Genomic DNA, 57,671 nt, shown 5'->3' with positions numbered 1-57,671 from the left:
GCCGCCTTCCACACCGCGATCACCGAACTGGCCGACGACATGCCCGCGGGCAGGCTGCCTTTGCCGTTCTCGTTCGGTGGGGTCCGGCTGTATCGCGCCGGGGCGACGGCGCTTCGGGTGCGTCTGGAACGGGTGGGGGCCGGACGCATCCGGGTAGCCGCCTTCGACGACACCGGTGCGCCCGTGCTGAGCGTCGAAGCGCTGACGGCTCGCCCGGTGGATGCCAAGGCACTCGACCGTGGAGCTGGACGCCGTGCGTCCCTGTCGGACATCGAATGGGTGCAGGCGGCCGCCGTCGCGGGCGGCGCGTCGGGCACGATCGCACTGCTCGGGGAGGCGAGTGTCGCGGGTGCCGATCGCCGCGGGACGGCACCGGCCGATCTGCTCGGCGACCAGGCGCCGCCGGAGATCGTCGTGTGGTCGCCGGACGGACCGGCCGATGGCGGCGTGACCGCGCGGACGCGCACCTGGCTGCGGGCGGCGCTGGAGTTGATACGGGAATGGCAGGCCGAGGAACGATGGCACGATTCGCGGCTGGTGATCCTGACGCGGGGTGCCGCGGGCCTGCCGGGCGAGAACCCTGACCCGGCCGGGGCCGCGGTGTGCGGTCTGGTGCGCAGCGCCCAGGCCGAACACCCCGGCCGGTTCGTTCTCCTCGACGCCGCACCCGAGGACGACCTCACGACCGAAGTGATCGCCGCGGCGGTGCGGTCGGAGGAACCGCAGCTGGTCGTGCGCGGCGGAGAACTGCGCGTCCCGCGGCTGCGCAGGCAGCACGCGGCGGCGGACGGCAACGGTCTCGGTGCGGGTGCGGTGCTGATCACCGGTGGCACCAGCGGACTTGGAGCCGAGGTGGCGCGTCATGTCGTCGCCACCCACGGCGTGCGGCGGCTGGTGCTGGTGTCGCGCCGTGGTGAACAGGCCGACGGGGTGGCCGATCTGGTGAGCGAGCTGACCGCCGCGGGCGCGCGGGTGCGGGTGGCGGCCTGCGATGTGGGCGACCGGGCCGAAGTGGCGGCGCTGCTGGCGGATCTGTCGGACGAGTTCGCGCCCAGCGCGGTGATCCATTCCGCAGGCGTGCTCGATGACGCCACCATCGAGACCCTGACCGCCGAACAGCTCGACCGGGTGCTGGCGTCGAAGGCCGACGCCGCCTGGCATCTGCACGAACTGACCGGCGGCCTGGGACTGGCCGCCTTCGTGCTGTTCTCCTCGGTCGCGGGTGTGGTCGGCGCGTCCGGCCAAGGGAATTACGCGGCGGCGAACGCGTTCCTGGACGCGCTGGCAGTAGGACGGCGGGCGGCGGGGCTGCCCGCGGTATCGATCGCCTGGGGATCGTGGAACCAGAGCATCGGCATGACCAGTGGGCTGGGCGGCGCGGCGATGGCGCGGATGGGTCGCCTCGGCGTGCGGCCGTTGGAAACGGCGTATGGCTTGACGCTGTTCGATCGCGCCGTCGCCGCGTCGTCGCCGGTCGTGATCGCGACGGAGTTCGACACCGAGGCACTGGCGGTGCAGGCCAGGGAAGGGTCGCTGCCGCGACTGCTGCAGTCGATCGTCACGGTGCCGGTGCGGCGGGCCGCCGAGACGAGTGGGACGTTGGCGCGGCGGCTGGCCGCCGCGCCCGCGCAGGAGCGTGCGGCGATCGTGCTCGACGTCGTCCGCGATCAGGTCGCCGGTGTGCTCGGCCATATCTCCGGCGACGCCATCGATCCGACGGCGCCGTTCACCGAACTGGGCTTCGATTCGCTCGCCGGTGTGGAGTTCCGCAATCGCCTCGCCAAGACGACCGGCGTGCAACTGCCCTCGACGCTGGTGTTCGATCACCCCACCGCCGCGGCGGTGGCGGCCTTCGTGCGCTCGCGGGTGGGCGAGGCGACCGAAACCGACGCCGGGCGGCCCGCGCGGGTGACGCGCCGGATCCGTGCCGACGAGCCGATCGCGATCGTCGGGATGAGCTGCCGGTACCCGGGCGGTATCGAATCGCCGGATGGACTGTGGGACCTGGTGGCCGCCGGTGCGGACGCGATCGGCTCGTTCCCCGTCGATCGCGGGTGGGATCTGGATCGGCTGTTCGATCCCGACCCCGACCACCCGGGAACCTCCTACCTGGACCGAGGTGGATTCCTCTCCGGCATGGCCGATTTCGACGCGGGCTTCTTCGGAATCGGTCCGCGCGAGGCGGCGGCGATGGATCCGCAGCAGCGGTTGCTGCTGGAGGCGTCGTGGGAAGCGCTGGAGCACGCCGGTATCGATCCGTCGGCACTGCGCGGCAGTGACACCGGCGTGTTCACCGGGGTCTCCTATCAGGACTACGAAGAGATCGCCAAGGCCGCGGGTGCGGTCGCCGAAGGCTATATCGGTACCGGTTCCACCAGTAGCGTGCTCTCCGGTCGCGTGGCATACACCTTCGGATTCGAGGGTCCGGCGGTCACGATCGACACCGCCTGCTCCTCCTCGCTGGTGGCCATCCACCTGGCCTGTCAGGCGCTGCGCCAAGGGGAGAGTTCGCTGGTGCTGGCCAGTGGCGCCCAGGTGATGTCGACGCCGTTCATGTTCGTCGAGTTCTCCCGGCAACGCGGTCTTTCCCGGGACGGGCGGTGCAAAGCCTTCTCGGCCTCCGCCGATGGTGTCGGCTGGGCCGAAGGCGTCGGTGTGCTGGTGCTCGAGCGGCTGTCGGACGCGCGCAGGCTCGGTCACGACGTGCTCGCGGTGATCCGGGGTTCGGCGGTGAACCAGGACGGTGCGTCCAACGGGCTGACCGCGCCGAACGGTCCGTCGCAGGAACGGGTGATCGCGGCGGCGCTGGCCACCGCGGGACTGGCCCCCGAGGACGTGGACGCGGTGGAGGCGCACGGCACGGGCACACCGCTGGGCGACCCGATCGAAGCGCAGGCGTTGATGGCGACCTACGGGCAGGGCCGGACCGAGCCGCTGTGGGTCGGTTCGCTGAAGTCGAATATCGGGCACGCCCAGGCCGCCGCGGGGATCGGTGGCGTGATCAAGATGGTGCAGGCGTTGCGGCACGAGATGCTGCCGAAGACGCTGCACGTGGACGCTCCGTCGCCGCACGTGGACTGGTCGGCGGGGGCCGTGCGGTTGCTGACCGAACAGCGGCCGTGGTCGGCCTCGGTCGAGCGGGTGCGCCGGGCGGGAGTGTCCGCGTTCGGGATCAGCGGCACCAACGCGCACGTCATCGTGGAGGAAGCGCCGGGAGCCCCGCAGCGCGCGGCGGTGACGAAACCGGCGGACGCTTCGCCGGGAATGCCGCTGCTGCTGTCGGCGAAGACCGAGGCGGGGCTGCGGGCGCAGGCTGCTCGGTTGCGCGAGTGGCTCGCGGCCAGGCCCGACGCCGACCCGGTGGACGTGGCCCATTCGCTGCTCACGACGCGGGCCCGATTCGATCGGCGCGCAGCGGTGGTCGCGGGCGACCGCGCGGCCGTGCTGGCCGGGCTGGCGGATCTGGCGACCGGTGCGAGGTCGCCGGGAGTGGCCGAGGGCGGCCCCGTCGGCGGGAAGATCGCGTTCCTGTTCACCGGGCAGGGGGCGCAGCGAGTCGGCATGGGCGCTCGGCTTTACGCGACTTTCCCGGTCTTCGCGGCGGCGTTCGACGAGCTGTGCGCCGAATTCGACGGTCTGCTCGAATTACCCGAGCCTGGAATGTCGTTGCGGGACATCGTCTTCGGTGCCGCGGGTGCGGAACTCCTGCACCGCACGGAGTACACCCAGCCCGCGTTGTTCGCCTACGAGGCGGCGATGGTGCGGTTGATCGAGTCCTTCGGGATCACGCCGGACGTGCTGATCGGGCATTCGATCGGCGAACTGGTCGCGGCGTACGTCTCGGGGATGTGGTCGACCGCCGACGCGTGCGCGCTGGTGGCGGCGCGGGGGCGGTTGATGGGCGCGCTGCCCGAAGGCGGCGCGATGCTGGCCGCGGCCGTCCCGCCGGAGCGAGGGACCGAGCTCATCGCCGGATTCCGCGGCGAACTGTCGATCGCGGCGGTGAACGGACCCTCCGCGATCGTGATCTCCGGTACCGAAGGTGCCGTCGCCGAGTTGGAATCCATGCTGACGGCGGACGGGATCAAGACGTCACGGTTGCGGGTCAGCCACGCGTTCCACTCGGCGTCGATGGAACCGATGCTGCCGGAATTCGAGGCGATGGCCGCCGGTCTCGACTACCGGAGCCCGCTGCTGCCGGTGGTGTCGAACGTGTTCGGCGTCGTGGGGGGCGAAGCGCTTTCGGATTCGCTGTACTGGGCCGGTCATGTCCGCGACACCGTGCGCTACGCCCCGGGGGTCGACGCGCTGGTGGATCTCGGTGTCCGGAAGTTCTTCGAGGTCGGCCCCGATGCGGTGCTGACGGCGATGACCCGTCAGTGCCTGCCCGACGAGGTCGGGTCCCGGTCCGTCGTGGCGGCGGCGAGCAGGCGCGGCGTCGACGAGGTCACCCAGTTCCTCGGCTTCCTCGGGCATGCCTGCAACGCCGGTGTCGAGGTGAACTGGGAGCCCTTGTCGGAGGGGCGGTCACCGGAGCGTATTCCACTGCCCACCTATGCCTTTCAGCGTCGGCGCTATTGGCTGGACGTGGTCCGGCCGGTCGCGGCGGGCGCCGTCGACCATCCGATCCTGCTGGACGCGGTGCCGGTGGCGGGCAAGGACGAATGGCTGTTCACTGGGCAGCTGTCGAATGGCAGGCAGCCGTGGATCGCCGATCATGTGGTGTTCGGTACGCCGGTGGTACCGGCGACGACGTATCTGGAACTGATGTCGGCGATCGGCGATCGGCTCGGGATGCGCTCGGTCGAGGAGATGCGGCTGGACATCCCGCTGGCCCTCGGTGAGCGCGCCGTCGACGTGCAGGTGTCGGTCGGTGCGGCCGAAGCGGACGGGCGGCGGAGCTTCACCCTGTACTCCCGGACCGCGGACCTCGACGACGCCGAGGCGTGGATTCCCCATGCGGGTGGCGTGCTCGCCGCCGACCACGGCCCCGAACTCGCCACGGGCTGGGATCGAATTTGGCCGCCCGCGGGCGCGGAACAACTCGACGACGAGGCGATCTATCGGCGGATCGCGCGTCTGGGAATGGAATACGGTCCCACCTTCCGTGGGATGCGCGCGGTGTGGCGGCGCGGCGACGAGGTGTTCGCCGAGGTAGCGCTGGACGACGCCACCGCCGCCGCGGCGTCGGGTTACGACATTCATCCGGCGTTGTTCGACGCGTGTCTGCACCCCGCGCTCGACTTCGTCATGGACGAGCTGCCCGCCGGGCGGGTTCCGCTGCCGGTCACGGTCGGGGGCCTGCGGCTGGCCCGGTCCGGTTCCGGGCCGGTCCGGGTCCGCGCGGTGCTGTCGGGCGGCTACCGGATCCGGATGGATGTGGTGGACGAGACCGGCGCACCGGTATTGGGCACGGAATCCGTCGTGGTGCATCCGGTGGAGCGGCGCACGGTGGAGCGGGTCCGGTCGAATACGGCGCCGGTGCCGCTGCACGGTCTGGAGTGGGTGCCGGTGTCCGCCGGCACCGCCGAGCCGACGGGATCGATGGCGGTGCTCGGTGCGGGAAGCGTGGCCGGAATCGACCTGCGCGTCACCGACCTGAGCGAATCGGTCGACGCCGATGAGGACGCGGCAACGATCGTCTGGGTGGCCGAGACCGCGGAAGCGGGCGCGGACCCGGCGCGAGCGGGCAGGCAATGGGTCACGCGGACACTGGAACTGACGCGGTCGTGGCTGACCGACACGCGGTACGACCGGGCGCGGCTGATCGTGGTGACGCGGAACGCGCTCGGATTGCCGGGCGAGTCGCCCGACCCGGCGGCCGCTGCCGTCGCGGGCCTGTTGCGCAGCGTTCAGGCGGAGCATCCGGGCCGGATCGTGCTGCTCGATCGGGACGGCGAGATCGATGCCGGAGTGGTGGCTGCGGCGCTGGCCGCGGACGAACCACAGGTCGCGGTGCGCGACGGCCGGTTGTCGGCGCCACGGGTGCGCCGGATCGCGGCCGCACCGGCCCCGGGGGCGATGTCGTTCGGGACGGGTACGGTGCTGGTGACCGGCGGCACCAGCGGGCTGGGCGCGCTGATCGCGCGACATCTGGTGACCGAGCACGGAGTTCGGCGGCTCTTGCTGGTCTCGCGACGCGGTCGCGATGCCGCCGGGGTCCCGGAACTCCTCGCGGATTTGTCGGCGCTGGGCGCGCGAGTGGATGTCGAGTCGTGTGACATCGCCGATCGCGACGCGCTCACCGCGATACTGGCGTCGGTGCCGGAGCGGTTCCCGTTGTCCGGCATCGTGCATGCCGCCGGGGTGGTGGACGACGGCACCGTCGAGACCCTGACCACGGAGCAAGTGGATCGGGTGCTGCGCCCGAAGGTGGATGGCACCTGGCTGCTGCACGAGGCGACGCGGGACGCGGATCTTTCGGCGTTCGTGGTGTTCTCGTCGCTCGCGGGGCTGGCGGGCTCGCCGGGCCAGGGCAACTACGCGTCGGCGAACTCGTTCGCCGACGCGGTGGTCCGGCTGCGCGGTGCCGCGGGCCTGCCCGCGGTGTCGGTGGCCTGGGGGCCGTGGAACGCGGGCACGGGAATGACCGGCGACCTCGGTACTTCCGGGTTGGAACGGTTGCGGCGCTTGGGTTTCCGGCCGCTCGGCGATACGACGGGACTGTCCCTCTTCGACGCCGCGCTCACCGCGGGCTCGGCGCTGGTGGTCGGTGCGGAATTCGATCGATCGGGACTGGCGGAGCAGGCCGAGGCGGGAGCGCTCCCGAAACTGCTGAGTGCGCTGGCGCCCTCGTCCGCGCGGACCGCTCGCGCCGGTGGGGATCCGGTCGGGCGGCTGGCGTCGGCCGCGCCCGCCGACCGTGCCGAGGTGGCCCTCGCCGTGACCAGGGAGCAGGCGGCGGCCGTGCTCGGGCACGCCACCGCGGAGGCGATCGACCCCGATACCGCGTTCACGGAGTTGGGTTTCGACTCGCTGGCCGGTGTGGAATTCCGCAACCGGCTCGCCGAGGCCACCGGGCTGTCGCTGCCCACGACCCTGGTATTCGACCATCCGAGTTCCCGTGCGGTGGCGGGTTTCCTCGTCTCCAGGCTCGGTGACGCTCCGCCCGCGCGACCACGTCCGGTGCGGGTGACGTCGCGGACTCGCACGGACGAGCCGATCGCGATCGTCGGCATGAGCTGCCGTTATCCCGGCGGCGTGAGTTCCGCCGAGCAGCTGTGGCAGCTACTGGTCTCGGGTACCGACGCGATCACGCCGTTCCCCACGGACCGGGGCTGGGACCTCGATCGGCTGTATCACCCGGACCCGGACGAACCAGGCACCACCTACGTGCGCGAGGGTGGCTTCCTCACCGACGCGGGCGGGTTCGACGCCGCTTTCTTCGGGATCGGCCCCCGGGAAGCGACGGCCATGGATCCACAGCAGCGGCTGATGCTGGAAGCCGCCTGGGAGGCGTTGGAAGACGCCGGTATCGATCCGACCGCGCTGCGCGGCAGCGATACCGGAGTGTTCGTCGGGGCTACCCCGTCCGGCTATTCCGAGCGGGTGGTCGGCGCGTACGAGGGATTCCGGATGACCGGGAACTCCGACAGCGTCACCTCGGGACGAGTGGCCTATGTCCTGGGTCTGCAGGGTCCGGCCATGACGGTGGACACGGCGTGCTCCTCCTCATTGGTGGCGCTGCACTTGGCCTGCCAGGCGCTGCGAAACGGGGAAACGTCGCTGGCGCTGGCCGGCGGTGTGACGGTGTCGGGCAGCCCGGAGCTGTACGTGGACTTCGCGCGGCAGCGGGGGCTCGCGCCCGACGGGCGGTGCAAGTCGTTCGCCGCGGGCGCGGACGGCGTCGGCTGGTCGGAAGGGGTCGGCGTGCTCGCCCTGCAACGGCTTTCGGACGCTCAGCGATCGGGCCACGAGGTGCTGGCGGTGATCCGGGGGTCGGCGGTGAATTCGGACGGTGCGTCCAATGGCCTGACCGCGCCGAACGGTCCCTCGCAGGAGCGGGTGATCGCGTCGGCACTTGCGGCGGCGGGCTTGGAGCCGGTCGACGTCGACGCGGTGGAGGCACACGGCACGGGAACTCCGCTGGGCGATCCGATCGAAGCGCAGGCGCTGATCGCGACCTACGGGCAAGGGCGGACCGAACCCGTGCGGATCGGTTCGTTGAAGTCGAATATCGGCCATTCGGTGGCGGCCTCGGGCGTGGGCGGCGTGATCAAGATGGTGCAGGCCCTGCGGCACGAGATGCTGCCGAGGACGCTGCACGTGGACGCTCCCTCGCCGCACGTGGATTGGTCGGCGGGGTCGGTGCGGTTGCTGACCGAAGCGGAGCCCTGGCCCGCGGGGCAGCGGGTTCGGCGGGCGGGGGTGTCGTCGTTCGGGATCAGTGGGACGAACGCGCACGTCATCGTGGAAGAAGCGCCCGCACGCGACGAACGGCCCGCCGTGCGGGACCACCGCTGCGATCCGGACGGTGTGATCGCGTGGGTGGTGTCGGCGAAATCGGAGGCCGGTCTGCGGGCGCAAGCGGAACGGCTGCGCGCCTGGGCGGCCGAGCATCCCGAGGCCGACGCCCGTGCGGTCGGACGCTCGCTGGTGGAGACCCGCGCTCAGCTGGAGTGGCGTGGCGCCGCGCTCGGCCGTGATCGGCAGCAATTGCTGGCGGGACTGGCGGAATTGGCCGCGGGTACCGGGTCCGGCGTGGTCGAAGGGACGGCCGGATCGGGTAGGACCGCGTTCCTGTTCACCGGACAGGGCGCGCAGCGCGTGGGCATGGGCGCCGAGCTGTACTCGGCCTACCCCGTGTTCGCCCACGTGTTGGACGAGGTGTGCGCCGAATTCGATCGGTTGCGCGAGAACTCGGCCGACGCGGCGCGTTCGCTTTCGGTGGGCGATCCCGCGCCGTCGTTGCGGGAGGTGATGTTCGCCGATCCGTCGGGTGTGCTGGATCGGACCGAGTGGACGCAGCCCGCCTTGTTCGCGTTCGAGGTGGCGTTGTTCCGGTTGGTCGAGTCGTTCGGGATCACCCCGGACGTGCTGATCGGGCATTCGATCGGTGAGTTGGTGGCCGCGTATGCGGCGGGAGTGTGGTCGTTGCCGGACGCGTGCGCGTTGGTGGCGGCGCGGGGACGGTTGATGGGGGCGCTGCCGGAAGGCGGGGCCATGCTCGCGGTAGCCGTCTCCGAAACCGATGCGGCGCACCTACTCGCCGGTTTCGGTGACCGCGCGTCGATCGCCGCGGTGAACGCCCCGGACGCGGTGGTGATCTCCGGCGACGCGGACGCGATCGACGAGCTGGAACGAACTCTCGCGGCCCAGGGCCGCAAGACGACGCGGCTGCAGGTCAGCCACGCGTTCCACTCCGCGCGCATGGAACCCGCGCTGGCCGGCTTCCGCGCGGTCGCCGAGAAACTGACCTACCGGGAACCCATGCTGCCGATCGTGTCGAATGTGACCGGAGCGGTGGGGGAGACCTTCACCGACCCGGAGTACTGGGTCGGGCAGATCCGCGCGGCCGTCCGGTTCGCGCCCGGCATCCGGGCGCTGGCCGACACCGGCGTGCGCCGGTTCCTCGAAATCGGTCCTGACGCCGTACTCACGACCATGACCCGCAGCGTTATCGGAGACGAGCCGGGGAGCGGATGGTTGACGGCCCCGGCGGCCCGCCGCGTGGGAGCGGAAGCGCGCCAGTTCGTGACGTTCCTGGCGCGTGCGCACGTCGCCGGAACGACGGTGGACTGGCGGCCGCTGTGGGAGGGCGGCTCGTCGCGGCGAATCCCTCTGCCCACCTACGCATTCCGTCATCAGCGGTATTGGCTGACCGCCATCGAACATACCCCCGACGTGCGGTCCTCCGGCCTGGACGATGTCGACCATCCGCTGCTCGGCGCCGCGGTCTGGCTGCCCGACTCGGCCGGTGTGGTGGCGACCGGCCGGTTGTCGCTGTCGAGCCATCCGTGGCTCGCCGACCACATGATCGGCGGGACGGTGCTGTTGCCCGGCACGGCCTTCGCGGAGCTGGCGCTGTACATCGGCGCGATGACCGGCAACCCGCGCCTGGCGGAGCTCGTCGTAACGGCGCCGCTGGCGGTGCCCGCCGACGGCTCGGTCGAATTGCGGGTGCTGGCGGACGGCCCCGACGACACCGGCGCACGTGCGGTGTCGGTGTATTCGCGCCCGCGTCGTTCCGGCGCGCCGGAACAGGCGGACTGGATCCGGCACGCTACCGGAACCCTTGTCGCGCAAGCGCCGTCGGCCGAGGCGAACCCGACGACGGAAACCTGGCCGCCTGCCGGGGCGCAGCCGGTCGATATCAGCGATATGTACACCGAGTTCGCCGACCGCGGCTACGGGCACGGGCCGCTGTTCCAGGGACTGACCGCACTGTGGCGGCGCGGCGAAGAGGTCTTCGCCGAGGTGCGCCTGCCGGAACAAGAGCATTCGGCGGCCGATCGGTTCGGGCTGCATCCGGCGTTGCTGGACGCGGCACTGCACGCGATCCGGTTCACCGGGCTCACCGGAGAACCCGCTCCGGACGAGATCTACGTGCCCTACTCGTGGGAGAACGTGGACCTGCACGCCGTGGGCGCGGGCGCGGCGCGGGTACGGCTGACCGCGGCCGAGTCCGGATCCGGTGACCGGGACAACCAGCCGATCGCGGTGACGCTCACCGATCCGCACGGGGAGCAGATCTTCCGGATCTCGGCGTTGACCATGCGCCCGATTCCGATCGACACGCTGCGTTCCGCAGGCGCCGCCCCGACCGGGCACGACCCGTATCGGCTCCGGTGGGTCCCGGTGCCGGTGGCGGAACACACCGGACTCGTCGCGGACGAGCACTGGGTGCGCGGCGGCGCCGACGAGTTCGTGCGCGTCGGCGGAGGTTCCGTCGCCGTGATCCGGGCCGAAGAGACACCGGTGGACAGCGATGTGCCCGGCGTGGTGCGCACCCGGCTCGCCGAGACGGCGGAGCGGGTCACCGGACTGCTGACCCGCCACGATCGCGTCGTCGTGGTCACCCGCGGTGCGGTCGCCGTGACGCCCGCCGCGCCGGTGGACCTCGCGGGCGCGGCGGTGTGGGGCCTCCTGCGCAGCGGGCAGCACGAGAACCCGGGACGGATCGTGCTGGTCGACGTGGCGGACCGGTCGGGATACCGCCGTGCCGTCGCGGCCGCGCTGGCCATGGCCGAGGAATCCCAGGTGGCCGTGCGCGATAGTGCGGTGTACGTGCCGCGGTTGAGCCGGAGCGGGGCGGACCGGACACGGTCGCCGCGGCCGAATCCCGACGGCACGGTGCTGATCACCGGCGGCACTGGAAGCCTTGGTGCGCTCACGGCCCGGCACCTGGTCGTCGAGCACGGTGTGCGCCGGGTGCTGGTGGCGAGCAGGCGCGGCCCGGACGCGCCGGGTGCCGCGGAACTGGCGGCGGAACTGACCGAACTGGGCGCACATGTGGAGGTGCGGTCCTGTGATGTGAGCGATCGGGCGGCCGTCGACCGGCTGCTGTCCACCGTGGCGCCGGAACATCCGCTCACCGCGGTCGTGCACACCGCGGGCGCTCTCGCCGACGGTCTCCTGACCGACCTCACCTCGGCGCGGCTCGCGACGGTGCTGGGGCCGAAGGCCGACGCGGCCTGGTATCTGCACGAAGCCACGACCGATCTCGAACTGTCGATGTTCGTGCTCTTCTCCTCGTTCGCGGGGACGATCGGCAGCCCGGGCCAGGCCGACTACGCGGCGGCGAACGCCTTCCTCGACGCGCTCGCCCAGCACCGGCACCACCGGGGATTGCCCGCCACGTCCATCGCGTGGGGACCGTGGCGGGCGGAGAGTGGCATGACGAGCACCCTCACCGAGACCGGCATCGCGCGGATGCGCCGTGAGGGCCTGATACCGCTGGACGACGACTACGGAATGGCGTTGCTGGACAGCGTGCTGGCCGCGGGCGAGCCGACCGGTGTCGGCGTGCGTCTCGATTCCGCGGTGCTGAACGCACTGGCCGCATCGGGTGCGTTGCCCAGGATGCTCGGTTCCCTGGTCACCGCGGCGCCGCGACGGGCAGGCGGGGTGCGTTCGCTGGCACAGCAGCTTGCCGCGACCGCCGAAGCGGAGCGCGCAGGCGTCGTACTCGCCGCCGTTCGGGAGCACATCGCAGCGAGTCTCGGCCACACTTCCGGCGACGTGGTCGATCCGCGTGCTCCGTTCACGGAGTTGGGATTCGACTCGCTGGCCGGCATCGAGTTCCGCAATCGCCTCGCCAAGGCCACCGGGCTGGCGCTGCCGTCGACACTCGTCTTCGACCATCCCACCGGCGAGGCCCTGGCGGCGTACCTGGGTTCCCGGATCGCGGAGATGGTGCCCGTGGACGAGCCCGCCGCCGCGCCCGCGATACCCGTGGAAACCGGGGCGAGGGGTGCGCTCACCGAGCTGGTCCTGGCAGCGCACCGGCGTGGCCGGGTCGGCGCCGCGATACCGATGCTGCTGGAGAGCGCCGAACTCGTCGACACTTTCACCGCTGCGGCAGGGTCCGGTGATCCGGCGCCGATCCCACTGAGCAGGGGCGCCGGAGCGGCGACACTGCTGTGCGTTCCGTCGTTCGTGGTCGGCACCGGGCCGCACCAGTTCGCCCGGCTCGCCAGGGAACTCGGCGGCGACCGGTCGATCGCGGCGCTGCGCCTGCCCGGTACGCAGCCGGGCGAGGCGCTGCCCGAGTCGTGGGATGTGCTGCTGGATCACTTGGCGGCGGCGGTGCGCAACCGCGGAGACGACCGGCCGGTCGTGCTCCTCGGCTACTCGGCGGGCGGCGCGATCGCGCATGCGCTGGCGCATCGGCTCGAGCGGGACGGGCGCGGACCGTCCGCGGTGATCCTGCTCGACACGTATTCACCCGACGACCCGGAACAGAACCGCCGGGTGCTGCTGAGCGCGATCGGCTCCGTACTCGACCTCGGCCACGAGGTCACCGAGATCGGTGATCACGGCTTGGTCGCCATGGCGAGATACGCGCGCCTGTTCGAGCAGCGCAGGCCGTTGTCGATCACCGCGCCGACGTTCGACCTGCGGGCCGCGACACCGCTGCCGGGGCTCGACCTCGCCGAGCCGGTGCCTGCCTGGCTGCACACCGGCGAGACGGTCGAACTCGACGCCGACCACTTCTCGATCATCGGGGCAGCGACCTCGGCCGTCGCGGCCGAGATACGGCGCTGGCTGAGCGAACTCGATGACAAGGAGCCGATCCTCGCGCGGTCGGCGGCAGGCAGTGACGGAGATCCGCGATGACCGCCGGGCGGGCGTGGCACGCGGCATCGAAGCGGCGAGACAGAGGAAATCCCATGGTCGAAGCGGCGAATGACATCGCTATCGTCGGAATGTCGTGCCGGATGCCGGGCGCTTCCGACCTGGAGAAGTTCTGGCGGTTGCTGCGCGAGGGCCGCGATGCCGTCGGGCAGGCGCCCGCCGACCGGCCCGGTCTCGAGGAGACCGCGGGATTCCTCGACTCGGCCACCGAATTCGACGCCGGATTCTTCGGCGTCCCACCGAACGAGGCGAACGCCATCGACCCCCAGCAGTTGCTCGGGCTCGAGCTCAGCTGGGAGGCGTGGGAGGACGCCGGTCTCGGGGACGCGACGGGGGCGCGGGCCGGCGTGTTCCTCGGCTGCACCGGCACCGATTTCGCCGAAATCGTTGCCGCGCAGGGCAGCACCGGCGTCGGTCGGCATTCGCTGTGGGCCGTCGGACGAGGGGTCACCGCCAACCGGATCTCGAACTACTACGGGTTCACCGGGCCGAGCATGGTCGTCGACAGCGGGCAGTCCTCGTCCCTGGTCGCGGTGCACCTGGCCTGCGAATCGATCCGCGGCGGCGAATGCGAGGTGGCCGTGGCAGGCGGGCTGAATCTCATCCTGTCTCCGTTGAGCGGCGAACGGTACGAGCAGTTCGGCGCGCATTCGGCGGCGGGGAAATGCCACACCTTCGACGACCGGGCCGACGGTACCGTCCGCGGCGAAGGCGGCGGCATGATCGTGCTCGAGCCGGTGGAGCGTGCGATCGCCGCGGGACACCGGATCTACGCCGTGATCCGTGGCAGTGCCGTCAACAACGGCAACGAGCGGCAGGTATTGAGCGCCCCGAGCGGCGCTGCCCAGGCCGCCGTCATCCGGGCCGCGCTGACGGCGGCCCGGGTCGACGGCGCATCGGTGCAGTACGTGGAATTGCACGGCACCGGCACGCCCGCGGGCGACCCGGTGGAGGCGGCGGCGCTGGGCGAAATCTACGGCGCGGGCCGCCCGGCGGGCCGGCAGCTGGCCGTGGGTTCGGTCAAGACCAACATCGGGCATCTGGAAGGCGCCGCGGGAATCGCGGGATTGATCAAGACCGCACTGTGCCTGCGGCACGGACAGCTCGCGCCCAGCCTGAACTTCCGAAACCCCAATCCCCGTATCCCGCTGGACGAGTTGGGCCTGCGGGTGCAGACCAGCACGCAGCCGTGGACGGGCGACGCGCGTCGCCGGGCCGGTGTCTCGTCGTTCGGGATGGGGGGAACGAACGCGCACGTGATTCTCGAGGAGGCGCCCGCGACGGCTGCCGTCGAGGTGACCGGCGAGACCCGGCCCGCGGTGTGGCTGCTGTCGGCCCGGAACCGGGAAGCCTTGCGGGAGCAAGCTGTTCGTCTGCGGGAGTGGCTGGCGGAGCACCCGCGAGCCGGTAGCGCCGAGGTGGCGTACTCGCTCGCCCACACCCGGACGCCGATGGAGTGGCGGGCAGCGGTGGTGGGGTCCGGCGCCGATCGGATGCGTGCCGGGCTCGCCGCCTTGGCCGACCCGGCACCCGACCTGGTCGCCGCTGATCCCACGGTTGTGTCCGGCCGGGCCGCGGCGCGCCGGGTGGTGTTCGTGTTCCCTGGCCAGGGCAGCCAGTGGGTGGGAATGGGCGCCGGACTGCTGGCGTCGGACGAGGTCTTCGCGGCGTCGATCGCGGAATGCGAGGCGGCGCTGGCGCCGTTCGTGGACTGGTCGCTGACCGACGTGCTGCGGGGGACGCCGGGAGCCGCCTCGCTGGATCGCGTGGACGTGGTGCAGCCGGTCCTGTTCGCGATGCTGGTATCGCTGGCAAGGCGGTGGCAGGCGGCCGGTGTGCGGCCGTCCGCGGTGGTGGGGCATTCGCAGGGCGAGATCGCGGCCGCGGTGGTGGCCGGTGGACTGTCGCTCGCGGACGGGGCGCGCGTGGTGGCCCTGCGATCGCGCGCGGTCGCGGAACTGCTCGCGGGCTCGGGCGGTATGGCGTCGGTCGGCTTGCCGGGTGACGCGGTCGCCGACCGGCTGGCGGCCTTCGGCGGCCGATTGTCGGTCGCGGCGGTGAACGCGCCCGGCCAGACCGTGGTGTCCGGGGCGGCCGACGCGATCGAGCGGTTCCTGGCCGAGTGCGCGGCGGAAGGGATCTGGGCGAAACGTATTCCGGTGGACTACGCGTCGCATTCGGCGGCGGTGGAACGTATTCGCGACCGCGTGCTGGCCGACTTGGCGCCGATCCAGCCGAAAGCCGGTGCGATTCCGTTCTTCTCGACGGTGACGGCCGAGTTCGTGGACACCTCCGGCCTGGACGCGGCGTACTGGTATCGCGGATTGCGCGAGCAGGTGCGCTTCGCCGAGGCGATCGAGGCGTTGCTGCGCGCGGAGATGACGGCATTCGTGGAGACGAGTCCGCATCCGGTGGTCGCCTCGGCGATCGAACTGGTGGCCGAGGCGTTGGGCGCGGCCGACCGAGTGGCGGTGTGCGGCACGCTCCGGCGTGGTCACGGGGGCCCGGAGGAGTTCGCCACGGCGTCGGCCCGGGTCTACTGCGCGGGTGTCGACGCGGTGGCGGCGGAATTGGCTCCGCCGGCCGCGCGAGTCGACCTGCCGGTCTACGCGTTCCAGCGCCGCCGGTGCTGGACGCCGGAGGTCGGCGCGGGCGCGGCGGATCTGCGCCGTGCCGGGCTGGTCGCGCCGGATCATCCGATACTGGGCGCCGCGGTGCCGGTGGCGGAGCGCGACGAATGGCTGTTCACCGGGCTTCTGTCCCCCGACACCCAGCACTGGCTGGCGGATCACCTCGTCTTCGGGGCTCCCGCGGTGCCCGCGGCGGTCTGGCTCGATGTCGCGTGGAGCGTGGGCGCTCGGGTGGAGGCCGCGCAGGTCGAGGAACTGCGGATCGAGGCGTCGCTGCCCGCGAACACGCCGTGGACGATCCAGGTGCGCGTCGCGGCAGCCGACGGGAGTGGTCGGCGGACGTTCACCATCCACGCCCGGCCCGCCACCGGTGCCGCCGCGGAATGGTCTCGGTGCGCGCAGGGAGTGCTGGCCGGAGACCGAGACGAGATCCCCGCTCGGCCGGACGTCGAGTGGCCGCCCGCCGGAGCCGAACCGGTGGCCGCCGAGGAACTCTACGACCGGCTGGCAGGCCGCGGGCTCGGCTACGGTGTGGCATTCCAGGGCGTCACGGCGTCCTGGCTGCGCGGTCGCGACGCGTTCGCCGAGGTTTCGCTCGACGAGTCGGTCGGCGATCGAGGCCGGTTCGGCATCCATCCCGCGCTGCTCGATGCCATGGCGCACGCCGCGACGGATCTGCTCGCCCACGACACACCCGACCGGACGCCGATGCCTCTGTCGTTCACCGGCGCTCAGCTGTATCGCTCCGGCATCGCCGCCGCCCAGGTGCGGATCGAGCGGGTCGATGCGGACACCGTGCGGGTGACGGCCGTCTCCGAGCACGGCGAGCCGGTTCTGGTGATCGGCTCGCTTCGGCTGCGCATGGTCGATCGGGTGATGGACGACTCCCCGGCGGCGGTACCCGTGTCCGCGCCGACGCGCCGCAGGCGCGCCGCGGTAGAGGGTCCGCTCGCGCCGCGGCTGTTCGCCGTCCCCGAGCCGGAGCGCGACGCGCTCGTGCTGAACGTCGTCGCCGAACAGGCCGCCGCGGTACTCGGCTACGAGTCTCCCGAGGCCGTGCCCGCCGATCTGCCGTTCACCGCCTTCGGATTCGACTCGCTGAGCGGCGTCCAGTTGCGCGACCGGCTGGCCGCGGCCACCGGGCTGACGCTGCCCGCGACGCTGATGTTCGACCACCCCACGCCCACCGCGGTGGCGCGGCTGGTGCGCGCTCGGCTCGAAGGGACCGATCCCGCCGCGCCGCGTACCGTGCGCCGCGCCCGATCCGACGAGCCGATCGCCATCGTCGGGATCGGCTGCCGCTTCCCGGGCGGTGTCGGATCGGCCGAGGACCTGTGGCGTCTGGTCGCCTCCGAAACCGACGCGATCACGCCGTTTCCCGAAGACCGGGGATGGGACCTGGAGCGGCTGTTCCATCCCGATCCGGACGAGCCGGGCACGGTCTACATCCGCGAAGGCGGATTCCTCTCCGGCGCGGCGGAATTCGACGCCGGGTTCTTCGGCATCGGGCCGCGGGAGGCGGCGGCGATGGATCCGCAGCAGCGGCTGATGCTGGAAGTCGCCTGGGAGGCGTTGGAAGACGCGGGCCTGGACCCCGCCGCGCTCCGCGGTACGGATGCCGGTGTGTACGTCGGCGCCTGCGCCTCCGGCTACGCCGACGGCGTGACCGGGGAGTACGAGGGTTTCCGGCTGACCGGGACGTCGCACAGCGTCATCTCCGGCCGCGTGGCCTACGCCTTCGGCCTGGAAGGTCCCGCGGTCACGATCGACACCGCGTGTTCCTCGTCGCTGGTCTCACTGCACCTGGCTTGTCAGGCGCTGCGCCAGGGCGAGACCTCCCTGGCGCTGGCCGGTGGGGTGAGCATCTCGGCGAGTCCGGCGCTGTTCGTCGACTTCGCGCGTCAGCGGGGGTTGGCGGCGGACGCGCGGTGCAAGCCATTCTCCGCCGCGGCCGACGGCGTGACCTGGTCCGAGGGCGTCGGCGTGCTGGTCGTCGAACGCCTCGCCGACGCCCGTCGCCTCGGGCACCGGGTCCTGGCGGTCGTGCGCGGTAGCGCGATCAACCAGGACGGTGCGAGCAATGGCCTGACCGCGCCGAACGGTCCGTCGCAGGAGCGGGTGATCGCGGCGGCGCTGGCCGACGCGGGGTTGCGGCCCGCCGATGTCGACGCGGTGGAGGCGCACGGAACCGGTACCGCGCTGGGCGATCCGATCGAAGCGCAGGCGCTCATCGCCGCCTACGGCGCCGAGCGAGCGGAACCGCTGCGCATCGGATCGGTGAAATCGAATATCGGTCACGCCGTCGCGGCCGCCGGTGTCGGTGGCGTGATCAAGATGGTGCAGGCGTTGCGGCACGAGATCCTGCCGAAGACAGTGCATCTCGATGCGCCGACTCCGCACGTGGACTGGTCGGCGGGTTCGGTGCGGCTGCTGAGCGAGCCGGAGCCCTGGCCTGCGCGCGACCGGCCGCGTCGTGCCGGGGTGTCGTCGTTCGGTATGAGCGGGACGAACGCGCACCTGATTTTGGAAGAAGCTCCGTCGCAGGCGATTTCGGCAGAGACGCCTACCGCCGCAGATGATCCGGGTGATGGTGATCGCGGTGTCCGGACGTGGACGGTGTCCGCGCGCACCCCGGAAGCATTGCGTGCGCAAGCGATTCGGCTCACCGAATGGCTCACCGCGCAACACGACGTGAACGTGGCGGATGTGGCGCACACACTGCTGCGGCACCGCGCGCAGCTGGAGTTTCGCGCCGCGGTGGTCGGGCGCGAACTCGGGGATCTGCGGTCCGGGCTCGCGAGTCTGGCCGAAGCCTCCGACAGCGATTCCGTGGTCACCGGCCGTGCCACGGCGCGGCGGGTAGCGTTCGTGTTCCCGGGTCAGGGCAGCCAATGGCCCGCGATGGGCGCCGAACTGCTCGCCACGCATCGAGTTTTCGCGGAGTCGATCGCGGACTGCGAGGCGGCGCTGGCGCCGTTCGTGGACTGGTCGCTGACCTCCGTCCTGCGTGGGGAGCCGGGCGCGGCATCGTTGGACCGGGTGGATGTGGTGCAGCCCGCGCTTTTCGCGGTGCTGGTGTCGCTGGCGCGAGTGTGGCGGGCGAGCGGTGTGGAGCCCGCCGCGGTGGTGGGGCATTCGCAGGGTGAGATCGCGGCGGCTGTGGTGGCGGGCGGGCTTTCGCTCGCCGACGGCGCGCGTGTGGTCGCCGTCCGGTCCCGGATCGTCGCGGAGGAACTGGCGGGCGCCGGTGGCATGGTGTCGGTCGGGCTGGCGGCAGAGGCGGTCGCGGACCGCTTGGCCGGGTTCGGGGACCGGTTGTCGGTGGCGGCGGTGAACGGGCCGGGGCAGACCGTGGTGTCGGGGGAGATCTCCGCCGTGGACGAATTCCTCGCGGCCTGCGCGGCCGACGGTGTGTGGGCGAAACGGATTCCGGTGGACTACGCGTCGCATTCGGTCGCGGTGGAAGCCATCCGCGAACGAGTCCTGACGGAGCTGGCTCCGGTCGCGCCGGTATCCGGTTCGGTGCCGTTCTTCTCGACCGTGTCCGCGGACTATGTCGACACCGCGACGCTGGACGCCGCCTACTGGTATCGCGGCCTGCGCGAGCCCGTCCGGTTCGCCGAGTCGGTCGCAACGCTGCAGCGAGCGGGTGTGAACGCCTTCATCGAGGTCAGCCCGCACCCGGTTTTGACCGTAGGGATCGAGCTGGCGGCGGATGCCATCGGCATGTCCGGCCGCGTGGCCGTGCTGGGCACCCTGAGACGCGAACTCGGCGGGCCGGAACAACTCTCGCTCGCGCTGGCGCGCGCCCACTGTGCCGGTATCGACCTGGCCGCACGGGCATTGGCGCCCGTCGCCACCCGGGTGGACTTGCCGCGGTACGCGTTCGAGCACAAGCGGCACTGGCTGGCGCCTGGCGGTGTGCCGGATATTCGGCAGTCGGGTCTGGACGAGGCGGCGCATCCGTTGCTGGCGGCGATGGTCCGGCTGCCGGACAGCGACGAGGCGGTGTTCACCGGCCGGCTGTCGCGTTCGGCGTATCCGTGGCTGTCCGATCACGCTGTCGCGGGTGTGGCGTTGCTCCCCGGAACCGCCTTCGTGGAGCTCGTCCTGCACGTCGGCGCGGTGGTCGAGTGCACGCGGGTGTCGGAACTGGTGCTCGAGGCGCCCTTGGTGGTGCCGTCGTCGGGGACCGTCGAGCTACGGGCGGTGGCCGCCGCACCGGACGAGTCGGGCAGGCGCAGGGTGTCGGTGTACTCCCGGTCGGACGAGGCCGCATCCCGTGTCGGGCACCATGCGGCCGACCGGAGCTCGGGCACGCCGTGGGTCCGGCACGCCGTCGCCACGATCACCGCCGAAGCGGATGCGGCCGAGGCGTCGGTCGTGGCCGTCCGCCCACCGGCCGCTGTGGCCGCGATCGATATCTCCGCTGTCTACCCGGAGTTGGCCGAGCGTGGCTACGAATACGGTCCGGTGTTCCAGGGACTGACCGCCCTGTGGCGCGGTGACGGCGAAGTCTTCGCCGAAGTGACACTGCCGGAGCCCGGCCGCGCCGGTGCCGCCGAATTCGGCGTACATCCGGCATTGCTGGACGCGGCGCTGCACGCGGTCCTGCTCGGCGGGCTCGTCTCCGACGTGCCGGATGGGACGGTCGCGGTGCCGTTCTCCTGGGAGAACGTCAGGCTGTACGCGACGGGAGCGACCACGCTGCGGGTCCACGCGTCCCTGTCCGGCTCCCCGTCCGCTGGACCGCGGATCGCGGTGACCCTCACCGATACCTCGGACCTGCCGGTGGCCGAGGTGGGCGCGTTGACCATGCGCCCGATCCCGGTCGAGGCGCTCGGACGGTCCCGGCCGCGCAGCGAGGGACTCGGCTACCGGGTGGAGTGGGTCGCGTCGTCCGCGCCGGAAGTCGCGGCCGCCGGGGTCTGGAGCGAAGCCGAAGACGGCGACACCGTGCGCGTCGAGGGACGGGTGGCGACGGTGATCCGGCTCGACGAGGCCGCGGGCGGCACTGTGCCGGAATCGGTACGGGATGTAGTGACCGCGGTGACCACGCGGGTGCAGCGGTTGCTGGAGCGGGAGACGCCTATCGTCGTGGTGACCCGCCAGGCCGTGGCGGTGCATCCCGGTGAATCGGTGGATCTGTCCGCGGGAGCGGCGTGGGGATTGCTGCGGACCGTCCAGAGCGAGCATCCGGATCGGATCCTGCTCGTCGACGTCGACGACTGGGCCGAATATCGGGAGAGCGTCGCGCTCGCGATGACCACGAGCACCGAACCCCAGTCCGCCGTCCGCCGTGGTGTCGCGCACGTTCCGCGCTTGCACCGGGCAGCGGGCGACGTCGGGAACGCGAGCGTGGCGACGCGGGCTTCGGCGTGGGCGCTGACCCACTACGGCAAAGGTGCCCTGACCGGCGACAACCTGACGCTGACCGAGACGCCGGACGCGTCGCGGCCGCTCGGCCCCGGCGAGGTCCGGGTGGCGCTGCGGGCGGTCGGTCTCAATTTCCGCGACGCCTTGATCGCCTTGGGCATGTACCCCGATCCGGACGCTGTGCTGGGTGTGGAGGGCGCCGGTGTGGTGGTCGAGGTCGGTTCCGAAGTGCCGAATCTCGTGCCGGGCGAGGGTGTTTTCGGGTTCTTGACCGGTGTGGGGTCGGTCGTGGTGGCGGACTGCCGGTTGGTGGTGCGGATGCCTGCGGGGTGGTCGTTCGCGGAGGCGGCGGCGGTACCTGCGGTGTTCGCGACAGCGTTCTACGGGTTGGTGGACGTGGCGGAAGTTCACGCTGGGGAGCGGGTGTTGGTGCATGCGGCGACGGGTGGGGTGGGGTTGGCCGCGGTGCAGTTGGGGCGGTGGTTGGGTGCGCGGTTGGTGGTGACGGCGAGTCGTCCGAAGTGGGGTGTGTTGCGGGGGTTGGGTTTTGGTGAGGAGGAGATCGGTGATTCGCGGTCGCTCGATTTCGAGGGGAAGTTTCGTGCGGGGCTGGGTGGTGTGGATGTGGTGTTGGATTCGTTGGCGGGTGAGTTCGTGGATGCGGGGTTGCGGTTGTTGGGGCCGGGTGGCCGGTTCGTGGAGATGGGGTTGCTGGATCGGCGTGATCCCGAGCAGGTAGCCGCCGACCACCCCGGGGTGCGGTACGACAGTTTCGTCCTGCTGGAGGTGGCGCCGGAACGGCTGCGGGAGATCCTGACAACGGTTGTGCAGCTGTTCGAGGCCGGGATCTTGACGCCGTCCCCGCTCACCGCATGGGATCTGCGGCAGGCGCCGGAGGCGTTGCGGTTGATGAGTCAGGCTCGGCATATCGGCAAGAACGTGCTGACGGTGCCCGCGCCGTTGCGGCCTGAGGGGACGGTGTTGATCACCGGTGGTACCGGTGGGTTGGGTGCGTTGGCTGCTCGGCATCTGGTCACCGAGTACGGGGTGCGCAGGCTGGTGCTGGCGAGCCGACGCGGCCCGGAAACGCCCGGTGCGGCCGAACTCCGCGACGAACTCGAGGCTCTGGGTGCGCACGTGGAGGTCGTCGCCTGTGACGCGGCGGACCGGGACGCACTCGAGACGACGCTCGCGGCGATCCCGTCCGAGCATCCCCTGACCGGCGTCGTCCACGCCGCGGGTGTGCTGGCCGACGGCCTGTTCACCGGCTTGACGGCGGAGCGGGTCGCGGAGGTGTTGCGGCCGAAGGTGGATGCGGCGTGGAATCTGCACGAGGCGACGCGGCATCTGGATTTGTCGATGTTCGTGTTGTATTCGTCGATCGCGGGTGTGATCGGTAATGCGGGACAGGCGAATTACGCGGCGGCGAATGTGTTCCTGGACGCGCTGGCACAACACCGGCGGGTGAACGGCCTGCCCGCGACGTCGATCGCGTGGGGGTTGTGGAGTCGTAGCACCGGTATGACGGGCGCGTTGGGTGATGCTGATATCGCCCGTTTGCGGCGGGAGGGTTTCCCGCCGTTGGGCGAGCGAGAGGGGATGGCCCTGTTCGACGCGGCACTCGCGGGCGGCGCGTCGTCGTTCGTGGCTGTCCGCGTCGACCGTGACGCACTGGCGGAAACCAAATCCCGTGCCCTGACAAGCGATTTGGTGCGGCCGTCCCGCCGCAGGGTCGCCGGTGCGGTGGCGCAGCGGCCGGAACTGGCCACGCGGCTGGCGGTTCGCTCGGCTGCTGAACAGGACCGCATCGTCCTCGATCTCATCCGCGCCCAGGCGGCGGCGGTGCTGGGGCATACGAGCGCCGAGTCGATCCCGGCGGACAAACCGTTCCGCGACATCGGCTTCGACTCACTCGGTGTCATGGAATTCCGCAACAGGCTGTCCGAAGCCACCGGTCTGCAACTGCCGTCGACGCTGGTCTTCGACCATCCGACCGCCACAGCTATGGCGAAGCTGGTGCGCTCTCTGGCGGCGCCGACCGCCGCCGAGCAACCCGCCGAACAGGCGCCACGCCGGGACCGCGCGGTCGACGAACCGATCGCCATCGTGGGCATGAGCTGCCGCTTCCCCGGCGGGGTCACCTCACCGGAGAGTCTCTGGGACCTGCTGGTCGCCGGCGTGGACGCCAGCGGAGACTTCCCCACCGACCGCGGCTGGGATCTCGAGCGACTGTTCGACGCCGACCCGGACAAACCGGGTACCTCCTACACCCGCCGCGGCGGATTCCTCGCGGACGCCGGTGATTTCGACGCCGGTTTCTTCGGCATCGGTCCCAGGGAGGCGTCCGCCATGGACCCCCAGCAGCGCTTGCTGCTGGAAGCGACCTGGGAGGCGCTCGAGAATGCCGGTGTCGACCCGGTCGCGTTGCGTGGCAGCGATACCGGCGTCTTCGCCGGAGCGTGCTCATCCGGCTACGGCGACCGGGTCACCGGAGAACTGGAGGGCTACCGCCTCACCGGCACCACGCACAGCGTGATCTCCGGCCGGGTGGCCTACGTCTTCGGTTTCGAAGGCCCGGCCGTCACCGTGGACACCGCGTGCTCCTCGTCGCTGGTCGCCCTGCATCAGGCCACCCGCGCCCTGCGCGACGGAGAGACCTCGCTGGCACTGGCCAGCGGTGTGACCGTCGCGGCCGATCCGTATCTCTACGTCGACTTCGCCCGCCAGCGCGGCCTGGCGCCCGATGGACGCTGCAAATCGTTCTCCGCCGACGCCGACGGCGTCGGATTCGCCGAGGGCGTGGGGGTGCTCGTGCTCGAACGGCTGTCCGATGCCCAGCGCCTCGGGCACACCGTGCTCGCTCTCGTGCGCGGTAGCGCGATCAACCAGGACGGTGCGAGCAATGGCCTGACCGCGCCGAACGGTCCGTCGCAGGAGCGGGTGATCGCGGCGGCGCTGGCCGACGCGGGGTTGACGCACGCGGATGTCGACGCGGTGGAGGCGCACGGAACCGGGACGACGTTGGGCGATCCGATCGAGGCCCGGGCCCTGATCAATGCCTACGGGCGCGACCGCGCCGGTCGCCCGCTGCTCATCGGGTCGGTGAAATCCAATCTCGGCCACACCATCGCCGCCGCGGGCGTCGGTGGCGTGATCAAGATGGTGCAGGCGCTGCGGCACGAAACCCTGCCGAAGACACTGCACGCGGACGAGCCGAGCCCGCATGTGGACTGGTCGGCGGGCGCCGTGCGACTGCTGACCGAGGCAGAGGCGTGGCCCATCGGGGGCCGGGTCCGCCGGGCGGGCGTGTCGTCCTTCGGCGTCAGCGGCACCAACGCGCACGTCATTCTGGAAGAGGCGCCCGCGGCGGGGCTGTCACCGATCGTGCCCGCTCCCGGGCCACGCATCGAGACGGTCGTGCCCTGGCTGGTGTCGGCCGAATCCGAGTCGGGCCTGCGGTCGCAGGCCGAGCGGCTACGGCAGTGGTCGATCCGCCACCCCGACGCCACACCATGGGACACCGCCCACGCGCTGCTCACCACCCGTGCGCAACTGCCGTGGCGCGGCGCTGTCGTCGGACGCGACCGGGACGAACTGCTGGCCGGGCTGGCCGAATTGGCCGCAGGCAGCCCGGGTGCGATCGCCGCGAAGACGAATGGGGCGGGCCGGACGGCGTTCCTGTTCACCGGGCAGGGCGCTCAACGCGCCGGGATGGGCGCCGGTCTGTACGCGGCGTTCGGCGTGTTCGCCACGGCCTTCGACGAGATCTGCGCCCATATCGATCCGCTGCTCGGCCGGTCGCTGCGGGAGCTGGTCTTCGACCCGGACGGCGCCGGTCTGCTGGAGCGGACCGAGTTCACCCAGCCCGCCCTGTTCGCGTTCGAGGTGGCGCTGTTCCGGCTGCTGGAATCTTTCGGCGTCGTTCCGGACGTGCTCATCGGACATTCGATCGGCGAACTGACCGCCGCGTATCTCGCCGGGGTGTGGTCACTGCCGGACGCGTGCGCGCTGGTGGTGGCGCGTGGGCGGTTGATGGGCGCATTGCCCGGCGGCGGCGCGATGCTGGCCGCGGCGATCCCCGAAGAACAGGCGGTGGATCTGCTCGAGGAGTTCGCCGGTGAGGTTTCGCTGGCCGCGGTGAACGGTCCGGGAGCGGTGGTGTTCTCCGGCGCGGCCGCCGCGATCGACGCGATCGCCGACCGGCTGGCCACGGCGAACGCGCGGACTTCACGGCTGCGGGTGAGCCATGCGTTCCATTCGGCGGCGATGGAACCGATGCTGGACGAATTCCGCCGGGTGGCCCGAGGCTTGACCTACCATCGGCCGTCCCTGCCGATCGTGTCGAATGTGTCGGGCGCCCTGATCGATGCCGAACCGACCTACCCGGACTACTGGGTCGCCCAGGTGCGCGGGTGCGTCCGGTTCGCACCGGGGATCGCCACCCTGATCGACGACGGCGTCCGGCGGTTCGTCGAGGTCGGCCCGGATGCCGTGCTGGCCGCCATGGTTCGGCAGTGTCTGGCCGAAAAGCCCGACGCGGAAGCGGAATCGATCGTGGTCGCGGCTGCTCGGCGCTCGACCGACGAGCCGGACCAGCTCGTGACCGCGCTGGCGCAGGCCACCGCCGGAGGAGTGCCGGTGGACTGGACGCCGCTGTTCGCGGGCCGCGCGGTCGAGCGGGTAGCACTGCCGACCTACGCGTTCGAGCATCGGCGGTACTGGTTGCCACCGGTCCGGGTGGCGGATGTCTCGCGCTCGGGACTGGACGACGCGGGTCATCCACTGCTGGGCGCTCTGGTGCGGTTGCCGGATTCGCCGGATGTCGTGTTCACCGGGCGATTGTCCGGAGCGGATCATCCGTGGCTGGCCGATCACGCGGTCGGCGGGGCTGTCGTGTTCCCCGGCGCCGCCTTCGTCGAACTCGTCTTGCACGTGGGCGCGGCAGTGGACTGTCCCGCGGTGTCGGAGCTGGTGATCGAGGCGCCCTTGCCGGTGCCCGCGGCGGGTGCCGTCGAATTGCGGGTGGTCGCCGGTGGGCCGGATGAATCCGGTGCACGGGCGGTCACGGTGTATTCGCGGTCGCGGGACGGCGAGGAGCCCGGTGCCGACTCTGCCGAGTGGGTACGTCACGTGACCGCGACGGTGGCCGCGCGAGCGGATGGCCCGTCAGCCGCGTCGGTGGCGACGAGTTGGCCACCGGCAGGCTCGACCGCGCGTGAACTCACCGGCGCGTATGCGGATCTGGCCGAGCTCGGCTACGAGTACGGCCCCGCGTTCCGGGGGCTTTCCGCGCTGTGGCGCGGCGACGGTGAGGTCTTCGCCGAGGTCGTGCTGCCCGAGTCCGCTCGATCGCAGATCGGCGGGTACGGAGTGCATCCGGCGCTGCTGGACGCGGCGCTGCACTCCGTCCTGCTCGGTGGGCTGGCCGAATCGGAGGACGGTGCGGTGGCCGTGCCGCACTCGTGGGAGAACGTCAGGTTGTACGCGGCCGGAGCGACCACGGTGCGAGTCCATGCCGCCGTATCCGCCGTAGCGGCGGGAGAAACCCGAATCGCGGTGACGCTCAGCGATGTCTCGGGGCGGCCCGTGGCCGTGATCGGTGCGTTGAGCCTGCGCAGGCTCTCGGCCGATGTGTTCGCGTCGGTGCGCCGCCGCGCCTCCGGCTACGGCATCGACTGGATCGCACTGCCCGCCGTCGAGCCGAGCGTGACCGCGGCCTGGGACGTCGCAGGTGATCTCGAGACCGTGCAGGTCGCGGGCGCGGACGCGACGGTGGTCCGGCTCGAAACCGAGGCCGAGAAGGGTGAGCTGCCCGCGATTGTGCGAGCGGTGGTGACCGCGACGACGAGTCGCGTACGAGAGCTGCTGGAACGAGAGGGTCGGGTCGTGGTGGTGACCCGGCGGGCGGCGCCGGTCCATGCCGGTGAGTCCGTCGACCCGGCCGCGGGAGCGGCGTGGGGAATGCTGCGCACCGCCCAGAGCGAGCACCCGGAGCGGATCCTGCTCGTCGACGTCGACGACTGGGCCGATTACCGGGAGAGCGTCGTCCTGGCGCTGACTCTGAACGCCGAACCGCAACTTGCCGTCCGCGGCGGCATTCCGCACGCACCGCGTCTCCACCGTGCCGGGCGCGCGGAGGACGCCCGCCTGCGTGGCGCGGAGCTATTGGCCGCCGGAACTTCCGACCACCGGGAATGGTCGTTCGCGCCGACCGGGAAAGGCACCCTGACCGCGGACAATTTCGGCCTGCGCGTACTTCGGGACGCCTGGGAGCCACTGGCTCCGGGGCAGGTGCGGGTGCGCACGATGGCGGTGGGCCTGAACTTCCGGGACGTACTCGTCTCGCTCGGCACCTACCCCGATCCGGACGCTGCGCTGGGTGTGGAGGGCGCCGGCGTGGTGGTCGAGGTGGGTTCCGACGTGACGAACCTCGTGCCGGGAGATCGAGTCTTCGGGTTCCTGCCGGGTGTGAGGTCGGTGGTGGCGGTTGATCGCCGATTGGTGGTGCGGATGCCTGCGGGGTGGTCGTTCGCGGAGGCGGCGGCGGTGCCTGCGGTGTTCGCGACGGCGTTTTATGGGTTGGTGGATGTGGCGGGGGTGCGTGCTGGGGAGCGGGTGTTGGTGCATGCGGCGACGGGTGGGGTGGGGTTGGCTGCGGTGCAGTTGGGGCGGTGGTTGGGTGCGCGGTTGGTGGTGACGGCGAGTCGTCCGAAGTGGGGTGTGTTGCGGGGGTTGGGTTTTGGTGACGAGGAGATCGGTGATTCGCGGTCGCTCGATTTCGAGGGGAAGTTCCGTGCGGGGCTGGGTGGTGTGGATGTGGTGTTGGATTCGTTGGCGGGTGAGTTCGTGGATGCGGGGTTGCGGTTGTTGGGGCCGGGTGGCCGGTTCGTGGAGATGGGGATGCTGGATCGGCGTGATCCGGCACAGGTAGCCGCCGAACATCCCGGAGTCGCCTACACCGGTTTCATGCTCATGGACCTGGCGCCCGATCGGCTCCACGAGATCTTGACCCGCATCGTCGATCTGTTCGAGGCGGGTGTCCTCACTGCGTCTCCGCTCACCGCATGGGACATCCGGGATGTGCCCGAGGCATTGCGATTCATGAGTCAGGCTCGGCATATCGGCAAGAACGTGCTGACGGTGCCCGCGCCGTTGCGGCCTGAGGGGACGGTGTTGATCACCGGTGGTACCGGTGGGTTGGGTGCGTTGGCGGCTCGGCATCTGGTCACCGAGTACGGGGTGCGCAGGCTGGTGCTGGCGAGCAGACGCGGCCCGGATACACCGGGTGCGGGGGAGTTGCGCGACGAGCTCGTCGCTCTCGGCGCGCACGTGGACGTGGTCGCTTGCGATGCGGCGGACCGGGATTCGTTGGATGAGGTACTGGCGGCGATCCCGCCGGATCATCGGTTGACCGGTGTCGTGCACGCGGCCGGGGTGCTGGCCGACGCGCTGCTGGAGAACATGACGGCGGAGCGGATCGCGGAGGTGTTGCGGCCGAAGGTGGATGCGGCGTGGAATCTGCACGAGGCGACGCGGCATCTGGATTTGTCTATGTTCGTGTTGTATTCGTCGGTCGCGGGTGTGATCGGTAATGCGGGGCAGGCGAATTACGCGGCGGCGAATGTGTTCCTGGACGCGCTGGCGCAACACCGGCGGGTGAACGGCTTGCCCGCGACGTCGATCGCGTGGGGGCCGTGGCAGCAGAGCACCGGCATGACGCGGACACTCGCTGACGCCGACTTCGCCCGTTTGCGGCGGGAGGGTTTCCCGCCGTTGGGCGAGCGCGAGGGGATGGCGCTGTTCGACGCCGCGCTGTCCGGTAGCAGGGCCGCGTTCGTGGCGGCCCGCATCGACCGGTCCGCGCTCACGGAGATCGCCGATCACGACCCGCGGCCGATCATGCGCGACCTGGTCGGACCCAACCGGCGCCGAGCCGAGACCGTGGTGGGTGGATCGCCGCAACCGGTGCACCGCCTTGCGGGCCTGTCGACCGCCGAGCAGGACCGCGTCGTCCTCGATCTGATCCGCGCCGAAGCCGCGGCGGTTCTCGGGAGCGACGCCGAGACGATCGCCGCCGACAAACCCTTCAGCGACATCGGATTCGACTCACTCGGTGTCATGGAATTCCGCAACCGGTTGAAATCGGCCGCGGGCGTCCAGGTGCCCGCGACGGCGATGTTCGACTACCCGACTCCGAGGGACCTGGCGGGCTATCTCCGCCAGGAGATCGCTCCGGTGGAGGACCCGGCGAAACGGCTCGCCGCCGAAGTCGAAGCGCTGGCCCACAGTCTCGCCTCCGCCGAACTCTCCGCCGCCGACCGGTCGTCCCTGGCGACCACATTGTCCGCCCTGCTGCGTGAACTCGAAGGCAGGGACGCCGGCGCCGCCGATCCGGGCGGCGACGCCGACCACCTGGACACCGCGGACGATCACGAACTCTTCGAGTTCATCGACAACCTCAGCTGACCTCGCACGATCAGGAGCCCCACCGATGGCCGACACCGACGAGCTACGCCGCTATCTCAAGAAGACGGCGAAGGAGCTCTACGAGACCAAACAACACCTGCGCGAACTCACCGATCGGACACGGGAGCCCATCGCCATCGTCGGTATGGCCTGCCGGTACCCCGGCGGCGTCCGTTCACCCGAGGACCTGTGGCGCGTCGCCGCCGCTGGCGTGGACGCCGTCGGGGTGTATCCGTCCGACCGTGGCTGGGACCTGGAGCGATTGTTCGATCCCGACCCGGACGTGCCGGGCACGGTCTACACGCGGGAGGGCGGTTTCCTCGATTCCGTCGCCGATTTCGACGCGGGTTTCTTCGGCATCAGCCCGCGCGAGGCCGCCGCGATGGACCCGCAGCAGCGCCTGATGCTAGAGGCGGCGTGGGAAGCGCTGGAAGACGCCGGGATCGACCCGGCCTCGCTGCGCGGTAGCGACACCGGCGTGTTCGCCGGGGTTGCCCACCAGAACTACGGGCCCCGCGTCGGCTCGCCGAATATCACGGCCGAAACGGAAGGCCACGCCTATCTGGGTGTTTCCAACAGCGTGCTGTCGGGCCGGATCGCCTACACCCTCGGGCTGGAAGGTCCTGCCGTCTCGATCGATACGGCATGCTCGTCATCGCTGGTCGCCCTGCATCTCGCGTGCCGAGCGCTGCGCAACGGTGACGCCACCCTGGCCCTGGCAGGCGGCGTCACCGTGATGTCGGACCCGTCGCTGCTCATCGCGTTCGCGCGGCAGCGCGCCCTCTCACCCGACGGACGGTGCCGGGCCTTCGCGGCGGCGGCCGACGGGACGGGTTTCTCCGAGGGACTCGGCGTGCTGGTGCTCGAACGGCTCTCCGACGCACGGCGGCTCGGGCACACCGTCCTGGCGGTCGTGCGCGGCAGCGCGATCAACCAGGATGGCGCCAGCAACGGACTGACCGCGCCGAACGGCCGGTCGCAGGAAGCCGTGATCGGGCAGGCGTTGCGCGACGCGGGCCTCGAGCCCGCGGACGTCGACGCGGTGGAGGCGCACGGCACGGGCACGATGCTGGGCGATCCGATCGAAGCCAGGGCACTGATCGCGGCCTACGGCGCCCGGCAGGCCGACGCGCCGCTGCGTCTGGGATCGCTGAAATCCAATATCGGCCACACCTCGGCCGCGGCCGGTGTCGGCGGAGTGATCAAGATGGTGCAGGCCATGCGGCACGAGATGCTGCCGAAGACCCTGCACATCGACGCGCCCACCCCCCATGTGGACTGGTCCGCGGGCACCGTGCGGCTGCTGCGGGACAGCGAGCCGTGGCCCGCCGGTGCCAGGGTCCGGCGCGCGGGCGTGTCGTCGTTCGGCGCCAGCGGCACCAACGCCCACGTTGTCCTCGAGGAAGCGCCCGCCGAGCCCGCCGCGGAAGGGGAGCCCGAGCCCGCTACCACGGCGGGGACCGGGTCGAATCACGCTGCCCCGCAGCACATCCCGTTGCTACTGTCGGCCGGTTCCGGTGCGGCGTTGCGGGCGCAGGCGGATCGCTTGCGACAGTGGATGGCGGACGACCCGGAAACGGACGCCCGGGATATCGCGCACTCGCTGCTCACCTCCCGTGCCCGGCTGGAGTGGCGCGGAGCGGTCGTCGGTCGCGACCGTGGCGAACTCCTGGCCGGTCTGGCGGCACTCGCCGAGGGTCGTTCCGCGCCCGGTGTGGTCGAGGACCGCGCCGGATCGGGACGCACGGCGTTCCTGTTCACCGGCCAGGGTGCGCAGCGCGCCGGGATGGGACGGGAACTGTACGCGACGTTCCCGGTGTTCGCGGCGGAGCTGGACCGAGTCTGCGCCGAATTCGATCCGCTGCTCGGACGTTCGCTGCGGGACCTGCTCCGCGCCGAGGCGGCGGACGGCGACAGCGCGCCGGGCCCGCTGGATCGGACCGAGTACACCCAGCCCGCGCTGTTCGCCTACGAGGTGGCGCTGTACCGGCTCGCCGAATCGTTCGGCCTGACACCGGATGTGCTGCTCGGCCATTCCATCGGTGAGCTCGCGGCGGCGTATGTCGCCGGAGTGTGGTCGCTGCCCGACGCGTGTGCGCTGGTGGCGGCGCGCGGGCGGTTGATGGGCGCCCTGCCCGCCGGCGGCGCGATGCTGGCCGTGGCGGCGCCGGAAGCGGAGGCGTCGGCCGCGCTCGACGGGTACGCGGGCCGGGTGTCCGTGGCCGCCGTGAACGGGCCCGCTTCCGTGGTGTTGTCCGGTGACGCCGACGCCGTCGCCGAGGTCGAGCGGATCTTCGCTGCTCATGGCCGTCGGACGAACCGGCTGCGCGTGAGCCATGCCTTCCATTCGGCGCGGATGGAACCGATGCTGGCCGAGTTCCGTGCCGTGGCCCGCGGTGTGACCTACCGGCAGCCGACGATCCCGATCGTCTCGAACGTTTCGGGCGCACCGGCCGCTGACGAGCTGACCGATCCGGAGTACTGGGTCCGTCAGGTCCGGGCGGCCGTGCGGTTCGCCCCGGGAGTCCAGGCGCTGGCCGCCGGCGGGGTGCGACGATTCCTGGAGATCGGTCCCGACGCGGTGCTGACCGCGATGACCCGCGAATGCATGACCGAACAACCCGATATCGAGGCCCGCTGCGCGGTGGTCGCCGCCGCACGACGCGGCGCGGACGAGGTCGGGCAGTTCACCGCGTTCCTGGCCGCCGCCCACGCCGCGGGCGCCGACGTGGACTGGAGCCCGGTGTTCACCGGTCGGCCGGCGCGCCGGGTCCCGTTGCCGACCTACCCGTTCCAGCGTCAGCGGTACTGGTTGCCGCCGACCGACGGCATCGGCGATGTGGGCCGCGCCGGATTGACGGCGATGGACCATCCGATGCTCGGCGCGGCGCTGGCCCTGGCCGGTACGGACGAGTGGCTGTTCACCGGTCGCCTGTCCACGGCGTCGCAGCCGTGGCTGGCCGATCACACGGTGTTCGGCACGGTGCTGTTGCCCGGGACCGCGTTCGTGGAGTTCGCGTTGGCAGCCTGCGCGCGAGTGGATGCCGGGACGATCGACGAGCTGGTCCTGGAGGCGCCGCTGCGGCTGGACGAGGGAACCGAAGTAGATATCCAGATCAGTGTCGAATCGCCCGACGACGCCGGGCGCAGGCGCTTCGTCATCGCTTCGCGGGCCGTGGGCGACCCGACCGCCGGATCCACGCACGCCCGCGGTGTACTCGCTCCCGACACGGGAAACGCGGCGGTGCCCGCTGATACGGACGACCCGTTCCAGGACGACGACGCGACCACCGGAGCGGCGCTCTACGACCAACTGGCCGCCCGCGGTCTCGGCTACGGACCCGCCTTCCAGGGCGTGCGCCGGTTCGTGCGCCGCGGCGACTCCGTCGTGGCCGAGGTGCGGCTCGGCGAGACCGATTCGGACGCTTCGCGCTTCGGCGTGCACCCCGCACTGCTGGATGCCGCGTTGCACGCCGCCGTCGACCTATTGTCCGCTGATTTCGCCGACAACCAGGCGCCGCTGCCGTTCTCGTTCACCGGCGTGCGGTTGTATCGCGGTGGCGCGAGCGCGGCACGCGTGCTGATCCGGCGGACGGGCGCCGAAGGGGCGCGGGTAGAGCTCCGCGACGATACGGACGCGTTGCTGCTGACGATCGATGCGCTGCGGGCGCGGCCGGTCGACAGCGACACGGTGCGCAGCGCGCGCTCCGCCGGACCCCACCGTCTCTACGACGTGCGGTGGGCCACGGTGGCTTCCGGCGCCGGGTCCGGCGCGGTGCGGCTGGCGGCGGTCGGCGGACCGTCGGAATCCGCTTTCGAGGAACACTATTCGGATATGGCCGCGCTGGTAGCGGCCGCAGATACCGACACCCCGGGAGCGGACACCCGAGCGCAGCCCGACGCCGTGGTGTGGTTCGCCGAGTCCGGTCCCGGGCACGCCGTCAGCACCGAGGCCGACCGGGTGCGCCGGAGCGTGAACACCGCGCTGGCGGCGGTGCGGTCCTGGTTACGCCTCCCCGAGTCCGGCGACACCCGGCTGGTCGCGGTGACCCGTAACGGCGCCGGACTGCCCGCCGAGGATCCGGATCTGGCCGCCGCGGCGCTCTGGGGCCTGCTGCGCAGCGCACAGTCGGAGCATCCCGGCCGGATCGTGCTGGTGGACGCCGAGAGCGACGCGGTCATCGGGCCCGAGCTGATCTCGGCGGCCCTCGCGACCGACGAGCCGCAGCTCGCGGCGCGTGGCGGCGAGCTGGTCGCGCCCCGGCTCGCCCGGCGTGACGACGCGCCCGGCGCGGCCGTCACCCTGGGCCGAGGCACGGTGCTGATCACCGGCGGGACCGGTGGGTTGGGCGCGCTGGTGGCCCGGCACCTGGTCGCGACCCACGGTGTGCGGGATCTCGTTCTGGTGTCACGCCGCGGCGAACGGGCCGACGGTGTGCGCGAACTGGTGGCCGAACTGGCCGGACTCGGTGCTCGGCCGCGGGTACTGGCCTGCGACGTCGGCGACCGCGCCGCGGTGCGCGCCCTGCTCGACCGGCTGGCCGATGGTCCGGAGCTGACCGCCGTCGTCCATGCCGCCGGCGTCCTGGACGACGCGACGCTCGACGCACTCACGCCCGACCGGATCGAGCGGGTGTTCGCGCCGAAGGTCGACGCCGCACTACACCTGGACGAACTCACCCGTGACCGGAATCTGTCGGCGTTCGTGCTGTTCTCCTCGGTCGCGGCGGTCCTTGGCTCGGCGGGCCAGGGCAACTATGCCGCCGCGAACTCGGTGCTGGACGCGCTGGCCCGGCGGCGCGTCGCGGCGGGCCTGCCCGCGGTCTCGGTGGCCTGGGGCCCGTGGAACCAGAGCGGCGGGATGACCGCCGAACTGGGACGCGCGGGCCTGGACCGCTTGTCCCGCATGGGCTTCCGCCCCTTGGCCGAGTCCGACGGGCTCGCGCTGTTCGACCGGGCGGCGGGCGCGCAGATGCCGCTGGTCGCCGCCGTGGACTTCGATACCGCGGCATTGTCCGCGCAGGCCCGCGCGGATCTGCTGCCGCCGCTGCTGCGTTCGCTGGTAGCGGTACCGCGCCGTGCCGAGGGCGGCGGCGATCTGGCCGAGCGGCTCGCGTCGGCGCCACCGGACCGGCACGACGCGATCGTGCTGGATTTCGTGCGCCATCAGGTCGCCGAGGTACTTGGACACGCCACGGGCGAACAGATCGAGGCCGACAAGCCGTTCAGCGAACTGGGCTTCGATTCGCTGGGCGCGGTGGACCTGCGCAACCGCCTCACCAAGGCCACCGGTCTGCGTCTGCCGTCGACGCTGGCCTTCGATCACCCGACGTCCGCGGCGGTCGCCCGGCTGCTGCGTTCCCGGATCGACGGCGCGGGGCAGGGCGTCCGCCCGACGCGGAAGCGCGCGCGAGCCGACGAACCGATCGCGATCGTCGGCATGGCCTGCCGGTACCCCGGCGGAGTCGCGTCGCCGGACGATCTGTGGAACCTGGTGGCCTCGGGGACGGACGCCATTTCCGAGTTTCCCGCCGATCGCGGCTGGGATCTCGATCGCCTGATCGATCCCGATCCCGAGCACACCGGAACCTCCTACGTGAACGAGGGCGGGTTCTTGACGGGCGCGGCCGATTTCGACGCCGGATTCTTCGGCATCGGCCCGCGGGAGGCGAACGCGATGGACCCCCAGCAGCGTTTGCTGCTGGAGGTGTCGTGGGAAGCGCTCGAGCACGCGGGCATCGATCCGACGTCGCTGCGGGGCACCGACACCGGCGTCTACACCGGGGTGATGTACCAGGACTACGAGGTCTTGACCCGCAAGGCCGGACCCGAGGCCGAAGGCTACGTGGGCACCGGCTCGGCGGCCAGCGTGGTCTCGGGACGCATCGCCTATTCGCTCGGTCTGGAAGGCCCCGCGATGACGGTGGATACGGCGTGCTCGTCCTCGCTGGTGGCACTGCACGTGGCGTGCCGTGCGCTGCGACAGGGGGAGAGTTCGCTCGCCCTGGTGGGCGGTGCGACGGTGATGGCCACGCCCACGGTTTTCGTGGAATTCTCCCGCCAGCGCGGACTGGCGCCGGACGGGCGGTGCAAATCGTTCTCGGCCGCCGCCGACGGTGTGGCGTGGGCGGAGGGCGCGGCCGTCCTGGTGGTCGAACGGCTCTCGGACGCACGGCGACTCGGCCACAACGTGCTCGCGGTAGTGCGCGGCAGCGCGGTGAACCAGGACGGCGCCAGCAACGGTCTCACCGCGCCGAACGGTCCGTCGCAGGAGCGGGTGATCGCGGCGGCGCTGGCCGATGCCGGGCTCGGGCCGTCGGACGTGGATGCCGTGGAAGCGCACGGCACCGGAACGACACTGGGCGACCCGATCGAGGCGCAGGCGTTGCTCGCCACCTACGGCCAGGGCCGCCCTGAAGGTCCGCTGCGTGTCGGTTCGCTCAAATCCAATATCGGCCACACCCAGGCGGCGGCCGGTGTGGGCGGCGTGATCAAAATGGTGCAGGCGCTGCGCCACGAGATGCTGCCGAGAACCCTGCACGCGGAGGAACTCTCACCGCATGTGGACTGGTCGGCCGGATCGGTGCGCGTGCTGACCGACGCCGAATCGTGGACCTCGGGCAGCCGGATACGACGCGCGGGGGTGTCGTCGTTCGGTATCAGCGGCACGAACGCGCACGTGATCCTCGAGGAGGCGCCACCGTCCACGCGTGCCGAGCGACCGGCGGCGGACTCCGGCCCGGTAGCGGGCGGCGTGGTACCGCTGGTGGTCTCCGCGAAATCCGCGGAAGCCCTGCGCGGTCAGGCCGAACGCTTGCGCTCCTGGCTGGCCGATACGCCGGAGATCGACCCGCGGCGGGTGGCGCGTGCCCTGCTCGACTCGCGTGCGCTGCTGGATCGCCGCGGCGTGGTCGTCGGCCGCGATCGGGAGGAACTGCTCGCCGGGCTGGCCGCGCTGGCGGCGGGAACGACGTCGCCGCACGCGGTCGAGGCACCGGCCGTGCCGGGTACGACGGCCTTCCTCTTCACCGGTGGTGGCGCGCAGCGAGTCGGCATGGGTGCCGGTCTGTACCAGGCGTTTCCGGTGTTCGCGACCGCGCTGGACGAGGTGTGCGCCGAGTTCGACCGGCACCTCGGGGGTTCCCTGCGGGAGGTGATGTTCACCGACGAGGCCGGGGTGCTGGACCGGATGGACTGGATGCAGCCCGCGCTGTTCGCTTTCGAGGTGGCGATGTTCCGGCTGCTCGAGTCGTACGGTCTCCTACCGGACGTGCTCGCGGGTCACTCGCTGGGCGAACTCGTCGCGGCCTATGTGTCCGGGGTCTGGTCGCTGACCGACGCCTGCGCGCTGGTGGCGGCGCGGGGACGACTGATGGGTGCGGCGCCCGCCGGTGGGGCGATGCTGGCGGCCGCGGTGTCGGAGACGGAAGCGGAGGAACTGCTGACCGGTCTCGCCGACCGGCTCGCGATCGGGGCGGTGAACGGTCCGGAGTCGGTGGTGTTCTCGGGATACGCCGATGCCGTCGACGAGATGCGGCGGCGGCTAACCGAGGCGGGACGGAAGCACACCCTGCTGCGGATCTCCCACGCGTCCCATTCGATGTTGATGGAACCCGTCCTCGACGAATTCCGCGCGGTGGCGGAGGGACTGACCTATCGCGAGCCCACCGTGCCGATCGTGTCGAATGTATCCGGCACGCGGGCCGGCGACGAAATGCGCGATCCGGGCTACTGGGTGGCGCAGGTGCGCGGCTGTGTGCGCTTCGCGCCCGGGGTGCGCAGTCTCCTCGACTCCGGGGTGCGGCGTTTCATCGAAGTCGGACCGGACGCCGCGCTCACCGCGATGACCGGAGAATGCTTGGCCGAGCGTCCGGAAGTGGCGGCGAAGTCACTGGTGGCGGCCTCGTCCAGGCGTTCGGTCGACGAGGTGACCCAGTTCGTCACGCTCCTCGCCCAGTCCTTCGCGGCAGGCGCACCGGTGCGGCTGCGGTCGCTGCTGCCGGGAGCGGACGCACGGGTGGAATTGCCGACGTACGCGTTCCAGCGCCGCCGGTACTGGGTGCGACCGGCTCCCGAAGTCGTGACCGGCTCGTTCGGCCATCCACTGCTGACCAGCGCGGTGCCGGTCGCGGGCAAGGACGAATGGTTGTTCACCGGCCGGTTCTCCGCGCGCACCCAGCCGTGGATCGGCGACCACGCGGTGTTCGGCTCGGTATTGCTGCCCGGGACGGCCTTCGCGGAGATGGCGCTCGCCGCGGGCGCGCAGGTGGACGCCGGGGTGGTCGGCGAATTGCTGCTGCAAGCTCCGTTGCCGCTCACCGCGACCGCCGAGATCGAGCTCCAATTGAGCGTCGGGGCGCGCGACGAGCAAGGGCGGCGCGGATTCGCCGTGCACTCCCGCGCGGCCGATCGGGAGTCCGACGGCACGGACCCGTGGGTGCGGCATGCGAGCGGCGTCCTGACCACCGCCGACGACGACCACGCGCCGGTGTGGAGCGAACCGGTGTGGCCGCCGTCCGGCGCGGAGCCGTCGGACGGGTCGCTCTACGACCGGCTGGCGGAGCGCGGCTTCGACTACGGTCCCGGTTTCCAGGGCGTCACCGCGTTGTGGACGCGCGGCGAGCAGACCTTCGCCGAGGTGTCCCTCGACGAATCCGTGGGCGTCGCGGCGGCTCCGTTCGGCATCCATCCGGCGCTGCTGGACGCATGCCTGCACGCGGCGCTCGGCGAGCTGATCGGCGACCTGCCCGCCGGGCAGGTGCCGTTGCCCTTCTCCTTCACCGGTGTGCGCTTGTGGCGCTCCGGTGTCACCGCGGCGCGCGTTCGCGTCGTCCGGGATGCCGAGGGACAGGTCACGATCGACATCGCGGACGACACCGGCTCGCTCGTCGCGCGCATCGATGCGGTCTCCGCACGTCCGATCGCGGCCGACGCGCTGGGCGCGGCGCATGCGGGACGCCGTACGGCACCCCTGACCCTGAGCTGGACGCGCGCGGAGCTACCCGCGCTGCGGGCGGTGCCCGACCGTGTGGCGACGATGGGGCAGGCACGAGTGTCCGGTGTCGACCGTCACTACCTCGACGCGTCGGAAGTCGCTGCGGCCGAACAGGTTCCGGATATCGTCGTCTGGTCGCTCCCGGAGGGACCTGCGGCCACCGCTGACCCGGTCGAGCCCGGGACGGTGCAGGAGGCGACCCGCACCGCCTGGGAGCTGCTGCGCTCCTGGTTGTCGCTCGAGCGGCTGGCGGACACACGCCTCGTGGTGGCGACCCGCCGCGCGACGGGCCTGAACGGAGAACCGGTCGATCTGGCCGCCGCCGCCGTCACCGGTTTGGTCCGCAGCGCACAGTCGGAACAACCGGGTCGTATCGTGCTGCTGGACCACGACGGAGACCTGGACGCCGCGACGGTGCTCGGCGTGCTCGAATCGGGGCACGCCCAAGTGGCGGTCCGCACGGGCGAGATCTACCTCCCGCGCCTGGCCTATGGCGACGTACCTACCGAAGAACCCGGAAACATCCGCAGCACGAGCGCTTTCGGCGATGGCACGGTGCTGATCACGGGCGGAACCAGCGGATTGGGCGCGGTGATCGCGCGGCACCTGGTCACCGCACACGGTGTCCGGCATCTGCTGCTGGTGTCGCGGCGCGGCGCGGCGGCCGACGGTGTCGCGGAACTGATCGCCGAGCTGGAACGGCTCGGTGCGCGCACCCGGGTCGCCGCGTGCGACGTGGCCGATCGCGCGGCCTTGGCCACCGTGGTCGAGTCGATCGGGACCGAGCACCCGCTGTCGGCGGTGATCCACTCCGCGGGCCTGATCGACGACGCCACCATCGAGACGCTGACCGCTCAGCGGATCGATCGTGTACTCGCGCCCAAGGTCGACGGCGCGCTGCACCTGGACGAGCTCACCCGGGGCCACGACCTGTCGGCGTTCGTCGTGTTCTCCTCGGCCGCGGCGATTCTCGGTTCGCCCGGACAGGGCAACTACGCGGCCGCGAACGCGTTCCTCGACGGGCTCGCGCAGGCCCGGCGAGCGCAGGGGCTGCCCGCCTTGTCGGTCGCCTGGGGTTTGTGGAACCAGGACACGGGCATGACCGCCGAAATGGACCGGGCCGCGCTGGCGCGGCTGGAACGTATGGGTCTGCGGATCCTCGGTGACTCCGACGGTACGGCGCTGTTCGACGCGGCGCTCGCCACGGATGCGGCCATGGTCGCTTGCGTCGAGTTCGACAAGTCCGCCCTGGCCGCGCAGGCACGCGCGGGGCTGCTGCCCGAAGTGCTGGGCGGCTTGGTCGCCGGCCGCGCCCGCCGGGTATCCAGCGCAACCGCCACCGGCGGACTGCTGGCCGACCTGCTCGCCACCGCGCCGGAGGACGAACGCGACGCGCTGGTGCTCGGATTCGTCCGCGAACACGCCGCGGCGGTGCTGGGATACCAGTCCGCGGCGGCGATCGATCCCGAAACTCCGTTCAACGAGATGGGTTTCGATTCACTCGGCGGCGTCGAGCTGCGCAACCGGCTGTCGGAGGGCACGGGCACGCGACTGCCCTCGACGCTGGTGTTCAACTACCCGACGGCGAGCGCGGTGGCGAAACTGCTGCGGTCGCAATGGGAAGCGACCGCGACCACCTCGGCGATCGATGACCAGATCGCCGCGCTCGCCGCGCTGCTGGCGACCCTGCCGTCGCAGGAGGACAAGGCGCGGCTGGCCGAGCGGATCCGCGCGACGCTGACCGACGCCATCGACGAACCCGCGCCCGAGCCCGCGCCGGTCGCCGATCAGGGCCGCGACGCCGTCGAGGCGGCCGCCACGGCGGACGAACTGTTCGCTCTCATCGACCAGCAGATCAGCGGAAAGTAGAGGAAGGCTATGACATCCGACGACGTGTCGGCGATCGAAGTGACCGATGGCGTGCGCTCGCTGCACCTGGAGTGGGACGACCCCGGCATCGCCGTGCTGGGCATGATCCAGCTCACCAGGGACGAACTCGTCGAGCGCATCCGTACCGGCGAACTGCCGCTGCCGCCACTGGCCAAACTACTCAACATCGAGGTCGTCGACGCCGCGCCGGGGCGGATGACGCTGCGCCTCACCCCGGACGAGCGGCATGTGAACTTCCTCGGTGTGGTCGGTGGCGGCGTGGTCGGTACGGTGCTCGACGTCGCGATGTGGGGTGCGGTGCAACTGTCGGTGCAGGACAAGTCCATGCTCACGACGGTGAGCATGACGTCCAATCTGGTGCGCGGGGTCTCGCACACCCAGGGGGCGCTGGAGGCGGTCGCGGAGGCGGTGCACGTCGGCCGGACGACGGCCACCGCCGAGAGCCGTCTCGTCGATGCCGCGGGGAAGGTCTACGCGACCGCGACCGCCACGTTCGTCCGGATGGGCGGCGGCAACGGGTGAATTCCGGCGGCCCGGGGACCAGGTCCCCGGGCCGTCCGGGATCAGAGTTCGGCCGCGAGCTGGGTGCCCTGCTGGATGGCGCGCTTGGCGTCGAGCTCCTTCGCCTCGTCGGCGCCGCCGATGAGATGCACCCGCACGCCACGCGATTCGAGCTGGTCGTGCAGGTCGCGCACCGATTCCTGGCCCGCGCACACCACCACGTTGTCCACTTCGATCACGCGCGGCGCCTGCCGCTGCGGACCGAAGCTGACGTGCAGTCCGCGATCGTCGATCCGTTCGTAGTTGACCCCGCCGATCTGCTGGACTCCGCGCGCGTCCAGCGCGGCGCGGTGGATCCAGCCGGTCGTCTTACCCAAGGTCAGTCCGAACGGCCCCGACTTGCGTTGCAGCAGGGTCACTTCCCGGGTCGCCCTGGCAGGCCGAGGGGTTCGCAACTGGCCGCGAGCGTGGATGTCGTCGGTGACACCCCACTCGTCGCGCCATTCGTCGAGCGCGAGGGGGCCTTGGTGGACCGCGGTCAAGAATTCGCCGACGTCGAACCCGATTCCGCCCGCACCGACGACGGCCACCCGGTTGCCCACGGGCTTCTCCTGCCGGATCAGTTCCGGATAGGACAGCACCATGGGGTGATCGATGCCGGGGATCGCGGGAATTCGAGGACGCACGCCCGTGGCCAGCACCACCTCGTCCCAGCCACCCGCGGCGAGTTGTTCGGCGGTGGCCCGGGCATTCAGATGCACGGTGACGCCGGTGAGTTCGAGTTTGCGCCGGTAATACCGGATCGTCTCGTCGAACTCCTCCTTGCCGGGGATGCGGCGGGCGAGGTCGAATTGTCCGCCGATCCGGTCCTCGGCTTCGAACAGTTCCACCTGATGCCCGCGCTCGGCCAGGCCGATCGCGGCCGACAACCCGGCGGGACCGGCGCCGACGACGGCGACGCGCTTGGCCCGCCTGGTGGGCAGCAGTTGCAGCAGCGTCTCGTGGCACGCGCGGGGATTCACCAGGCAGGACACGGTCTGCCGGGTGAAGGTGTGGTCCAGGCAGGCCTGGTTGCATGCGATGCAGGTGTTGATCTCGTCCACCCGCGATCCGGCGGCCTTGTTCACCCATTCCGGATCGGCCAGCAGCGGGCGGGCCAGCGAGATGAGGTCCGCCTCGCCGCGCTCCAGGATCTGCTCGGCGACCTCGGGCATGTTGATCCGGTTCGACGCGCACACCGGAATCGAGACATGTTCCTTGAGCGCCGCGGTGTATCCGACGAACGCGGCACGTGGCACCGAGGTGACGATCGTCGGCACCCGCGACTCGTGCCAGCCGATATCGGTGTTGATGACGTCGACTCCGGCGGCTTCGAGTTCCTTCGCCAGGTCGATGATCTCGGCGTAGGTCTGCCCGTCCTCGACGAATTCGGCCAGCGACATCCGGAACATGATGAGCAGGTCGTCGCCGACGGCGGCCCTGGTCCGTGCGGCGACCTCGACCGGGAATCGCCGCCGGTTCGCCGCCGATCCGCCCCAGCGATCGGTCCGGGTGTTGGTGCGCGGCGCGAGGAACTGGTTGATCAGAAAGCCTTCGCCGCCCATGATCTCGACGCCGTCGTATCCGGCCAGCCGCGCCAACCGCGCGCAGCGCACGTGATCGGCGATCGTGGTCTCGATCTCCTGCTCGGTGAACGCCCGCGGTTCGAACGCGGTGAGCGGCGACGCCACCGCCGAGGGCGCCAGATTGGTGGGGATGTTCGAATCGCGCCCACCGTGCAGGATCTGCAGCGCGATCTTGCCTCCCGCTTCGTGAACGGCGTCGGTGATCACGCGGTGCCGCTCGGCGTCGGTCTCGTCCAGCATCGCGCACGCGAACGGCCACAGCCATCCGTCGCGGCTGGGGGAGTAGCCGCCGGTGACGATCAGCCCCACGCCGCCGCGTGCGCGTTCGGCGAAGAACGCGGCCAGCCGGTCGATGTGCCAGGCCCGATCTTCCAGCCCGGTGTGCATGGAGCCCATGACAACTCGGTTGCGGAGTTTCACCCTCCCCAGCTCGATCGGCGACAGCAAATGCGGAAAGGTGGAACTCATGGGATGAACCTAACGGTAGCTACCCACCTCCGCAATGGCTGGCGCGGCATGCCATCTGCGATGTACGGCCCGATACGGACAACCGGGTGTTCTGAGGGCGACAACCCGGCAATCTCCTACTCGACCGCCTTCGCCGCCACCGCGAACCAAGCGCCGGGCACGGCTTCGCTACCCGCCGTGCCGAGCGCATACGCCGGGAAGGCCCGCAGCGGATCACACCTCCTGTCGCGCGGCGACCATCGCGTCCACGGTCGCCGGGGACAACATCTCGTCCGCGACCAGACCCGCCAGCCCCACGAACGCGCCGTTCTCACCCAGCCGCGAGGGGCCGAGGTCGAGATCGCGCAACGCGCTCGGGTGCGCGTTCGACTCGACGCCGCGCCGCACCCCCTCGAGAAACGGCGGCAGCACCCCGATCGCCCCGCCGACGCGGACATGGGCCGGATTCACGATCGACACCATCGTCGCGAGCACGGTACCGACCAGGCGCCCGGCCCGCTCGGTCGAGCGAATCGCCTCGGGGCTGCCGTGGCCGACCAGCCGGACCACGTCGGCCGTCGTGCGTACGCCCAGTTCCCGGGCCAGCGCCTGCCCGCCCGCGCCCGCCGCCACACACCCACGGCGGCCGCAGCTGCAGAGCTGCCGACTGCCCTCGATCCGCAGGTGCCCGATCTCGCCCGCCGAGCCGCTCACGCCACGGTGCACGCGCCCGGAGATCACCACGCCCGCACCGATTCCGGTCCCCACCTTCACACCGACAAGGGTCGCGGCCGGACGGTCCAGCGCCCGGAAGTCGCCGAATGCCAGCGCATTCGCGTCGTTCTCCAGCAGCACCGGGACACCGAGCGCGTCGGCGAAAGGTTCGCGCAGCGCAGCGCCGTTCCAGTCCGGCATGGTCGGCGGCGCGACGGTCACTCCGCTGTCGTGGTCGATCTGGCCCGGCACCGACAGGCCGATCGCGCACAAGGTTTCGGCTCGCCCGGTCCGCCGCAACAGCTTCCTTCCCGTGTCGAGCAGCATCGGCACGACCTCGGTCGGACTGTGCCGCAGGGGCAACCGCCGGTGTTCTCTCGCGAACACCGTCCCGCGCAGGTCGACCACGGCCAGCGTGGCATGGCTCTGTCCGAGATCGGCGACGAGCGCGGTGCTTCCGGTGTCGTCGACCTCGAGCATTTCGGCGCGTCGTCCTCCGCTCGATTCCTTGTGCCCCGCGTGGCGGACGAGCCCGAGACCACGCAGCGCCTCCAGCCGCTCGGTCAGCGTCACCCGCGACAACCCCGCGAGTTCCTGCAGCTCGAGCCGGGTCAGCGGCCCCGTGGCGCGCAGCAGGGCGAGCACATGTCCTGGCGAAGTGGGGCTGGAGGGTGTCGCGGGCATATTGACAATATCTCTCAGCGCACTTATGTTAACCAACCTGACAAAAGTCTGAAACCCGTTGTGCCCTAACAGGAGCCATGCATGCTGGTATCCGGTTCGACGCGCAGATCCTTCCTGCGCGCGGTGGGCTCCGGCGCGGCGGCCCTGTCCGCCGCGGCCTGTACCGGATTCGCGACCAGCGGCAACGGCGGCATGATCTTCCTGTCCACCCAGTTCCGTCCCGCCGACGAGGCCGAGCGTTTCCGTACCCTGCTGGCCGCCGCCGCGCCCGGCGTCGGCTATGTGACCATCGAGGAGAGCCCGTTCGCGAGCCAGGTGCGCAGCCAGGTCGACGCCGGCGCGACCAAGATCGGTCTGCTCGGCGGTCTGCACGGCGACCTCGCCCCGCTCGCCGACGGCTACCTGGAAGACCTCACCGGTTTGCTCGCCGACTTCGGCGCCCGCGGCTGGTCGGCGGAATACCTGAAACTCGCGAAGGTCGGCACCGACCGTACGTGGTACATCCCATGGGCCACGGCGAGTTACGTCCTCGCCGCGCACGCGGACGCGCTCGAACACCTGCCGCCCGGAGTCGATGCCGCGTCGCTGACCTACGACCAGTTCCTCGACTGGGCCGTCGCCGCGCGCCGCGCCAATGGCAATCGCCCCGTGCTCGGCCTGCCCGCGGGCCCCAAGGGCCTGCTGCACCGGTTCGTCCAGGGCTTCCTGCTGCCCTCGTTCACCGGCGGCCAGATCACCACGTTCCGCTCGAACGAGGCCGTGACGGCCTGGCAGTACCTGCGTGAGCTGTGGGCCAACTGCGTCCAGTCGAGCACGAATTTCGACTTCATGCAGGAGCCGCTCGACAGCGGCGAGGCGCGGATGGCGTGGGACCACGTCGTGCGCTTGGTCCACGCGCCCGAGCGCGACCCGCGCGACTGGCGGATGCTTCCGGCGCCGCGGGGCGCACACGGCCTCGGCTATATGGCCGTGATCGCCGGGCTCGCGATCCCCAAGGGCAGTACGGACCCCGAATTCGCGCAGCGGACGATCAGCACGCTCACCCGCCCGGAAACCCAACTGCGGCTGCTTCGTTCCAACGGCTTCTTCCCGGCGGTCGACACGGCGATCCCCGCCGATCTGCCACCGGCTGTCCAGCTCGAGGCCGACGCGGTGCGCAAGCAGCAGGAGGCGCCCGGCGCCATTCTCTCGTTGCCGCCGGTGGGTCTGGGCCAGCGTGAAGGAGAGGTGAGCAAGGTCTTCAAAGACAGCTTCCGTTCGATCGTGCTCGACGGGGCGGATATCCGCTCCACGCTGGATCAGCAGGCCCGGGTGCTGCAAGGCATCCTCGACGAGCTGAAAGTGCCGTGCTGGGCGCCCGACCCGGCCGCACAGCTCTGCCGGGTGGGATGAGCCATGATGTCGCGTCTACGCTCCCCGTGGATCCTGCTGCTGCCGTCGATCGTCCTGATGTCGGCCCTGTTCGGCTGGCCGCTCGTGCAGGCCGTGCTCGAGGCGTTCCGTGGCGGCGACGGATTCACCCTCGCCAACTGGGACCGGCTGTTCGACGATCCCTACGTCCTCCCCGCGCTGCGCAACACCCTCCTGCTGATCGCGATCGTCGTGCCGGTCCAACTGGTGCTCGCCGTCGCCATGGCGCTGCTCATGCAGGCCCGGCCGCGGTTCGCCGGCGGCCACTTCTACCTGTGGTGCCTGCCGCTGGCGATCTCCGAACTGGCCGCGGGCCTGGTATGGCTGTCCATCTTCGACAACCGCGGCTACCTGAACTCGCTGCTGGTCGGCATCGGGCTCTCCGACGACGGCGTGCAGTGGCTCGGCTACCGGAACGCGGGCACCATGCTGCTCGCCGTGGTGGTCGCCGAGATCTGGCGCGCGACGTCACTGGTGTTCGTCATCGTGGTGGCGGGCGTGCAGATGATCCCGCGCGACTACGACGAGGCCGCGCAGGTGTTCGGAGCGAACCTGTGGCAGCGGCTGCGGCATGTGACGCTGCCGCTGCTGGGTCCGAGCTTGCAAGTGGCGCTGATCTTGCGGACCATCCTCGCGCTGCAGGCTTTCGCCGTGGCGCAGGCATTGACCGGCCGGGACTTTCCGCTGCTGGTCGGCGAGACCTACGAGTGGTACGCGAATCTGCAGAATCCCGCGGTCGCCAGCGCTGTCTCGCTGATCGTGCTTGCGATCTCGCTCGCTACCGCGGTGTTCTACCTGCGTGCGGTCCGGCAGCCGGAGCAGGCCCGATGAGTCGTGATCATGCGGCAGAGGGCCGAGGGAGGCGAGGAGCGCGATGAACTCGGCCGAGGCGCCGTCGCGGCGCGTGCTGCCACCGATCGACCGCGCACCCCTGCGCAGGCGCCGCCTGCGCGCGGTGGGGGTGCAGGCGGCCTGCACTGCTGTAAGCCTGTTCATGGCGCTGCCGATCGTGCTCATCGGACTCGCCGCGTTGTCCTCCCGCGAGGCGCTCAACGAGTTCCCGAAGTCGCTCGTCCCGAAGGAGTTCTCCACCGAGACCCTGGTCTCGTTCTTCCGCGCGACCGGGACCCTTGCCGCACTGGGCAACTCGGTGCTGGTCGGCCTCTACACGGTGTTCTGGTCGCTGGTGATCGGGGCGCCCGCGGGATACGCGCTGGCCCGTCATGCTTTTCGCGGCAAAGACACCTACCAGGTCTTCATTCTCTTCGTGCGCGCGCTGCCGATCGTGGTGCTCTCGGTGCCGCTGGCCACGGTGTTCCTGCGGATCGATGTGTACGACACGGTGTTCGCCGTGACATTGGTGCACACCACGCTCGCATTGCCGACCACCGTGCTCATCACGGCGAGCATCTTCGTCGCGGTGCCGCCGGATCTGGAGGAGGCGGCCCGGGTCTTCGGGTGCAGTCGATGGCAGGCCGCGCGCCGGGTCGTGGTGCCGCTCGCGCTGCCGGGTCTGGCGGCGTCATCGATCTTCACATTCGTCCTGTCGTGGAACGAGATCCTCGGCGCGACGATCGTGACGCTCGGGCACCGCACGCTGCCCGCGCAGGTGCTCACGGCGCTGGGTGAGGCGTCGACCGCCTACCGCTTCGCCGGTGGCTTCGCGCTGATCATCCCGGCGCTGGTGTTCATCTTCGTGATGCGGCGCTACCTGGTGAACATGTGGGGGACGACGCTCAGATGACAGGGGTTCGCTGATGGCCGAGGTGATTGTCCGGGATCTGGTGAAGACCTATCCCGGCGGCACGGCGCGTGCTACCGACGAGGTCTCGCTGGAGATCGCCGACGGCGAGTTCATGGTGCTGTTGGGGCCTTCCGGCTGCGGCAAGACGACCTTGCTGCGCATGATCGCCGGGTTGGAGCTGCCGGACTCGGGGCAGATCGTGATCGGCGGCAAGGACGTCACCTACCTCGAACCGCGGCGGCGCAACCTGTCGATGGTCTTCCAGTCCTACGCGGTCTTCCCCAACAAGAAGGTCGCCGACAATATCGGCTTCGGCCTGCGCGTGCACGGTGTGCCCGCCGAGGAGATCCGCCGCAAAGTCGCCTGGGCCGCCGAACTGCTGCAACTCACCCCGTACCTGGACCGCTACCCGGCGCGGCTGTCCGGCGGGCAGCGCCAGCGTGTCGCGGTGGCGCGGGCCATCGTGATGGACGCCGACGTGCTGCTCATGGACGAGCCGCTGTCCAACCTGGACGCGCTGCTGCGGCTGTCGTTCCGAGCCGAGCTGAAACGACTCGTCGCGGAACTCGGCACCACGACCGTCTACGTCACCCATGACCAGGTCGAGGCGCTGTCGCTGGGCAACCGTGTCGCCGTGATGCGAGACGGATCGATCGTCCAGTGCGGCCCACCGACCGAGGTCTACGACGACCCGGCGACGGAATTCGTCGGCGGTTTCCTCGGCAGCCCGCCGATGAACTTCCTCACCGGCGTGGTCTCCGCGGCGGAGGACGGGCCGCGGATCGACCTGGGCGGGCAATCGCTCGCCGTGCCCGCGGCGCTGTCGTCGTTCGAGGGCGGCGCCCTCCGGCTCGGTATCCGCCCCGAGGCCATCGTGGTGCGCGAAGGCCCCGCGGACGCGACGGTGCGTGGTGAACTCGAAGTGCTGGAGCCACTGGGCTCCTCGACCCTGCTCACCACCCGCGTCGGCGGTCAGACCGTGAAAGTCCAAGCGCCGCCGAGCTTCCGTGCGGCCGAGGGCGACCCCTCCGATCTCTACCTGCCACCCGAAGCGTGCCGTTGGTACGACCCGGAAACCGGAATGCTGCTGAACCTCGACTGATCCGCCACGGGGCGACTGCGGCACGGAGCCGCCGCGCCCGGTCGCGCCTAGTACCTTCGATCGGCGGTAATCCCGCGCGGATGAATCACCGGAAGGCGTCCGCGTGGGCCGTGGCCCACTGACCGAACGTCCGTGGCGCGCGGCCGACGACCTCTTCTACCGTCGGTCGGACAATGGATTCGTCGATGGCTCCGTTCACGTAGAAGTCGAAGAAGGCGTCCACGTACTCGACGGGGGTGGTGCGGAGCATGTCGGCGCGGGCCTCCTCGTCGCCGAGGCCCTGACAGATGAGATCGCGGCCGATGGCCTCGGCCAGGATCGCGACCTGCTCGGCGGGCGTGAGCGGCTCCGGCCCCGTAGGCCAGAGGATTTCGCCGTGATGACTGTTGCCCCGCAGGACGGTGGCGGCTACCGCGCCGATGTCCTGCGGATCCAGAGCGGCCGTGCGCACCTCGGGGAACGGAGCGCGAATCACGTCTCCTTCGCGAAGCTGGGGGAGCCAGCGCAGGGCGTTGGAGGCGAAGGCGCAGGGGCGCAGAATGGTCCATGCCGCAGCGTATTCGGTGACTTCCCGCTCGGAGGCCATCATATAGCGGGTGATGGCATTGGAGGTGTCGCCGGTGCCCGCGGAAACACCCGACAGTTGCACGATGTGTTCGACGCCGGCCTTAGCGGCCGCCTGCGCGACCGCTGGATAACCGGGCAGCAGGAACAACGCACGTACCCCGTCGAAACTCAGGGTCTCCGGAGACGTGAGGTCGCCTGCCACGGCTTCCGCTTCCGGGGGTACGACTGCACGCTGCGGATCGCGCACCAGCGCGCGCACCGGCTCGCCCGCCGCGGCCAGGGCTTGCACAACTTCAGCGCCGACATTGCCGGTCGCTCCTGTCACGAGAATCATTGCGCTGATCCTTCCAGTTCCCAACGTTTTTCGCGGGACCGTTGCAGGTACCTGCAACGCACTGCGCAACCTTTGCCCTCCGTCCGGCGGGAGGATCACGCTGTGAGATGTACGCCTATGCCGTCGAGGAGTCTGCCGAGCCCGAATTCGAACAAGCCCTCGGCGACGGCATCGATGTCGTGGTTCTCCGGAGGACCGGCACTGAACATGGCCAGCGTGGCCGGATAGCGCTCGGGCTGCCCGTACCGCTGGATCATCGCCGGATCGAGGGTCGGACCGACGTGCCCGGCCGAGTCGCGCCCCTGGGCCGGATCGATCGCCAGCCGGGCGGCGCCGCCGACGAAAGCGGTGACGCACAAAACGATTTCGGCGACGCCGCGGGGTGGAAGACCGGCCGCGATGAGCGCACCCATCGCGGCCTCACCCCACGCGGCCTCGTTCGGTCCCATGCAGCGATTGCTCGCGCCCACCGCCAGCACCCACGGGTGACGAAGGTACAGCTCCCGGGTACAGCGCGCCCACAGCTCGAGCGCGGCACGCCAGTCGCCTTGCGGAAGATCGGGCGGTTCCGACATGGTCGCGTCGAACATCAGGGCGACGAGTTCGTCCTTGCCCGGCACATATCGATACAGCGACATGGTCGCCGCGCCCAACTCTTTGGCGAGCCGCTGCATGGACAGTGCGCCGATGCCTTCCTCATCCGCGATGGCCACCGCCTCTCCGACGATCCGGTCCAGGCTCAGTGCCGGCCGGGGGCCACGTCCGGACCGCCGGCCGCCGGTCCATAGCAGCTGTGCCACACGCGGCAGTTCATCGGTCATGTTCGCTCCTCGCGATCATACTGCGTATGGCCTACGCGTTGCGTATAGGCTACGCAGTACTTTGTCGTCTCCGATGTCCGGGGTGGTTGACCATGGCAGCACCTGCCAGACATGCGTATCCGCGTGCGGAAATCGTCTCGGCCGGCAGGCGCCGGGCATGAGCCTGGCCGGACTGGGGCTGACCACGGAGCAGGAGCGCGTCTACCGAGAACTGCTGCGCACCCGTCCCGGCATCGCCTCGCATGCGGGCGGCGCGGGCCGGGGCGATGCCGGCGCGGGGAGCGTGCTCACCGAACTGCGCGTCCTCGGTCTGGTGGATGAGAACCTGACCGCGGTGCCGCCGGCGGCCGCGGTGGATCTGCTGGTGCGGCGGCGGATCACCGAGGCGCAGCAGCAGTTCGAAGGCCTTGCTGCCGCCTGGGAGGCGTTGCGGGAATTGACCGAGGAGCAACGCACCGGCCGACCGGCAGGGCTGCTCGAGCAACTGTCGAACGGGCCGGAGACAGCGCGGCGCATCGGCGCATTGCTGACGGATCACCCTGGTGAGTTCGCGGCGTTGCGGACCGATGCGCTGTACGACGAATCCCGGCACCCCCATGTCCGGCACGGGCGCCTGCTGATGGCGGGGCTGCGCAGCCGCACCCTGTTTCCCGTACACACACTGGAGGATCCCCGGCAGGTCGCCCACGCAAGCCGTCTCCATGCGTTCGGCGAGCTGCATCGGGTGACGACCGAAGCGGTCTGGCCGCTGACCCTCGTCAACCGGTCGGTCGCCTTCGTGCCCGCCGATCTGTCCGATCCGGAGGCGGGTGTGCTCCAGATCCGGCGTACCGGGGTGGTCCGGATACTGGCGGAGGTCTTCGACGGCATCTGGAACCGCGCACGCGACCTGGACGAACTTCCGGTCTCACCCGTCGAGCAGCGGGTCTTGCGCGCGCTTACCCGCTACGACACCGACGACTCGGCGGCACGTGCGCTGAATGTCTCGGTGCGCAAGTTCCGCGGTCATGTCGCCGACCTGATGGACCGGCTGGGCGCACGCACCCGATTCCAGGCCGCCCTGCTGGCCAAGGAACGCAACTGGCTCTGACCGGCTGCGAGCTGTCCGGAATTCGCGGGCTCCTAGGTGCGCTCACCCGGGCGGACCATGGTCAACTGATGAACCCGCCTGCTCTCATATCGCATTCCGGGAATCACCGGGGTCGAGCCGATCGGAGTGAACCCCATGCGGGTGAAAAACCTCACCGCTCGGATGTTCTCGACTTGCGTCTGCAGATGGCAGCCGACGCCGTTCTCGTCCAGCCGGGCGAACCACCGGTTCATGAGGGCGGCGGCGGCTCCGGTTCCGCGCGCATCGGCGGCCACGGCGATATGCAGGTGTGCGGGCCAGCGCACGTCCTGGAAGTCACCCGCCGTGGGCCGGCGTCGGATCGCGGCCACGAGGGTGTCGACCATGGCGACGCCGAAGAACCTGGCCGGCGTCGGGCGCAGGAACAATCGGTAGGCGCGGATCGCCCGCTCGATCCGCTCGGACTCACTGGGAAACCTCCAGCTGTCCGCGCAGCCCGTCAGATATCCGACCAGCTTGCCGTTCACGACCGCCACGAACACCGACTCGGGCTCCAGATCCAGATATGGATCGAGGTAGATCGACGCCTCGGATTCCCGATCACCCCACAGCGAGGCGACGGGTGAGCCCGCACTCGCCCGAGCGAACAACTCCCGCAACTCCGGTCGGTCGGCGGTTTCGAATCGGCGAATCTCCACGGCGGTCCGTCTTATCGGTTCCGCGGCGATCACAGGGCCCGGCGGAAGTGCGCGGCGACGGTGTCGACCGCGACGGTGACCTGCGGCTCCTGGTCATAGAAGTCGAACTGGGCGTTGCCGAGCAGATGCTGGGTCGCCGCGAAACCACCGACCGTCTCCTGCCAGGCGGCCACGATCTGCGTCGAAGCGAGCACGACCGGCTCGCCGCCGTCGAGGCTCGTGTAATCCAGCGTCACGTTGTCGGCGAACACGGCCGCGAGGTTGTCCCACTCGCGGAGATCGGCGTACCACGCCATGCGCGTACAGGTGTCGATGACATCAAGGCGATCCATGTGGCACAGAATGGCTTTCAGCGCCCTGCTCGCGAAAGAGCAGAAGTTGCGCACTGCGCTGCAGGAACCTGCGGATCCATGAGATCCGGCGCCAAGCCGACTGATGCAGCGGAGCACGAGCAACGCTCGCGTGCGGTAGGTCGCAGTTCGCGGCCGACTACGCTGTGGAACGAACGATGAGGCAAAGCGCCGGAACTGATGGACTGCTATATAGGTTTCAGACGAACACGAAGGCGCCGTGAGGAGGACCGATGGATGCCGAACGCACCGGCAGCAAGGTCGTTGACCCCGGCCGCTTCGATCCGGACACACCGAAGCGAGGGACCTCCCAGCACCCCGATCGGCGGGTGCCGGCGCGTGTCCACCGCTCCATCTTGCGCGAACGCGTAGTGCCGCTGCTGGCAACAATAGTGGGATTGGCAGCCGTGCTGGCTGTGGCGATAGCAGGTACCGCAGCCCTGCTGATCGGATATGGCTATTTCGAACAAGGACGCGACCAGGCCGAGCGTGACAGCTGGTCACGCAAGATCGAGACTGCCATCCGGGCCCTTCCAGGGGTGACCGACGTGTCACACCGGTTCGAGCACTACAAGGGCAGACACTTCAACGCCGAACTCGACGTGCGGCTCAGGGACGACGCCACGCCCGCCGAGGCCGCGTCTGTGGTGAGTGCCATGGGCGCTCAACAGCTTCCGCGGCGTTTCCAAGGCGACCCGACAGAGGTCACCATCGACCGGATGGCGGACACATATTCCGCATACTGGCTTTTCGGCCGGGACGTGAGCACTGAAGCGAACGCCGCAGACAGCTGGGCGCGACTATGGGCCGCAGGCACCGAAGTGCACTGGTCCTCGCGCGGCGGCGACGCGAGCCGCATAACCAACGCCATCGACGTCCGCGCGGGCTCCGAGAGCGAACCTCACCGCGCCACCGCGGCGATGCGCCGAATCATCCGGGACTTTCCCGAACTGGCATCCAACCAGTGGACCGTATCCACCGTTCATGAGCGGGAGCGCGGGTTCACCAATCACTCGGAACGGCGCCCCGGGTCGTATCCCTGGCCCCATGATCGCCTCACCCCCCACCAAGAGCCCACCCCTCGCTTCCCGTCCGATGACGAACTCGACCTGTGGCAGTGGTTCCTGACCGATCAACCCATCCCGTTCTTCGTTCTGGTGTCGGTCTACGACCCGCCCTCCGAAGGCCGCGCACTGGGCGTCACCGTAGTCCCCCCGGTGGGTACGGAATTCAGCGCCGCGCAGACCACACAACTCGCCGATCTGCATCTTCCCTACCTGGCAGGCTCCGGCGCGGCGGTCGACTACACGATCTACACACCCAACGGCCCCGTCCACTCCTACGGCCCCTTTTTCGAGGTCGTGGTCGGCGGCTGCCAGACACCCGGGTACAACGTCTTACCGGAGTCGCAGCCCTACGTGCGTCAGTACGAACGCTGCTAGGCGTCGCCGCATGGCGGCGAGGCGAGTTGGATTCCGCCCAATAGCTATTGCGGCAAGCACTGCGCGGGCCGCTGATACCGCGCTCACATCGGTGCAGTCGGCGAAGCTGACCAAACGTGAACGGCAGGTCGCCGGTTTGGTTGCGCAGGGACTCGGCAACAAGCAGATCGCAGCCGAATCGGTGATTTCGCCACGCACCGCGCAAGGACACGTCGAACACGTGTTGACCAAACCGGGGTTCAATTCCCGCGCTCAGATTGCGGTGTGGGTCATAGACGAATCCCGGCAAGAAAAGTCGTGAGCAAGCCTCGGTTTCGTCGCCACTCGATACCGGGGATGTCAGCGGTGCCCGTAGGGCAGAGGAACTCACGAATTCGCGACGAATGTATCGCGTCCCTAAGGAGATCTTGATCTCTTCGTGAGGTGTCCAGACCCATCGGACGGGGGAAGTGCACCGCCCAGTCGAGTTCTAGCGTTGACAAAGTTTCCGCGCCCGTCGAGCAGCTGCGACGGCGCCGGTCGACGAACGCCACGGTCCGGTCTCGGAGAAAGACGAACGATGAAACGAAGTTCCGACGTCGACACCGGTCTCCCGGCCACACCTGCCGCCGATTCGGGCAGCGTGCGGAGGAGAATCGAAACAGTCCGTCGCTGTTCGAGGCATGCGCTCATCGTGCTCATGGCGGTGTTCGCCGTGACCGCGGGAGTGGTCGCGGCATCGCCGCCCGCGAGCGCCGATGCCGCGTCGATCACCGGTTCCTGGCCGGAGGACGATCGGACCGTGCAGGTGCGGGTGCATTCCGCGGCGATGGGGCAGGACATCATGGTGAAGGTGCTGCGCCCGGCGGACCGTTCGGTGCCGCGGCCGACGCTGTATCTGTTGAACGGGGGCGGCGGGGGTCAGGACAGCGCGACCTGGCAGAAGAACACCGACGTGCTGCGCTTTCTCGCCGAGAAAGACGTGAACGTCGTCCAGCCGGTGGGCGGGCGTTGGAGCTATTACACCGATTGGCGCGCGCCCGATCCGAAACTCGGTGTGTACAAGTGGAAGACCTTCCTCACCGAAGAGTTGCCACCGCTGATCGATGCCGAATTCGGCACTACCGGGGTGAACGCCGTCGCGGGCTTGTCCACCTCCGGTACCTCTGTGCTCCAGCTGCCGATCGCGAAACCCGGTCTGTATCAGGCGGTTGCGGCTTACAGCGGTTGCGCGCAGATCAGCGACCCGATCGGCCGCGAGTTCGTGAAACTCGCCGTGGAGAGCTGGGGCGGCGGCGACACCGAGAACATGTACGGGCCGCCCGACGACCCGATGTGGGCGGCCAACGACCCGTACCTACACGCCGACCAACTGCGCGGCATACGGCTGTTCCTGTCCACAGGAACCGGAGTGCCTGGCATGTACGACGTCTACAACGGCGCCTACGCTCAGCCCGGACCGCGCGGCTACCTCAACCAACTGGTGCTGGGCGGTGTGATCGAGGCCGCGGTGAACTGGTGCACGCACAACATGCGCGACCGCCTCGACTCTCTCGGCATCCCCGCCACCTACGACTTCCAGCCCACCGGGACCCATTCGTGGGGGTACTGGCAGGAAGCGCTGAAGAATTCGTGGCCCGTGTTGGCCGACGGACTGGGGCTGCCGCGCTGAGCCGAAGGCCGCGTGGGCTCCGGGCGATCCGAGCCCCGAGGCGGCCTTGGCGGATACTGGCCCGCATGACCGACATCCTGGCGGATCCCCACCTCCTCCCGGCTGAGTTGCGGCCTTACCTCGATGCGCTGGTGCGACGAGCCCGCACCGTCTGCGGGCGTCATCTGACGAGTGTTTTCGCCGTGGGATCGGTCGCGCTCGCGGACTATCGGCACGGGCGCAGCGACGTGGACGTGGTCATCGTCGCCGCGCCGTCGCTTCCCGCGCAGGCATTGCGCGAACTGGCCGAATCGTTCGCGCACTCGTCGCTGCCGTGCCCCGCGGCCGGTCTGGAACTCGTGGTCTACAACTCGGATTTCATCGCCGCACCGTCCAGCGCGGCCGGTTATCTCATGGACCTCAACACCGGTCCCCTGTTGCCGAACCGCGTCAGCTTCGATCCGGCGGACTCATCGGCCTTCTGGTACGTCATCGATCGCTCCATCGCCCACGAAACCGGACGCCTCCTGTACGGGACTCCCGTGCGGCAGGTCGTCGCGGCACCGTCACGGCGCGACGTTCATGCCGCGCTGCTGGCTTCGGTACGCGAACACGCTGGGGGAGAGGGTCATCTGGGTGACAACCGAGTGCTGAACGGCTGTCGAGCAGTAGCGTTCTGTCGCACCGGTCGCTGGCTGGCCAAACGCGAAGCGGCACAGATGATCGCGAAGTCCGAAGAACACTTCGCCCCCCTCATCGACACAGCGCTGCGCAGCTTCGAGCACCCCCGCACGGCCGCACTCGCACTGCCCACCACCGACGTGCGAGCCTTTCTGGCGTGGGTGGGGGACCGTGTCGAAGAAGCCGCGACTCGAACGCCATGCTGATACGTAGATATGCGCATCTGAACATTAGATTGCTAAACGCGACTCCGACTCTCGTGGAAAGGCGGACGCGCTAACTCTCTGCGCTCGCGGTGTAGTGCACCCGCACCGGGACGTCGTCGGCCCAGGGCTGGCGGGTCACCATGTCGGCGACGCGCACTTCGCCGCGTTCGAACTCGCCCGTGGCCGCGTCGACGAGGCGGTATCGCTGGGTCTGCCGGTGGATCGGCTGGGCGTCGAGGAGGACGACGCGTACTTCGCCGGGTTCGAAGTGGCAGCGGCGGTGCATCGCGGCGATGAGTTGTTCGTTGTGCATGTGGCCGTCGCCGAAGTTCCAGCCGACGGCGGTGCTGCAGATGCGTTCGCCGTCGGTGATGGTGTACTCGTCTTCGTGGCCGGGTGGCATGGCGCGGTGGACGAGCGTGAACAACGCGCGGCCGTGGGTGTTCATGGCCCGGAAGGCGTACCCGAGGTACATCGGGATCTGCGCGCGATCCTTGCCGTAGAACCGCTCCAGCTGGGCCTGCGGCATGCCGGCTATCGCGACGATGCCGGTGCCGATCTTCGCGGCGGCCGAGGGTTTGACGCACCACATGGTGGTGTCCCAGTTCCCAGCGTAGTAACGCATGCCCGGTAAGAAGGAGATCTTGCGCGGGAACAGATTCCCGGCGATCACGATGCCTGCGATCACGACGAAGAGCATCGCCACGGGCACGGGGTTGCGCACACTGCTCGGACCGAGATCGGCGTGCGCGACGAACAACGTGACGACGCCGAAGATCATGAAGACGTTCCACTCCAGCGGAACGCCCATGGGAATTGCGGTGAGGATCGCCAGGTGGAAACACACCATCGCGATCGCCGCGATCGCCGTCGGCCAACCGCCGTGGGAGAAGAACAGCACCAGCGGAACGCACATCTCGACGACCGTGCCGCCGTGGGCGAAGACGCGGGACAACCGTCCCGGCCGCAGATCGTCGGGGAAGCGTTCGAAGA

The 57,671-nt window shown here is 70.4% G+C and carries 19 protein-coding genes and 1 pseudogene (2 of these 20 cut by a window edge); 13 read left to right on the top strand and 7 right to left on the bottom strand.

From position 1 onward, the window contains the following. The 4 genes in view from ACIHAX_RS25685 to ACIHAX_RS25670 are tightly spaced (at most 25 nt apart) and all read left to right on the top strand, a layout consistent with a single transcriptional unit that may run on beyond the window. Positions 1-13,278 carry the 3' portion of an SDR family NAD(P)-dependent oxidoreductase gene (locus ACIHAX_RS25685; protein ID WP_397280026.1) on the top strand. It extends 3,417 nt beyond the left edge of the window, so 13,278 of the gene's 16,695 nt are visible here — the last part of the coding sequence; its start codon lies off the left edge, out of view; its stop codon occupies positions 13,276-13,278. Continuing rightward, the gene (locus tag ACIHAX_RS25680) at positions 13,275-29,768 is read left to right on the top strand and encodes an SDR family NAD(P)-dependent oxidoreductase (RefSeq protein WP_397280024.1); all 16,494 of its coding nucleotides are present in this window, start codon (positions 13,275-13,277) and stop codon (positions 29,766-29,768) included. The genes ACIHAX_RS25685 and ACIHAX_RS25680 overlap by 4 nt, the downstream gene beginning before the upstream one ends. A gap of 25 nt (positions 29,769-29,793) precedes the next feature. Further along, positions 29,794-40,632: a type I polyketide synthase gene (locus ACIHAX_RS25675; RefSeq protein ID WP_397280022.1), complete on the top strand. Its 10,839-nt coding sequence runs from the start codon at positions 29,794-29,796 to the stop codon at positions 40,630-40,632. Between the two features lie 9 nt (positions 40,633-40,641). Then, positions 40,642-41,175, top strand: coding sequence for a PaaI family thioesterase (locus ACIHAX_RS25670; protein ID WP_364438022.1), 534 nt, complete (start codon positions 40,642-40,644; stop codon positions 41,173-41,175). Positions 41,176-41,216: 41 nt separating this feature from the next. Here ACIHAX_RS25670 and ACIHAX_RS25665 read toward each other — a convergent pair whose 3' ends face one another. Both ACIHAX_RS25665 and ACIHAX_RS25660 read right to left on the bottom strand, forming a co-directional pair. Continuing rightward, complete coding sequence (locus ACIHAX_RS25665; RefSeq protein ID WP_397280020.1) at positions 41,217-43,247, bottom strand: FAD-dependent oxidoreductase; 2,031 nt, start codon at positions 43,245-43,247, stop codon at positions 41,217-41,219. 213 nt (positions 43,248-43,460) lie between these two features. Beyond that, complete coding sequence (locus tag ACIHAX_RS25660; RefSeq protein WP_364438028.1) at positions 43,461-44,624, bottom strand: ROK family protein; 1,164 nt, start codon at positions 44,622-44,624, stop codon at positions 43,461-43,463. An 81-nt stretch (positions 44,625-44,705) separates the two neighbouring features. On the opposite strand from ACIHAX_RS25660, the gene ACIHAX_RS25655 reads away from it, so the two are divergent. Genes ACIHAX_RS25655 through ACIHAX_RS25640 form a run of 4 tightly spaced genes read left to right on the top strand, consistent with a single transcriptional unit; the run spans position 44,706 to position 48,880 of the window. Beyond that, positions 44,706-46,016, top strand: coding sequence for an extracellular solute-binding protein (locus ACIHAX_RS25655; RefSeq protein ID WP_364438031.1), 1,311 nt, complete (start codon positions 44,706-44,708; stop codon positions 46,014-46,016). A gap of 3 nt (positions 46,017-46,019) precedes the next feature. Then, positions 46,020-46,865: a sugar ABC transporter permease gene (locus ACIHAX_RS25650; protein ID WP_355078385.1), complete on the top strand. Its 846-nt coding sequence runs from the start codon at positions 46,020-46,022 to the stop codon at positions 46,863-46,865. 43 nt (positions 46,866-46,908) lie between these two features. Then, positions 46,909-47,778, top strand: a complete 870-nt coding sequence (locus tag ACIHAX_RS25645; protein WP_364438037.1) for a carbohydrate ABC transporter permease — start codon at positions 46,909-46,911, stop codon at positions 47,776-47,778. Positions 47,779-47,791: 13 nt separating this feature from the next. Beyond that, entirely contained in the window at positions 47,792-48,880 is a 1,089-nt protein-coding gene (locus ACIHAX_RS25640) for an ABC transporter ATP-binding protein (RefSeq protein WP_355078383.1), read from the top strand. Positions 48,881-48,965: 85 nt separating this feature from the next. Here ACIHAX_RS25640 and ACIHAX_RS25635 read toward each other — a convergent pair whose 3' ends face one another. Together ACIHAX_RS25635 and ACIHAX_RS25630 are read right to left on the bottom strand one after the other, a co-directional pair. After that, the gene (locus tag ACIHAX_RS25635; RefSeq protein ID WP_397280016.1) at positions 48,966-49,781 is read right to left on the bottom strand and encodes an NAD(P)H-binding protein; all 816 of its coding nucleotides are present in this window, start codon (positions 49,779-49,781) and stop codon (positions 48,966-48,968) included. A 95-nt stretch (positions 49,782-49,876) separates the two neighbouring features. Continuing rightward, positions 49,877-50,602 carry a TetR/AcrR family transcriptional regulator gene (locus ACIHAX_RS25630; RefSeq protein ID WP_397280014.1) on the bottom strand — a complete coding sequence of 242 codons (726 nt, stop codon included), beginning with the start codon at positions 50,600-50,602 and terminating at the stop codon, positions 49,877-49,879. A gap of 157 nt (positions 50,603-50,759) precedes the next feature. On the opposite strand from ACIHAX_RS25630, the gene ACIHAX_RS25625 reads away from it, so the two are divergent. Next, positions 50,760-51,692 carry a hypothetical protein gene (locus ACIHAX_RS25625; RefSeq protein ID WP_364438045.1) on the top strand — a complete coding sequence of 311 codons (933 nt, stop codon included), beginning with the start codon at positions 50,760-50,762 and terminating at the stop codon, positions 51,690-51,692. Positions 51,693-51,724: 32 nt separating this feature from the next. Here the strand turns inward: ACIHAX_RS25625 and ACIHAX_RS25620 are convergent, their stop codons facing one another. Then, a complete protein-coding gene (locus ACIHAX_RS25620) occupies positions 51,725-52,369 on the bottom strand; it encodes a GNAT family N-acetyltransferase (RefSeq protein ID WP_364438048.1) in 645 nt (214 codons plus the stop codon). Positions 52,370-52,398: 29 nt separating this feature from the next. Further along, positions 52,399-52,701, bottom strand: coding sequence for a nuclear transport factor 2 family protein (locus tag ACIHAX_RS25615; RefSeq protein ID WP_397280011.1), 303 nt, complete (start codon positions 52,699-52,701; stop codon positions 52,399-52,401). 251 nt (positions 52,702-52,952) lie between these two features. Between ACIHAX_RS25615 and ACIHAX_RS25610 the strand changes: the two genes are divergently transcribed. From ACIHAX_RS25610 to ACIHAX_RS25595, 4 genes and pseudogenes are all read left to right on the top strand, one after another. Continuing rightward, on the top strand, positions 52,953-54,161 hold the full coding sequence (locus ACIHAX_RS25610; protein WP_397280009.1) for a hypothetical protein: 1,209 nt from the start codon (positions 52,953-52,955) through the stop codon (positions 54,159-54,161). A gap of 103 nt (positions 54,162-54,264) precedes the next feature. Next, positions 54,265-54,462 (top strand): annotated as a pseudogene (locus ACIHAX_RS25605) (response regulator transcription factor); the annotation flags it as partial. A 378-nt stretch (positions 54,463-54,840) separates the two neighbouring features. Beyond that, positions 54,841-55,812 (top strand): alpha/beta hydrolase family protein, encoded by a 972-nt coding sequence (locus tag ACIHAX_RS25600; RefSeq protein ID WP_355078378.1) that lies wholly within the window; start codon positions 54,841-54,843, stop codon positions 55,810-55,812. A 65-nt stretch (positions 55,813-55,877) separates the two neighbouring features. Then, complete coding sequence (locus tag ACIHAX_RS25595; protein WP_397280006.1) at positions 55,878-56,678, top strand: aminoglycoside adenylyltransferase domain-containing protein; 801 nt, start codon at positions 55,878-55,880, stop codon at positions 56,676-56,678. 70 nt (positions 56,679-56,748) lie between these two features. On the opposite strand, the gene ACIHAX_RS25590 is transcribed toward ACIHAX_RS25595, so the two are convergent. Next, on the bottom strand, positions 56,749-57,671 hold the 3' portion of the coding sequence (locus tag ACIHAX_RS25590; RefSeq protein WP_397280004.1) for a DUF3556 domain-containing protein. It continues 814 nt past the right edge of the window; 923 of the gene's 1,737 nt are visible here — the last part of the coding sequence; its start codon lies off the right edge, out of view; the stop codon is at positions 56,749-56,751.

Source organism: Nocardia sp. NPDC051929 (assembly GCF_044548645.1).
Taxonomy (GTDB): Bacteria; Actinomycetota; Actinomycetes; order Mycobacteriales; family Mycobacteriaceae; genus Nocardia; species Nocardia sichangensis.
Note: the sequence above shows the minus strand (reverse complement) of the source record. Positions and strands in the feature narration are given on the sequence as shown.

Bases quoted from the DNA above. Each gene is read 5' to 3' on its own strand.
- ACIHAX_RS25680 (WP_397280024.1), top strand. From the start codon at position 13,275: ATGACCGCCGGGCGGGCGTGGCACGCGGCATCGAAGCGGCGAGACAGA.
- ACIHAX_RS25600 (WP_355078378.1), top strand. From the start codon at position 54,841: ATGGCGGTGTTCGCCGTGACCGCGGGAGTGGTCGCGGCATCGCCGCCC.
- ACIHAX_RS25660 (WP_364438028.1), bottom strand. From the start codon at position 44,624: ATGCCCGCGACACCCTCCAGCCCCACTTCGCCAGGACATGTGCTCGCC.
- ACIHAX_RS25650 (WP_355078385.1), top strand. From the start codon at position 46,020: ATGATGTCGCGTCTACGCTCCCCGTGGATCCTGCTGCTGCCGTCGATC.
- ACIHAX_RS25670 (WP_364438022.1), top strand. From the start codon at position 40,642: ATGACATCCGACGACGTGTCGGCGATCGAAGTGACCGATGGCGTGCGC.
- ACIHAX_RS25635 (WP_397280016.1), bottom strand. From the start codon at position 49,781: ATGATTCTCGTGACAGGAGCGACCGGCAATGTCGGCGCTGAAGTTGTG.
- ACIHAX_RS25615 (WP_397280011.1), bottom strand. From the start codon at position 52,701: ATGGATCGCCTTGATGTCATCGACACCTGTACGCGCATGGCGTGGTAC.
- ACIHAX_RS25655 (WP_364438031.1), top strand. From the start codon at position 44,706: ATGCTGGTATCCGGTTCGACGCGCAGATCCTTCCTGCGCGCGGTGGGC.
- ACIHAX_RS25630 (WP_397280014.1), bottom strand. From the start codon at position 50,602: ATGACCGATGAACTGCCGCGTGTGGCACAGCTGCTATGGACCGGCGGC.
- ACIHAX_RS25665 (WP_397280020.1), bottom strand. From the start codon at position 43,247: ATGAGTTCCACCTTTCCGCATTTGCTGTCGCCGATCGAGCTGGGGAGG.
- ACIHAX_RS25595 (WP_397280006.1), top strand. From the start codon at position 55,878: ATGACCGACATCCTGGCGGATCCCCACCTCCTCCCGGCTGAGTTGCGG.
- ACIHAX_RS25640 (WP_355078383.1), top strand. From the start codon at position 47,792: ATGGCCGAGGTGATTGTCCGGGATCTGGTGAAGACCTATCCCGGCGGC.
- ACIHAX_RS25610 (WP_397280009.1), top strand. From the start codon at position 52,953: ATGGATGCCGAACGCACCGGCAGCAAGGTCGTTGACCCCGGCCGCTTC.
- ACIHAX_RS25675 (WP_397280022.1), top strand. From the start codon at position 29,794: ATGGCCGACACCGACGAGCTACGCCGCTATCTCAAGAAGACGGCGAAG.
- ACIHAX_RS25625 (WP_364438045.1), top strand. From the start codon at position 50,760: ATGAGCCTGGCCGGACTGGGGCTGACCACGGAGCAGGAGCGCGTCTAC.
- ACIHAX_RS25645 (WP_364438037.1), top strand. From the start codon at position 46,909: ATGAACTCGGCCGAGGCGCCGTCGCGGCGCGTGCTGCCACCGATCGAC.